The 57,671-nt window shown below is 68.0% G+C and carries 44 protein-coding genes (2 of these 44 only partly in view); 19 read left to right on the top strand and 25 right to left on the bottom strand.

Annotated elements, in window-relative coordinates; all coding sequences use genetic code 11:
* Positions 1 to 2,308 carry the 5' portion of an exodeoxyribonuclease V subunit beta gene (gene recB, locus CFB49_RS05925; RefSeq protein WP_089490882.1) on the bottom strand. 1,397 nt of this gene lie to the left of the window's left edge, so 2,308 of the gene's 3,705 nt are visible here — the first part of the coding sequence; it begins with the start codon at positions 2,306 to 2,308; its stop codon lies off the left edge, out of view.
* The gene (gene recC, locus CFB49_RS05920; protein WP_089490881.1) at positions 2,305 to 5,643 is read right to left on the bottom strand and encodes an exodeoxyribonuclease V subunit gamma; all 3,339 of its coding nucleotides are present in this window, start codon (positions 5,641 to 5,643) and stop codon (positions 2,305 to 2,307) included. Before recC ends, recB begins: the two co-directional genes overlap by 4 nt.
* Positions 5,644 to 5,824: 181 nt before the next feature.
* Between recC and CFB49_RS05915 the strand changes: the two genes are divergently transcribed.
* Together CFB49_RS05915 and CFB49_RS05910 are read left to right on the top strand one after the other, a co-directional pair.
* The gene (locus CFB49_RS05915; RefSeq protein ID WP_089434773.1) at positions 5,825 to 8,116 is read left to right on the top strand and encodes an FUSC family protein; all 2,292 of its coding nucleotides are present in this window, start codon (positions 5,825 to 5,827) and stop codon (positions 8,114 to 8,116) included.
* Between the two features lie 295 nt (positions 8,117 to 8,411).
* Entirely contained in the window at positions 8,412 to 9,779 is a 1,368-nt protein-coding gene (locus tag CFB49_RS05910; protein ID WP_089490880.1) for an amino acid permease, read from the top strand.
* A gap of 128 nt (positions 9,780 to 9,907) precedes the next feature.
* On the opposite strand, the gene CFB49_RS05905 is transcribed toward CFB49_RS05910, so the two are convergent.
* Positions 9,908 to 10,069: a hypothetical protein gene (locus CFB49_RS05905; protein ID WP_006476417.1), complete on the bottom strand. Its 162-nt coding sequence runs from the start codon at positions 10,067 to 10,069 to the stop codon at positions 9,908 to 9,910.
* A gap of 242 nt (positions 10,070 to 10,311) precedes the next feature.
* On the opposite strand from CFB49_RS05905, the gene CFB49_RS05900 reads away from it, so the two are divergent.
* From CFB49_RS05900 to CFB49_RS05890, 3 genes are read left to right on the top strand one after another with little or no spacing between them, the layout of a single operon-like run.
* Positions 10,312 to 11,355: a Fe(3+) ABC transporter substrate-binding protein gene (locus tag CFB49_RS05900; RefSeq protein ID WP_069617045.1), complete on the top strand. Its 1,044-nt coding sequence runs from the start codon at positions 10,312 to 10,314 to the stop codon at positions 11,353 to 11,355.
* A complete protein-coding gene (locus tag CFB49_RS05895) occupies positions 11,345 to 13,042 on the top strand; it encodes an ABC transporter permease (protein ID WP_089490879.1) in 1,698 nt (565 codons plus the stop codon). The genes CFB49_RS05900 and CFB49_RS05895 overlap by 11 nt, the downstream gene beginning before the upstream one ends.
* Before the next feature lie 4 nt (positions 13,043 to 13,046).
* Positions 13,047 to 13,820 carry an ABC transporter ATP-binding protein gene (locus CFB49_RS05890; RefSeq protein ID WP_069617043.1) on the top strand — a complete coding sequence of 258 codons (774 nt, stop codon included), beginning with the start codon at positions 13,047 to 13,049 and terminating at the stop codon, positions 13,818 to 13,820.
* A 32-nt stretch (positions 13,821 to 13,852) separates the two neighbouring features.
* Here CFB49_RS05890 and CFB49_RS05885 read toward each other — a convergent pair whose 3' ends face one another.
* The 4 genes from CFB49_RS05885 to CFB49_RS05870 form a co-directional block, all read right to left on the bottom strand.
* Positions 13,853 to 14,323: an Lrp/AsnC family transcriptional regulator gene (locus tag CFB49_RS05885; RefSeq protein ID WP_006484401.1), complete on the bottom strand. Its 471-nt coding sequence runs from the start codon at positions 14,321 to 14,323 to the stop codon at positions 13,853 to 13,855.
* Positions 14,324 to 14,556: 233 nt separating this feature from the next.
* Positions 14,557 to 15,198, bottom strand: a complete 642-nt coding sequence (locus CFB49_RS05880) for an NAD(P)-dependent oxidoreductase (protein WP_089490878.1) — start codon at positions 15,196 to 15,198, stop codon at positions 14,557 to 14,559.
* A 154-nt stretch (positions 15,199 to 15,352) separates the two neighbouring features.
* Positions 15,353 to 15,808 (bottom strand): Rrf2 family transcriptional regulator, encoded by a 456-nt coding sequence (locus CFB49_RS05875; RefSeq protein WP_069617040.1) that lies wholly within the window; start codon positions 15,806 to 15,808, stop codon positions 15,353 to 15,355.
* 90 nt (positions 15,809 to 15,898) lie between these two features.
* Positions 15,899 to 16,327: a hypothetical protein gene (locus tag CFB49_RS05870; RefSeq protein ID WP_089490877.1), complete on the bottom strand. Its 429-nt coding sequence runs from the start codon at positions 16,325 to 16,327 to the stop codon at positions 15,899 to 15,901.
* 195 nt (positions 16,328 to 16,522) lie between these two features.
* On the opposite strand from CFB49_RS05870, the gene CFB49_RS05865 reads away from it, so the two are divergent.
* The 8 genes from CFB49_RS05865 (at position 16,523) to CFB49_RS05830 (ending at position 30,615) form a co-directional block, all read left to right on the top strand.
* The gene (locus CFB49_RS05865; RefSeq protein ID WP_089434767.1) at positions 16,523 to 16,858 is read left to right on the top strand and encodes a hypothetical protein; all 336 of its coding nucleotides are present in this window, start codon (positions 16,523 to 16,525) and stop codon (positions 16,856 to 16,858) included.
* Between the two features lie 252 nt (positions 16,859 to 17,110).
* Entirely contained in the window at positions 17,111 to 18,304 is a 1,194-nt protein-coding gene (locus CFB49_RS05860) for an ammonium transporter (RefSeq protein WP_089490876.1), read from the top strand.
* Between the two features lie 190 nt (positions 18,305 to 18,494).
* The gene (locus CFB49_RS05855) at positions 18,495 to 20,456 is read left to right on the top strand and encodes a PhoX family protein (protein WP_069617036.1); all 1,962 of its coding nucleotides are present in this window, start codon (positions 18,495 to 18,497) and stop codon (positions 20,454 to 20,456) included.
* A 615-nt stretch (positions 20,457 to 21,071) separates the two neighbouring features.
* Positions 21,072 to 21,896, top strand: a complete 825-nt coding sequence (locus tag CFB49_RS05850) for an IclR family transcriptional regulator (RefSeq protein ID WP_069617035.1) — start codon at positions 21,072 to 21,074, stop codon at positions 21,894 to 21,896.
* A gap of 254 nt (positions 21,897 to 22,150) precedes the next feature.
* Positions 22,151 to 23,515 carry an MdtA/MuxA family multidrug efflux RND transporter periplasmic adaptor subunit gene (locus CFB49_RS05845; RefSeq protein ID WP_089490875.1) on the top strand — a complete coding sequence of 455 codons (1,365 nt, stop codon included), beginning with the start codon at positions 22,151 to 22,153 and terminating at the stop codon, positions 23,513 to 23,515.
* A 15-nt stretch (positions 23,516 to 23,530) separates the two neighbouring features.
* On the top strand, positions 23,531 to 26,644 hold the full coding sequence (locus tag CFB49_RS05840) for an MdtB/MuxB family multidrug efflux RND transporter permease subunit (protein ID WP_089490874.1): 3,114 nt from the start codon (positions 23,531 to 23,533) through the stop codon (positions 26,642 to 26,644).
* 3 nt (positions 26,645 to 26,647) lie between these two features.
* Complete coding sequence (locus CFB49_RS05835; RefSeq protein ID WP_089490873.1) at positions 26,648 to 29,956, top strand: efflux RND transporter permease subunit; 3,309 nt, start codon at positions 26,648 to 26,650, stop codon at positions 29,954 to 29,956.
* Between the two features lie 275 nt (positions 29,957 to 30,231).
* Positions 30,232 to 30,615: a VOC family protein gene (locus CFB49_RS05830; RefSeq protein WP_089490872.1), complete on the top strand. Its 384-nt coding sequence runs from the start codon at positions 30,232 to 30,234 to the stop codon at positions 30,613 to 30,615.
* Between the two features lie 100 nt (positions 30,616 to 30,715).
* Here CFB49_RS05830 and CFB49_RS05825 read toward each other — a convergent pair whose 3' ends face one another.
* The gene (locus tag CFB49_RS05825) at positions 30,716 to 32,185 is read right to left on the bottom strand and encodes an NYN domain-containing protein (protein WP_089490871.1); all 1,470 of its coding nucleotides are present in this window, start codon (positions 32,183 to 32,185) and stop codon (positions 30,716 to 30,718) included.
* Positions 32,186 to 32,450: 265 nt separating this feature from the next.
* Between CFB49_RS05825 and CFB49_RS05820 the strand changes: the two genes are divergently transcribed.
* Positions 32,451 to 33,080 carry an SDR family oxidoreductase gene (locus CFB49_RS05820; protein ID WP_069617029.1) on the top strand — a complete coding sequence of 210 codons (630 nt, stop codon included), beginning with the start codon at positions 32,451 to 32,453 and terminating at the stop codon, positions 33,078 to 33,080.
* Positions 33,081 to 33,167: 87 nt separating this feature from the next.
* Here CFB49_RS05820 and CFB49_RS05815 read toward each other — a convergent pair whose 3' ends face one another.
* Complete coding sequence (locus tag CFB49_RS05815; RefSeq protein WP_069617028.1) at positions 33,168 to 33,716, bottom strand: peroxiredoxin; 549 nt, start codon at positions 33,714 to 33,716, stop codon at positions 33,168 to 33,170.
* A 278-nt stretch (positions 33,717 to 33,994) separates the two neighbouring features.
* Here CFB49_RS05815 and cdpA point away from each other — a divergent pair, with 278 nt between their 5' ends.
* Together cdpA and CFB49_RS05805 are read left to right on the top strand one after the other, a co-directional pair.
* Entirely contained in the window at positions 33,995 to 35,737 is a 1,743-nt protein-coding gene (gene cdpA, locus CFB49_RS05810; RefSeq protein ID WP_204492426.1) for a putative bifunctional diguanylate cyclase/phosphodiesterase, read from the top strand.
* A gap of 26 nt (positions 35,738 to 35,763) precedes the next feature.
* Entirely contained in the window at positions 35,764 to 37,275 is a 1,512-nt protein-coding gene (locus CFB49_RS05805) for an HDOD domain-containing protein (RefSeq protein ID WP_089490870.1), read from the top strand.
* An 89-nt stretch (positions 37,276 to 37,364) separates the two neighbouring features.
* On the opposite strand, the gene CFB49_RS05800 is transcribed toward CFB49_RS05805, so the two are convergent.
* From CFB49_RS05800 to CFB49_RS05740, 11 genes are all read right to left on the bottom strand, one after another.
* Complete coding sequence (locus CFB49_RS05800) at positions 37,365 to 38,159, bottom strand: ABC transporter substrate-binding protein (RefSeq protein ID WP_050011412.1); 795 nt, start codon at positions 38,157 to 38,159, stop codon at positions 37,365 to 37,367.
* A 335-nt stretch (positions 38,160 to 38,494) separates the two neighbouring features.
* On the bottom strand, positions 38,495 to 39,565 hold the full coding sequence (astE, locus tag CFB49_RS05790) for a succinylglutamate desuccinylase (protein ID WP_179234895.1): 1,071 nt from the start codon (positions 39,563 to 39,565) through the stop codon (positions 38,495 to 38,497).
* Between the two features lie 7 nt (positions 39,566 to 39,572).
* Entirely contained in the window at positions 39,573 to 40,913 is a 1,341-nt protein-coding gene (gene astB / locus CFB49_RS05785) for an N-succinylarginine dihydrolase (protein WP_089490868.1), read from the bottom strand.
* Between the two features lie 14 nt (positions 40,914 to 40,927).
* Positions 40,928 to 42,391, bottom strand: coding sequence for a succinylglutamate-semialdehyde dehydrogenase (gene astD / locus CFB49_RS05780; protein ID WP_089490867.1), 1,464 nt, complete (start codon positions 42,389 to 42,391; stop codon positions 40,928 to 40,930).
* A gap of 7 nt (positions 42,392 to 42,398) precedes the next feature.
* Positions 42,399 to 43,430 carry an arginine N-succinyltransferase gene (gene astA / locus CFB49_RS05775; RefSeq protein ID WP_089490866.1) on the bottom strand — a complete coding sequence of 344 codons (1,032 nt, stop codon included), beginning with the start codon at positions 43,428 to 43,430 and terminating at the stop codon, positions 42,399 to 42,401.
* Positions 43,427 to 44,494, bottom strand: a complete 1,068-nt coding sequence (aruF, locus tag CFB49_RS05770) for an arginine/ornithine succinyltransferase subunit alpha (RefSeq protein ID WP_089490865.1) — start codon at positions 44,492 to 44,494, stop codon at positions 43,427 to 43,429. The genes astA and aruF overlap by 4 nt, the downstream gene beginning before the upstream one ends.
* A 30-nt stretch (positions 44,495 to 44,524) precedes the next feature.
* The gene (locus CFB49_RS05765) at positions 44,525 to 45,757 is read right to left on the bottom strand and encodes an aspartate aminotransferase family protein (RefSeq protein WP_089434757.1); all 1,233 of its coding nucleotides are present in this window, start codon (positions 45,755 to 45,757) and stop codon (positions 44,525 to 44,527) included.
* A 998-nt stretch (positions 45,758 to 46,755) separates the two neighbouring features.
* On the bottom strand, positions 46,756 to 47,796 hold the full coding sequence (locus tag CFB49_RS05755) for a GlxA family transcriptional regulator (RefSeq protein WP_069620512.1): 1,041 nt from the start codon (positions 47,794 to 47,796) through the stop codon (positions 46,756 to 46,758).
* Between the two features lie 21 nt (positions 47,797 to 47,817).
* Positions 47,818 to 48,618, bottom strand: coding sequence for an ABC transporter ATP-binding protein (locus tag CFB49_RS05750; protein WP_006488736.1), 801 nt, complete (start codon positions 48,616 to 48,618; stop codon positions 47,818 to 47,820).
* Between the two features lie 20 nt (positions 48,619 to 48,638).
* Positions 48,639 to 49,352 carry an ABC transporter permease gene (locus CFB49_RS05745; RefSeq protein WP_006476443.1) on the bottom strand — a complete coding sequence of 238 codons (714 nt, stop codon included), beginning with the start codon at positions 49,350 to 49,352 and terminating at the stop codon, positions 48,639 to 48,641.
* Positions 49,349 to 50,038: an ABC transporter permease gene (locus CFB49_RS05740; RefSeq protein ID WP_011544981.1), complete on the bottom strand. Its 690-nt coding sequence runs from the start codon at positions 50,036 to 50,038 to the stop codon at positions 49,349 to 49,351. The genes CFB49_RS05745 and CFB49_RS05740 overlap by 4 nt, the downstream gene beginning before the upstream one ends.
* 82 nt (positions 50,039 to 50,120) lie before the next feature.
* On the opposite strand from CFB49_RS05740, the gene CFB49_RS36685 reads away from it, so the two are divergent.
* The gene (locus CFB49_RS36685; protein WP_249190255.1) at positions 50,121 to 50,732 is read left to right on the top strand and encodes a BrnT family toxin; all 612 of its coding nucleotides are present in this window, start codon (positions 50,121 to 50,123) and stop codon (positions 50,730 to 50,732) included.
* Positions 50,716 to 51,012: a BrnA antitoxin family protein gene (locus tag CFB49_RS05730; protein ID WP_089490864.1), complete on the top strand. Its 297-nt coding sequence runs from the start codon at positions 50,716 to 50,718 to the stop codon at positions 51,010 to 51,012. Before CFB49_RS36685 ends, CFB49_RS05730 begins: the two co-directional genes overlap by 17 nt.
* 3 nt (positions 51,013 to 51,015) lie before the next feature.
* On the opposite strand, the gene CFB49_RS05725 is transcribed toward CFB49_RS05730, so the two are convergent.
* The 5 genes from CFB49_RS05725 to hpnI all read right to left on the bottom strand — a co-directional run bounded on the left by CFB49_RS05725 (position 51,016) and on the right by hpnI (position 56,345).
* Entirely contained in the window at positions 51,016 to 51,570 is a 555-nt protein-coding gene (locus CFB49_RS05725; RefSeq protein ID WP_069620516.1) for a hypothetical protein, read from the bottom strand.
* A gap of 88 nt (positions 51,571 to 51,658) precedes the next feature.
* Complete coding sequence (locus tag CFB49_RS05720) at positions 51,659 to 52,708, bottom strand: lysylphosphatidylglycerol synthase domain-containing protein (RefSeq protein ID WP_069620517.1); 1,050 nt, start codon at positions 52,706 to 52,708, stop codon at positions 51,659 to 51,661.
* The gene (gene hpnK / locus CFB49_RS05715; protein ID WP_089490863.1) at positions 52,705 to 53,589 is read right to left on the bottom strand and encodes a hopanoid biosynthesis-associated protein HpnK; all 885 of its coding nucleotides are present in this window, start codon (positions 53,587 to 53,589) and stop codon (positions 52,705 to 52,707) included. Before hpnK ends, CFB49_RS05720 begins: the two co-directional genes overlap by 4 nt.
* Positions 53,590 to 53,592: 3 nt before the next feature.
* Complete coding sequence (hpnJ, locus tag CFB49_RS05710) at positions 53,593 to 55,035, bottom strand: hopanoid biosynthesis associated radical SAM protein HpnJ (RefSeq protein ID WP_371090916.1); 1,443 nt, start codon at positions 55,033 to 55,035, stop codon at positions 53,593 to 53,595.
* A gap of 134 nt (positions 55,036 to 55,169) precedes the next feature.
* Positions 55,170 to 56,345, bottom strand: coding sequence for a bacteriohopanetetrol glucosamine biosynthesis glycosyltransferase HpnI (gene hpnI, locus CFB49_RS05705; protein WP_089490862.1), 1,176 nt, complete (start codon positions 56,343 to 56,345; stop codon positions 55,170 to 55,172).
* 638 nt (positions 56,346 to 56,983) lie between these two features.
* Here hpnI and CFB49_RS05700 point away from each other — a divergent pair.
* Positions 56,984 to 57,671, top strand: partial view of an LLM class flavin-dependent oxidoreductase gene (locus tag CFB49_RS05700; protein WP_069620521.1) — the 5' portion only. The gene runs 311 nt beyond the window's last position; only the first 688 of its 999 coding nucleotides appear in the window; its start codon is at positions 56,984 to 56,986; its stop codon lies off the right edge, out of view.

Here is a 57,671-nt window from a genome sequence, read left to right as displayed (position 1 = left end):
ACACGACCGCGTATTCGAGCCCCTTCGACTTGTGCACCGTGACGATCTGCACGAGGTTGCGATCGGATTCGAGCCGCAGTTGCGCTTCCTCGCCACCGCCATCGAGCCGTTGCGCGGCGAGCCAGCGCAGCGTGGGCGCGATGCCCGGCTGCGCGGATGCACGCGCCTGCGTCAACTCGGCCAGATGGTTGACGTCGGTCACGCGTCGCTCGCCGTCGGCACCGGCCATCAGCCGTTCGGCAATCCGCAGCTCGCGCGTGAACGTGCGCCACATCACCGCGAAGCCGCGTTCGCGCCACAGCAGCCGATACCGCGAGAAGCGTTCGACCCAGCTCATCGCGTCGGCGCTGTCGGCCGCCGACGCGCTGGATGGCGCATCGCCGTCACCCTGCTCCATGCGCCACAGCGCGCCGGCATCGAGCCCGAACCAGTCGGACGCGAGCGCCGCGCGCAGACGCCGCAGGTCGCCCGGCGCATCGATCGCCGCCAGCACGCGCTCGAGCTGCTCGGCGTCGCCGGTCGAGAACACCGACGCCTGCGCCAGCTCGACGCTGCCGATGCCCCACGTCGCGAGCACGCGCTTCACGAGGCTGCCCTGCCGGTGCGTCTGCACGAGCACCGCGATGTCGCCCGGCGACAACGGCGTGTCGCCCAGCCGCACGCGCCCGTCACGCGCGCCGCGCATCAGCCGCGCGATCTCGGCCGCGCAGGCTTGCGCAGCCTGCGCTTGCGCATCGCGCTTGAGCAGCGTGCCCTCGCCGCCCGGCAGCGCCCACACGCGGAAATCGCCGGCCGGAGCCGGATCGGTTTCGTCGACGAACGGCGCACGCACGCGTGTGCCGGCGCGCACCGCGTAATAGTCGAGCCCGTCGAGCACGAACGCGCGCGGATTCGACATGAAGAAACGGTTGCATGCGTCGACGATCGCGGGCGTCGAGCGCTGGTTGACCGCGAGCGTGTAGCACGCGCTCGCCCGTGCGCGCGCCGCGAGATAGGTGTGCAGATCGGCCGCACGGAAACTGTAGATCGCCTGTTTCGGATCGCCGACGAGGAACAGCGGGCCGCCCGGTGCGAAGATCCGGTCGAAGATCGCGAACTGCAGCGGATCGGTATCCTGGAACTCGTCGATCAACGCGGCCGGATAACGTGCGCGCAGCGTCTCGGCGAGCCACGAATGCGCGTGCAGCGCGTGATACAGGTTCGCGAGCAAATCGTCGAACGACACGACGCGCCGCGTGCGCTTGCGCTCGGCCAGTTCGCCCGGCGCCATGTCGAGCCATTCGGCGATCAGCGCGAGCCAGCGCGCGCGCTGCGCGGCCTCGGCGGCGGCCACGGCCGCCTCGAGCGCGTCGGCCACGTCGAAGAACGCGTGTGCGGGCGTCGCACCGCCTTTTTTCGTCGCCTTCGTCAGCGCGGTTTGCGTGAGCTTCAGCGCGGCTTTCGGCAGCGCGGCCGTCGCGTCGCCCTGCTCGAAATGCACGGCCCACGCGGCGAGCGCATCGGCGACCGCGTCGGGCTTGTGCGAGCGTTGATTGAGCGCGGGCTGCGCGGCGCGCAGCAACGCATCGATCGCGTCGCGCTCGGCCGCCCATATCCGCGCCGCCTCGGCGAAGCATTCGGCGGCCGCCGCTTCGGCCGATTCGTCCGGCTCGGTCACGCCGTCCCAGCGCAGCGCGGCGAGCGGCTTCTTCAGCCGGCGTGCGAGCTGCGCATCGAGCGCGGCCGGGCCGGCGCCCGATTCGACGAGCCAGGTCGCGAAGCCCGGCCAGCGCGCGGCCGCCGGCTCGACGCGCGTGCGCCAGAAATCCGCCGCGAGTTCGAAGCGCAGCGACGCATCGTCGGCCTCCATGTCGAACGCGAACGGCATCGCCGCCGCGAACGGCGCTTCCTGCAGTGCGCGCTGGCAGAACGCGTGGATCGTATGGATCGCGGCCTGGTCGAACGCGCGCAACGCACGGCGGATCCGCTTCACGGCCGTCTCGGGATCGAGCGCGCCGTCTTCGCCGAGCGTGGTCTCCAGCAGACGCGCGATGAACGGATCGCCGCCGTCGTCGCCCGTGTCGAGCGCGTGTGCAAGCTGCGCGAGCCGGCTGCGAATCCGCTCGTGCAGCTCGGCCGTCGCCGCTTTCGTGAAGGTCACGACGAGGATTTCGTCCGCGCCGAGATCCTTTTCGAGCAGCAGGCGCACGTACAGCGCGCAGATGTTCCAGGTCTTGCCGGTGCCGGCCGACGCCTCGATCTGGTTGACGCCATCGAGCGGGCACGCGAACACGTCGAGTTCGAGCGCCTGCTGCGACACGGCACTCATGCGACCTCCTTCAGATGCTCGACGAGCGGTTCGAACACGAGCCGCGCGAGCGTGCCGAACGGCTCGTCGAGCGACGGATGCGCACCGCGCCACGCGATCGCGATGGCCGGATCGTCGGCTTCGCTCACGACGCGCTCGTTGATCCACACGGTCGCGGCCTTCGCCTCGCCGTCGGACACCCTCGCCCATGCACTGCGCGGGAAAAACCGCAGCGGCATGCGTCGCCCCGCGCGAAACAGCGCGGCCAGCGGCGCGAGCCGTTCGAGCGGCGCCGCCACGGGCGTCAGCTCGAACGCGCCGCCGCTGCCGAACCACAGCGTGCGGCGCGGCCCCGCGGGCTCGATCGCGCAGTAGACGAGATGTGCGAGCCACGCGGACAGGTAGTCGCGCGCGCTAGGCCGCGCATACCGGTAGATGACCTGCCCGGCCGGCGTCAGCCGGTTCAGCGTGCCGTGCAATTCGAGCGGCGCGCTCACCGCGTCGGCCGACAGTATCGCGTCGTCGGCGCCGAACAGCGCCTGCTCGGTGTCGGGCCACTTCGGCACGACGGTGAGCGAGAACGGCCGCCGCTCGATGCCGTCGGCCAGTGCACGGCGCACGTTCGACGCAAGCTGCGTCATCGAACCGAGCGCCTGGTCGCGCCACACCGCGCCCGTCGCGCCGCCGGGCAGTTCGGGGCTCGCGTCCGCGATGCGCAGCGCGTGATCGTGCACGCTGCCGTCGCCCGCTTCGATCAGGAGCGGCAGCACGCGCTCGGCAAGCGCGTCGCTGCCGGCAAAGTCCAGCGCGAACGGCTCGGTATCGAGCAGTTCGGCCTGCGCGTCGGCCAGCACGATGCCGAGCCGGCCGCGCAGCAGCGCACGCGCCGGATGCCGCCAGAAGCGTTCGAATTCGCTGAACGCGACGGGCTCGACCGGCTCGGCCGGCAGCGGCTGCGCGAAGAACGGCTGCTCGCGCGGCCCGTCGCGCGACGCTTCGGCAGCCAGCAGCGACGCGAGCGTCGCCCGCTCGGCGTCGTACGAAACGAGGCCGCTGCCGGGCTGGAAGTACGCGGCCGCGAACGGCTGCAGCGGATGCTCGACGATGAACGCGCGGCGCGCGGCGTCGACCGCGTCCGGTGCGGCGCCGGGCCCGGCCGTGACGTCCGCCAGATGATCGAGCAGTTCGTCGACGAGCGCCGCGGGCGGCAACGGCGCATTGTCGCGGATGCTGCGGCCCGTATAGGCGATCAGCAACCGGTCGCGTGCGGCCAGCAGCAAATCGAGAAACAGATTGCGCTCGTCGTCGCGGCGCTGCCGGTCGCCCAGCTTCGGCAGCACGGCCATCAGGTCGAATTCGTCCGCGCGCGCGAGGCTCGGCAGCACGCCGTCGTCCATCCCGAGCAGGCAGACGACGCGATACGGCAGCCCGCGCAAGCTCGTCAGCGACGAGAACGTGACGCCGCCCCACGGCACGCCGCCGCGGGCCGGATCGTCGAGCGCCGCCGCGAGCCCCGCGCGGACGACGGCCGCCGGCAACGCCTCGTCGGGCGCGCCCTCCGTCATCGCGGCCAGCATCGCGTCGAGCGCGTCGCGCACGCCGGCCAGCGCGTCGGCATACGCGGCGCCCGAATCGAAGAAGCGCGCGAGCGTGTCGGCAAAGAGTTCGCTCCAGCCGCGCGGTGTGTGCGGCTCCGCGAGCCGCCGCGCGAAGCCGTCGAGATCGTCGGTGAAGCGTGCGAGCCGGCCGAGCAACTCGGCCTCGCTGCCGGTGGCCGCCTCGATCGGCAGCCACGCGCCGATCGGCGCCGCGCCTTCGGGCATCGCATAGCCGAGAAAGAGCCGCGCGAGCGCATCGGAGAACGTATGGCGCGGCGCGGGCACGGCCGCGTCGTCGCTGGCGAGCGGCGACAGCCCGCGCCGCGCGCCGGCGGCCGCGAGCCAGGTCTGCACCGTTTCGAGCGCGGCTGCGTCGATGTCGTAGCGCGCGGCCACCGCATCCACGCGCAGCCATTCGACCAGCTCCGGCGCGCCGACCTGCCGCTCCGGCAACGCGAGCCAGTCGAGCAGCACGCGCGCGACCGGGTTCGCCTGCGACGGCGGCAGGCCGGTGATCCGGTAAGGCACCCGCGCGCCGCCGGCGCCGGCCGTGCCGAACACCGCGTCGATCAGCGGCCCGGCCGCGGCAAGATCGGCCACCGCGACGAGCACGTCGGACGGCTGCAGGCTCGCATCGGCGTCGAACCACGCGAGCAGCCGGTCGTGCAGCACCTCGAGCTGGCGCGCGAGGCTGTGGCACACATGCACCTCGATTCCGCGCTCGACCGGCGTGTCGCCGATTTCGGCTTCCGGCCGCAGGTCGAGGATCGCGTTCTGCACGCGCGCGAGCCAGGTGGGCGCGGGATTCTCGACGAAACGCGACGCATCGCCCGACGCGGCGCTTTCGGTCAGCTCATGCAGCATGTGCAATTGCGCCTGCGTCTGCCTGCCCCATTCGGCGAGCAGCGGATGGCCGACTTCCTGGTAGTCGCGCCGGCCGGCCGCATCGAGCGCCTCGGCGTGCGCGGCGGTCACGATGTCGAACCAGAATTCGCGGCACGGGTTCAGCGCGTAGACGCGCACGTCGATCCAGCGCGACAGTTCGCGCAGCAGCGCGACGTGCAGCGGCGGCATCGTCGGCAGCGCGAACACGCTGACCGATTCGGGCCAGTCGGCGCGTGCGACCGCATCGGCATCGAGATGGCGCGCCTCGACGAGGAAACGGTGCGCCGGCGGCGTACCGCTGTCGCTGAGCTCGGCCAGCAGCGCACGCCACAGCGCGGCCTGCCAGCGTTCGTCGTCGCGCGCGGCGTCGCTGATCCCGCGCGGCGCGCCGTCGCCCGCGAGCACCGATTCGCCGGCCTGCCACGCGCCCAGCCATTCGGGGCGATAGGTCAGGTAGTGATCGAGCACGGCCGCGACGCGATGGGCCAGTTCGTAGCGCATCGCGTCGTCGGAGGCCGACAGGTACGCGGCCAGCCGCGGCGACGCGAGCCACGGCGCGTCGCCTGCCGGTTGCGCGAACAGCCGGTAGCAGCGCCACACGAGCCGGTCGGGCGCGAACGGCGAACGCGCGGGCACCGTCAGCACGCGGCCGATCTGCGCCCACAGCCACTGCGCGAGATAGGTGAACTCGACGTTCGCGCACACGCCATTGCGCGCGGCGATGTCGAGCTCGAGGCGGCGGCGCAGCGCCGCGCTCGGCACGATGACCTGTTGCGGCGCCCACGGGCCGTTGCGGGCCGGGAACGCGGCCAGATCCTCGAGCAGCGCGTCGGCCAGCGTTTCGTGACGGTTCGAATAGAAAAGATGGAGCATGAAGCAGGCGTCGGAACCTTGCACCGGCGGGGCCGGGCGAACAGGATCACCAAGGATAGCAAATGGGCCGCCCCCGCGAACCTCGGCCGGAAAGCCAGCTTTTGCGAGCCGCGAAATACGATAGACTCGTCGCCAGTCAATACGCCGCCCCGGGCGTCTTCGTCTGTCATTCAGCTCATCGATGCGCTACTCGGTCGAAATCAGAAAGTTTTTCTACAGCCAGTACTTTTTCGGCGGCCTGCGGATCGCGGTCGGCGTGTCGCTGCCGGCCGTGTTGTGCCTGATCGTGTTTCACAACCGGGAGCTCGGCTTCACGATCTCGACGGGCGCGCTCGGCGCGTGCGTCGTCGACATGCCGGGCCCGCTCAAGTACAAGCACAACGAAATGCTCGCGTGCAGCGTGATCGGCTTCCTCGCCGCGCTCGCGACCGGCCTCGCGACACCGAACATCTTCGCGCTGTGGCTCACGATCGTGCCGCTCACGTTCGTGCTGTCGCTGATCGTCGTCTACGGCAACCGCTGGCCGCAGATCAGCTTCGCGACGCTGTTCATGATGGTGATGACGCTCGAGGAGAAATTCACGCCGCTGGAGGCGTTCGTCAACGCCGGCTGGATTCTCGCGGGCGGCCTCTGGTACACGTACTGGGCCACGCTCGTGTCGCAATGGCAGGCGCGCCGGATCGAGCAGCAGGCGCTCGCCGAAAGCCTGTTCGCCTGTGCCGACTACCTGCTCGCGCGCGCGCAGTTCTACGATCTCGACGCCGATCTCGACGAGTGCTACCGCAATCTCGTCGCGCGGCAGATCACCGCGGTCGAAACGCAGGAAACCGCGCGCGACATCGTGCTGCGCAACCTGCCGAAGCTGCGGCGCGGCAAGCTCGATCCCGGCCGCACGACGATGTACAACCTGTTCATCAACAGCGTCGACCTGCACGAGCTGTTCGTCGGCGCGCACACCGATTACCCGCTCGTGCGCAACACGTTCGGCGGCTCGGACCTGATCATTTTCTATCGCGACCTGATCCGCAAGGCCGCCGCCGATCTCGAGGAGGTCGGCCTCGCGGTGCTCGAAAACCGCGCGCCGCATTCGCACATCAGCGTGAAGGCCGAGCTGCGCGCGATCGAGTACGAGATCGAGCTGATGCGCAAGAAGAACTTCGCGGCCACCCACGCGGAAGCCTATGCGGCCGTGCTCGCGACGTTCCGGCGCATCTGGAGCGCGACGCGCCTGATCGACCGGATGCGCCGCAACCTGTCGGGCCATGCCGATCCGCAGCAAACCGAACTGAAGATCGACAAGGCGCTCACGCGCTTCCTGCAGCGCCGCCGCATGTCGCCGCTGCTGATCTTCTCGAACCTGAACATGCGCTCGCCGAGTTTTCGCCATGCGCTGCGCGTGACGATCGCCGTCGCGGTCGGTTTCTGGATCGGCCGGCTGCTGCCGCTCACGAACGCATACTGGATCGTGATGACCACCATCATCATCCTGAAGCCCGGCTATTCGCTGACCAAGCAGCGCAATGCGGCGCGTATCGTCGGTACGCTGATCGGCTGCGCGGCGAGCGTCGCGCTGATCTACACGGTCAAGGATACGCACCTGCTGATCGCGATCATGTTCGGATCGATGGTGATGAGCTACAGCCTGCTGCTGTTCAACTATGCGGCGAGCGTCGTGTTCACGTCGTCGTACGTGCTGCTGATGTTCCACCTGCTCGCGCCGGGCAGCATGCGGATCATCGGCGAGCGCGCGATCGACACGGTGGTCGGCTGCATGATCGCGATCGCCGCGAGCCGGCTGTTCCCGTACTGGGAATACCGGCTGATGGGCAAGCTCGTCACCGACATGCTGACGTCCACCCGCAAGTATTTCGAGGCCGTGTGGCGCGCGGGGCGCGGCATGTCGCCGCCGCCGGTGCCGGCCGCCGACGGCGCGGCCGTCGTCGCGGGCGTCGCGGCCGCGATCGAGTCCCCGGCCGCCAGCCTCGACGACGACTACCGCTACCGCCTCGCCCGCAAGGACGTGCACATCGCGTTCGCGAACCTCGGGCAGGCGTTCCAGCGGATGATGATCGAGCCGAAGGCGCACCAGCGCTTCGTGCCCGAACTGAACGACCTGCTCGTGCAGACGCATGTGCTCGGCGCGCAGATCACCGCTGCCGCGCCGCTGATCCGCAGCGCATGCGCGGCCGATGGCGGTCTCGTTCACGACGACGCGCTGCAGCGCGGCCTCGCCGCCGTGCTCGACAATCTCGAAAAGGCCGAGGCCGGCGAGCCGCCGCCTGCCGACCAGCTCGAAGCGTCGAAGCAGATCACGCGCGATCTCGATGCGATGGTCGTATCCGCGGAAAAATCCGATGCGGTCGGCGCCGAGCTCACGCACGACCTGAAGGTGCTCGCGCACCAGTGCAAGCAGATGCTCGCGTCGTCGCAGCTGATCCGCAAGGACGCGAGCGTGATCCGCCTGCCCGCCTGACCGCGAACATCCGCGCCGCCAGGCCGGCCCGCGCGACGCGTCCCGGCCACCGGCGCGCTCCGGTTCAAAAACGATTCCCCGGAAGCATGCCCCACCGCGCTCCGCGCGGCCCGCGCCTGCCGCGCGCGACCGCCCCACGCCCCGTTCCGCTCGCCACGCCGGTCAGGGAATACCCGATTCCGGTCACCGGGTCCGGCTTGTTATCATTCGTTCACATTCAAGTTGTATATACAACTTGACGCAGTCGAACCGGCGCCGCTCGCCAGGTTCGTCGCATAACGATATCGGAGACTCGATGAAAAACTTGCAGCGCCATCTGAGCGCGCGGCACATCCGCTTTCTCGCGCTGGGCTCGGCGATCGGCACGGGCCTGTTCTACGGTTCGGCGTCCGCGATCCAGCTCGCGGGCCCGGCCGTGATCCTCGCGTACATCCTTGGCGGCGCGGCCGTCTACATGGTGATGCGTGCGCTCGGCGAGATGGCCGTGCGCGAACCCGTCGCCGGCTCGTTCGGCCACTATGCGACCGAGAACCTCGGGCCCTTCGCGGGCTTCGTCACCGGCTGGACCTACACGCTCGAAATGGTGATCGTCGCGATCGCCGACATCACCGCATTCGGCATCTACATGGGCTTCTGGTTTCCGGACGTGCCGCAATGGATCTGGGTGCTCGGCGTCGTCGCGATCATCTGCGGGCTGAATCTATGCCACGTGAAGGTGTTCGGCGAGCTCGAATTCTGGCTGTCGATCATCAAGGTCGGCGCGATCGTCGCGATGATCGGCGGCGGCGTCGCGATCCTGCTGACCGGCATGCACTTCGGCCATTCGGCCGACGTGCCGACGTTCGCGAACCTGTGGAACCATGGCGGCTTCTTCCCGAACGGCGTCGGCGGGCTGATCGCGTCGCTGTCGGTCGTGATCTTCGCGTACGGCGGGATCGAGGTGATCGGGATGAGCGCCGGCGAGGCGAAGGATCCGGAGCGCGTGATTCCGCGCGCGATCAACGCGGTGCCCGCGCGCATCCTGCTGTTCTACGTGCTGACGATGGTCGTGCTGATGTCGATCAGCCCGTGGACGGGCGTCGGCCGCGACGGCAGCCCGTTCGTGCAGATCTTCTCGGCGCTCGGCGTGAAGTCGGCCGCGACAATCCTGAATCTCGTCGTGATCAGCGCGGCGATCTCGGCGATCAACAGCGACATTTTCGGCGCGGGCCGGATGATGTTCGGGATGGCGCGGCAGGGCCAGGCGCCGCGCGTGCTGATGACGACGTCGCGGCACGGCGTGCCGTGGGTCACGGTGTTCGTGATGGCCGGCGCGCTGCTGGTCGGCGTGCTGCTCAACTACCTGATGCCGAAGGACGTGTTCCTGGTGGTCGCCGCGATCGCGACGTTCGCGACCGTGTGGGTCTGGCTGATGATCCTGCTGTCGCAGGTGGCGATGCGCCGGCGCCTGTCGAGCGCCGAAGTCGCCGCACTGAAGTTCAAGGTGCCGCTGTGGCCGGTCGCGCCGGCGCTGACGATCGCGTTCATGGGCTTCGTGATCGTGATGCTCGGCTGGTTCGACGATACGCGCGTCGCGCTCTACGTCGGCGCGGCGTGGCTCGCGCTGCTCGCGGCGGTGTTCTACGCACGGGTCCGCCCGACATTCGCCGCTGCGTCACGTTGACGCACGGCCGACCTGCCGGCGCGCCTTCTGCTGTCCAGGTTCCGCGCGGCGCGCGCCGCGCCGGAAACCGCGGATCGACTCCGTTCGCATGCCCCGCGCGCGACCCGACCGGGCCGCGCACCGGCGCGTCAGTGCGACGCCGCGCTCGCGGCCTCGGCCGGATGGGCCTCGTCGTACGCGTGCTTCTGCGAAATCGCGTTGTACAGGATCGTCCCGATCACGAGCAGCACGGCCACGACGATCAGGATGCTCACGTTGCGGACAGGGTTCTTCTTGCGCTGATCGTTCATGGTCGGTGCCGCTCCGTCAAATTCGTCGAAGCGGGCATTCTACGCGCTTGCGCCCGCGCTGCGCCGCCCCGTTCGCCGGTCTCCGCGCCCGGCCTCTCCCTGCTTTCCGCAAGCTTTCGTTTGTTAATCATTCCCATTTCGATTTAGAATCCAGCGTCTTTCAATTTGTAATGTTCCGGGTCGCGCGGGCGGCAGGCGCGCCGCGGAACGCTCCCTCGTCCACCTGCCGCACCGGAGTCTCCATGTCGAATCCGCGCACCCGCCTGCTGCCGCTCGCCGGCGCCCTCGCCCTGACCGCGGCCGCCTTCGCGCCGCTTGCCCAGGCGGCCGAGGAAGTGAGCCTGTACACCACCCGCGAGCCGAAGCTGATCCAGCCGCTCATCGACGCGTTCACGAAGCAGAGCGGCGTCAAGGTCAACACGGTGTTCGTGAAGGACGGCCTGCTCGAGCGCGTGAAAGCGGAAGGCGCGCAGTCGCCGGCCGACGTGCTGATGACAGTCGACGTCGGCAACCTGCTCGACCTCGTCGACGGCGGCGTCACGCAACCGGTGCGCTCGAAGGCGCTCGACGACGCGATTCCCGCGAACCTGCGCGGCACGAACGGCGACTGGTATGCGCTGTCGCTGCGCGACCGCGTGCTGTACGTCGAAAAGGACCTGAAGGTCGATGCGTTCCGCTACGAGGATCTCGCCGATCCGAAATGGAAGGGCAAGGTCTGCATCCGGTCGGGCCAGCATCCGTACAACACGGCGCTCGTCGCGGCGATGATCGCGCACGACGGCGAGGCCGCGACCGAGACATGGCTGCGCGGCGTGAAGGCGAACCTCGCGCGCAAGGCGACGGGCGGCGACCGCGACGTCGCGCGCGACATCCTCGGCGGCATCTGCGACGTCGGCCTCGCGAACGCCTACTACGTCGGCCACATGAAGAATGCCGAAGCCGGTAGCGATGCGCGCAAATGGGGCGACGCGATCAAGGTCGTGCGCCCGACGTTCGCGAATGCGAAGAGCGGCGGCACGCACGTGAACATCAGCGGCGCGACGGTGGCGAAGCACGCGCCGCACAAGGCCAATGCGGTGAAACTGCTCGAATACCTGGTGTCGCCGGAAGCACAGGCGCTGTATGCGCAGGCGAACTACGAATATCCGGTGCGCGCGAACGTAAAGCTCGACCCGGTGATCGCGAGCTTCGGCACGCTGAAGGTCGACCCGCTGCCGCTGGCGGATATCGCGAAGCATCGCAAGCAGGCGAGCCAGCTGGTCGACAAGGTCGGCTTTGACAACTGACGCATCGCCTGCGGCCCGCGCCTGCCGCGAGCCGCGCGGCCCGCGACCGCGCGTGCGGCTGCCCGCGGGCAGCCTGTGGCTGCTGGCGGCGCTGACGATCGCCGCGGCGGTCGCGGCGCCGCTCGCGGTGCTCGTGGCCGCCGCGTTCGACGCCGATCTCGCGCACTGGCGACATCTCGCCGAGTTCGTGCTGCCGCAGGCGCTCGTCAATACGCTGCTGCTGCTCGCCGGGGTCGGCACGATCGTGTCGATCGTCGGCACCGGCTACGCATGGCTCGTCACCGCGTACGATTTTCCCGGCCGGCGGATCCTGACCTGGACGCTGCTGCTGCCGCTCGCGGTTCCCACCTACATCGTCGCGTTCGCGTATCTCGACCTGCTGCATCCGATCGGCCCCGTGCAGGGCGCGATCCGCTGGCTGCTCGGCTTCGACAGCCCGCGCCAGTTCCGTCTGCCCGACCTGCGCTCGCTGCCCGGCGCGATCTTCGTCCTCGGCTTCGTGCTGTATCCGTACGTCTATCTGAGCACGCGCGCGATGTTCGTCACGCAATCCGCGAGCCTGCTCGAAGCCGCGCGCACGCTCGGCGCCGGTCGCGTCGCGACGTTCTGGCGCGTCGTCGTGCCGCTCGCCCGGCCGGCGATCGCGGTCGGCGTGAGCCTCGCGCTGCTCGAAACGCTGAACGATATCGGCGCGTCGGAGTTCCTCGGCGTGCAGACGCTGACCGTGTCCGTCTATACGACGTGGATCACGCGCTCCGATCTCGCCGGCGCCGCGCAGATCGCACTCGCGATGCTCGCGATCGTCGTCGGCATGATCGCGCTCGAACGCTACGGGCGCCGCCGCCAGCGCTACGCGCACGGCCGGCGCATGCGGCCGATCGCGCCGCGCCGCCTGACCGGCTCGGCCGCGCTGGGCGCCGCGATGCTCGGCTGGCTGCCCGTCGCGCTCGGCTTCGGCGCGCCGGCCGCGTATCTCGCGGTCGAAACGGCCAAGCGGCTGCACCTCGTCGGCGGCGTGTCCGCGCAACTGATGACGGGGCTCGCGAATACGCTGACGATCGCGACCGCCGCCACCGCCGCGACGCTCGCGTGCGGGCTCGTCGTCGCGTGGGCCGCACGCGCGCAGCGCGACAGCGCCCGTGCGGGCCCTGCCCGGCTGTGCGCGCGGATCGCGAGCCTCGGCTACGCGGTGCCGGGCACCGTGCTCGCAATCGGCCTGCTGATTCCGTTCTCGGCGGCCGACCGGCTGTTCGGCGCGGCGCTCGGCCGCGACGGTCTGCTGCTGATGGGCTCGGCCACCGCGCTCGCGATCGCCTATACCGTGCGCTTTCTCGCGATCCCGACCGGCGGCATCGAGGCCGGCCTCGCGCGCATTCCGCCGTCGCTCGAGCAGGCCGCGCGCTCGCTCGGCGAGACGGCCGGCGGCACGCTGCGCCGCGTCCACCTGCCGCTGTTGCGGCCCGCGCTCACGACGAGCGCGCTGCTCGTGTTCGTCGACGCAATGAAGGAGTTGCCGGCCACGCTGCTGCTGCGCCCGTTGAACTTCGACACGCTCGCGACCTGGCTGTATGCGGAAGCCGCGCGCGGCACCTATGAAGAAGGCGCGGTCGCCGCGCTCGCGATCGTGCTGGCCGGGCTCGTGCCCGTGATCCTGCTCGCCCGCACCCGCCACAAGATCGGAGCCTGACACCGTGAACCTGCTCGAACTCGACGACCTCTGCGTCGCCTACGACACGCCGCACGGCCGCCGCACCGTGGTCGACGGCCTGAGCCTCGCGCTGCCGCGCGGCGACATCGGCTGCCTCCTCGGCGCGTCCGGCTGCGGCAAGACCACCGTGCTGCGCGCGATCGCCGGCTTCGAACCGGTGCGCATGGGGCGTATCGTGCTGGACGGCACGCCGGTCGCGGCGCCGTCGCTCGACGTGCCGCCCGAGCGGCGGCGCATCGGCATGATGTTCCAGGATTACGCACTGTTCCCGCACCTGAGCGCGGCCGACAACGTCGCGTTCGGCCTGCGGCGCATGCCGAAGGCCGAACGGCGCCTGCGCGTCGCGGAGATGCTCGACCTCGTCGGCCTCGCCGACGCCGGCGATGCCTATCCGCACGAACTGTCGGGCGGCCAGCAGCAGCGCATCGCGCTCGCACGCGCACTCGCGCCGTCGCCGGAATTGCTGCTGCTCGACGAGCCGTTCTCGAATCTCGACGTCGATACGCGCGAGCGGCTCGCGTTCGAGCTGCGCGACATCCTGAAGCACACGGGCCACACCGCGATCCTCGTCACGCATAACCAGGCGGAAGCGTTCGCGATCGCCGACCGGATCGGCGTGATGAAGGACGGCGAACTCGCGCAATGGGATACGCCGTACGCGCTGCATCATCATCCGGCCAGCCCGTTCGTCGCGGAGTTCGTGCGCCGCGACGCGCTGGCCGACGAACGCGCGCGCGCACTGGCGCGCGGCCGCTGACATCGCGCCACCGGGGCGCGACGGCGTGAGCGTCAGGCGGGCTCGGCCAGATCGCGCACGGGCAGCGCGGTCGAATACTTGATCTGCTCCATCGCGAACGACGAACTGACGTCGAACAGCGGCACCGTGCGAATCAGTTGCTTGTAGACGCGGTCGTAGTCGTCGATGCCGGCCACGACGACGCGCAGCAGGTAATCGGTCTCGCCGCTCATCCGGTAGACCTCGACGACTTCCGGCATGTCGCGCACCGCCTGCGTGAAGCGCTGCGCCCATTCCTCGGTGTGCTGGTTCGTGCGGATCGCGACGAACACGGTCGTGCCGACCCCGAGCTTGCGCGGATCGCACAGCGCAACCTGCGCGCGAATCGCGCCGGTTTCCTTCAGCCGCTGCACGCGCTTCCAGCACGGCGTCTGCGACAGGTTCACGCGCTGTGCCAGCTCCGCGATCGGCAGCGTGGCATCCGCCTGCAGCAGCTCCAGCAGCTTGCGATCGATGGCGTCCATTTCTCGATTCCCTCGTCGATAGAAATTTATTCTATTCATCCTGCCCGACGGGGAACAATATGAAAACTGTCTCGGCGCGTCGACCGGTGTAAATACCGATCCGTCGCGCACTCGCCGCCCCAAAGAAACAGGCGACGCCACCTGCGCGGGTGGAATCGCCTGAAATGGTTGCGTGCCGCGGCTTGCGCGTCGCGCCCGGACCGGCGCTCACACGCCGCCGGCCATCATGCCGCTCAATACGCAGCGGTCGCAATCTCGCGCACGAAGCCGTCCTGCTCGAGCGCGTCGACGAACGCGACCGCGTAGTCTTCCGCCGAGATCTTGCTGTTGCCTTGCGCGTCCACGATCAGCTTGCCGACGCCCGTGCGGAACGTGCCCGTGCGCTCGCCCGGCGCGATCAGCGCGGCCGGCGCGAAGAAGGTCCAGTCGAGATCGGCGACCGTCTTCAGGTAGTCGAGCGCATCGCGGTGCGCGAGCGCGTGTGGCTTGTACGCGTCCGGGAAACCTTCGGTGTCGACGAGCTGCTTGCCCGGCGCGACTTCGAGCGAACCGGCGCCGCCCACCACGACGAGCCGCTTCAAACCGGCCTGGCGCGTGCCGGCGACCAGCGCCTTCGCCGCCGCGACGACCTGCGCCGCATCTTCCTGCTTCGGGCCGCACGCGCTCGCGACGACGTCATGGCCCGGCAGCGCGGCCGCGATGCTGGCCGCGTCGAACAGGTCGGCCGCCTTCGCGGTGATGCCGTCGACGGATGCGCGCGGATGGCGCGACAGCGCCGTGACGCGGTGGCCGCGCCGCACGGCTTCCGCCGCGATGCGCGAGCCGATCATGCCGGTGGCGCCGAACAGCGCGATATTCAACGAACGTTGCGTCATATCGATTCTCCAGAGTTGAAAATATGTAACACAAACAATTACACATAAGACCGAGAAAAACGGGGCGAAGCCCCCGTTGCGCCGATCGCCGCGCGTGCGCGCCGTCCGGCTTCCTGCCTGCCGCCGGGTGACCGCGTCCGGCACCCGCCCTCGGTCACCCGCCGATGCGCGCCGCCTGTTGCGTGCCCTGCTCCCGATCCAGCATGTCGGCCGTCACGTCGACGAGCGTGCGCGTGGCGAGCGACGCCTCCATCGCGCGCTGCGCGTCGCCGATATAGCCGGTCAGCACGCCCTGGATGTGCCGCCCGACGAGACACGCGGGATTCGGCGCCTCGCGGTGCAGCGCGAACAGTTGCGCATCGTCGACCGCGCGATACACGTCGAGCAGCGTGATCTCGCCGGGCTCGCGCGCCAGCAGCGCACCGCCGCCCGCGCCGAGCTGCGACGTGGTCAGCCCTGCGGCCGCCAGCATCGACAACAACCGGCGAATCAGCGCCGGATTCGTATTCACGCTGCCCGCGATGATGTCGGACGACAACGGCACGCCTTCCTGCATCGACAGCAAGGCGAGCACGTGAACGGCAAACGCGAACCGGCTGCTGGTATTCATTCGTGACTCACTCGGCGACGCCGGCCCGACCCGCAACCGGCGACATTTGTAACCATCATAATTACATTTTGCGGATCGTGCAAGCCCGCGTCATTCGCCGCTCGCGGGTTTCGTCCCCGCGGCGCCCTGCTGGCTCCACTGCTGGAGTTTCTTGCCGGCTTCGGCGATCTTCGCGCCCGCTTCGGAAGCCGCATGCGCGACGACCGCGGACGCCGCCGCGTCGATCTGCGCCTGCGCGGCCGACGCGAGGCCGCTCGCCGACAACGGCGGCACGGCCGACGCCGCGGACGCGATGCCGGCCTTCGCCGCGTTGATCTGTTGATTGACGGTGCTCGCCACCTGGTCGAGCGCCTTGGCCGCATTGTTCGCGGCGTCGGCGGCCGCGCTCGCGGCCGTATCGGATTGCGCGGCCGGCGTGCCGGACTTCTCGCAGCCCGCGAGCAACAGCAGCGCACCGGCGGCCACGGCCGCCAGCACGCACCCGGGCGCGCGACGCGCCCGCGATGTCTTCATGTTCATCAGCAATCTCCGGCCGCGCGTGGCACGACCTCGTGGTTGGACCGGTGTCGATGATACCGCCTGTGGAACAGGCCCAATGACGACCCGCCATTAAAAATGCCTTTCAATTTCGGATTCGTCTGATTCAATCGCACGCGCCACGCCTATAAAGTGGGCACGCTCCAATCCGCTTCGTACGTGCCCCTTTTTCTCGTCATGGCTTTCCTCGTTGATTGGCTCATCGCCCTGGCCGCGCTGCTCGCGGCCACCCTGTTCCTGTGCCTGCGCGCGCCGTCGACGCGCCGCCTCGCCGAAGCCGGGCGGCCGCGCCGCATCGCCTGTGCGCGCCTGCTCACGCAGGCCGTGATCGGTTTCTGGACGGCCGCGCTGATCATCGCGCAAGGCATCCTCGGCGCCGACGGCGACGGCCAGTCGCTCGCCAGCTTCGCCGCGCTCGCGTTCGCCGCGCTCGGGCTGGCGACTGTCGCCGCCTACTGGTCCGCGTGCGCGCTGCGGCTGCGCCGGCCGCCCACGCTGTTCGCGCGCCACTGACGCGCCAGATCGGTGCGCGTCCGCGCCGCCGCGCACCGCCTCATTCGTCGCAAGCACCAGTTCGGCACGTATCGCACCACGTACGTGCACCCGGCACCCGCCGCGATCGGCGTCGGTCACGCCCCGATTCCGTGCACGGTTCACCGGAATGCCCCATCCCGCGGTATCCGGGCACCAATTCCACGCAGTCATTCACCACGTTGGCTCGATACTTGCATTCCTCGCCCGTTTTTTGCGCAAGGAAGCCACGGCATGGATGGTCTGAAATCCGGCGTCGACACACTGTTCCTGTTGATCGGCGCCGTCATGGTGCTCGCGATGCACGCGGGCTTCGCATTTCTCGAGCTCGGCACGGTCCGCAAGAAGAACCAGGTCAACGCGCTCGTGAAGATCCTGGTCGATTTCTCGGTGTCGACGCTCGCGTATTTCCTCATCGGCTACACGATCGCGTATGGCGTCGAATTCTTCGACGACATCGGGACGCTGTCGCAGCACAACGGCTACGCGCTCGTACGCTTCTTCTTCCTGCTGACGTTCGCGGCGGCGATCCCGGCGATCGTGTCCGGCGGCATCGCCGAGCGTGCGAAGTTCAATCCGCAGCTCGTCGCGACGCTGATCATCGTCGGCTTCATCTATCCGTTTTTCGAAGGGATCGCGTGGAACGAGCGCTTCGGCGTGCAGGCCTGGCTCACGCACGCGTTCGGCGCGCCGTTCCACGACTTCGCGGGCTCCGTCGTCGTCCATGCGTTCGGCGGCTGGGTCGCGCTGCCGGCCGTGCTGCTGCTCGGCGCGCGCCACGGCCGCTATGCGAAGGACGGCCGGATCGCCGCGCACCCGCCGTCGAACATCCCGTTCCTCGCGCTCGGCGCGTGGGTGCTCGCGGTCGGCTGGTTCGGCTTCAACGTGATGAGCGCGCAGACGCTCGACAAGATCAGCGGCCTCGTCGCGGTGAACTCGCTGATGGCGATGATCGGCGGCACGCTGGCCGCGTGGATGGCCGGCCGCAACGACCCGGGCTTCACCTACAACGGGCCGCTCGCGGGCCTCGTCGCGGTATGCGCGGGCTCCGACGTGATGCACCCGATCGGCGCGCTCGTCACGGGCGCCGCGGCCGGTGCGCTGTTCGTCGCGATGTTCACCTGCGTGCAGAACCGGTGGCGCATCGACGACGTGCTCGGCGTCTGGCCGCTGCACGGGATGTGCGGCGCGCTCGGCGGCCTCGCGGCCGGCGTGTTCGGGCTGCCCGCGCTCGGCGGTCTCGGCGGCGTGTCGTTCCTGTCGCAGCTCGTCGGCACGCTCGGCGGCATCGCGATCGCGACCGCGGGCGGCACGCTCGTCTACGGCGCGCTGAAGGCGACCGTCGGCCTGCGCCTCGATCGCGAAGCCGAATTCGACGGTGCGGACCTGTCGATCCACCGCATCTCGGCCACGCCCGAGCGCGACTGAACGCAAACGCTTGCGACCGGCGTCCGTCAGCGCACCTGACGGATGCCCGATGCGTCATGACGTTTTCGATTCAAAAAACTTTCATCTAGCGTCCTTACACTTCGGTCCAGTTTTCAATCCGCCTTCACGAAGCTTGCCGCTCGCCTGCTTCGCGAAGGCCATGCTTCCAACAACCGAAACTGGACTCCACATGCCCGCGTTGCCCAATGCTTCCCGTCGTCAGGCCCTGAAGATCCTCGCCGGCGCACCGATGCTTCCCCTTTCCGGCCTCGCGCTGCCGGCCCTGCTGACGGGTTGCGGCGGCGACGATCCCGCGTCGACGCCGGCGCCGGTCGCCGCTGCCTATACGTCGGCGGCGTTCTCGGCGATGGCCGCGCCGACGCTCGACAACGCCGCCGCGATGGCCACGACGACGGTCGGCTCGACGCTGGCGGTGTCGTTCTCGGACGGCTCGTCGCGCAACTTCAAGCTCGCGTACAAGCCGTTCTTCGTGACGGGTGACATGGTGCCGGACGGCAACGGCGGCACGACGCTCGCCGGCGGCTACTACGACATCAACAACCAGCCGATCATCGATCGCTCGGTCGCCGGCAAGGAACGCCAGTTCTATTCCGACTGCCCGGACGGCAGCTCGCTGCTGACGCTGAAGAACGCGAACGTGCCCGGCGTGAAGGGCAACGCGGTGTTCGCGGTCGTGCAGTTCGAATACACGACGCGCGACCAGGCAAGCGCGTCGCAGTACGGCCAGCTGCCGTCGCCGATCGCGGTGATCACGCTCGACCAGGACCCGGCCACCGGTGCGCTGAAGGTCGTGAAGTACCACAACGTCGACACGTCGAAGGCGCACGGCCTGTGGATCACCTGCGGCGCGAGCCTGTCGCCGTGGGGCACGCACCTGTCGAGCGAGGAATACGAGCCGGACGCGACGAAGGCCGCGACCGACGCGCAGTTCAAGGCGTTCAGCAAGAACACGTTCGGCGACGAGACGAAGGCGAACCCCTACCACTACGGCCACCTGCCCGAGATCACCGTGAATCCGGACGGCACCGGCACCGTGAAGAAGCACTACTGCCTCGGCCGCATCTCGCACGAGCTGATCCAGGTGATGCCGGACCAGCGCACGGTGATGATGGGCGACGACGCCACCAACGGCGGCCTGTTCATGTTCGTCGCCGACAAGGCGGCCGACCTGTCGGCCGGCACGCTGTACGTCGCGAAGTGGACGCAGACGTCGTCCGCGGGCGCGGGCACCGCGACGCTCACGTGGATCCGGATCGGCCACGCGACCAGCAGCGAGATCGAAGCGCTCGCGAACACGCTGAAGGCGTCGGACATCATGGACCTCGCGACCGTCGACCCGAACGATGCGAGCTACACGAAGATCCATTTCGGCGGCAAGTTCAACTGGATGCGCGTGAAGCCGGGGATGGAAAAGGCGGCCGCCTTCCTCGAGACGCACCGCTACGCGGCGCTGCTCGGCGGCAGCATGGCGTTCACGAAGCTCGAAGGCACGACCGTGAACGCGAAGGACAAGATCGTCTACACGGCGATGTCGCGGATCGAAACGTCGATGGTCAAGGGCAACGCGGTGTCGCGCGACGTCGCGGTCGACAAGAAGATCGCCGCGGGCGCGGTCTATGCGCTGAACCTGAAGGCCGGCCAGCGCGACACGACGGGCGCCGCGATCGACAGCGAATGGGTGCCGGTCGACATGGGCGCGCCGGCCGCGCTGGTCGGCGAGGATCTCGCCGCGGCCGACGCGCTCGGCAACCTCGCGAACCCGGACAAGATCGCGAACCCGGACAATCTGAAGTTCTCCGAAAAGCTGCGCACGCTGTTCATCGGCGAAGACTCGGGCATGCACGTGAACAACTTCCTGTGGGCCTACAACGTCGACACGAAGTCGCTCTCGCGCGTGCTGTCGTGCCCGGCCGGCGCCGAATCGACGGGCCTGCACGCGGTCGACGAGATCAACGGCTGGACGTACATCATGAGCAACTTCCAGCACGTGGGCGACTGGGAATCGCCGCTGCACGACAAGGTCAAGCCGACGCTCGATCCGCTCGTGCGCGCGAACTACAAGGATCGCTTCGGCGCCAGCGTCGGCTACCTGACGGCCGAGCAGACCAGCATCAAGCTCGCGAAAGGCTGATCCGCCGCGCACGAGGGGGCGTGGCTCGTCAGCCGGGCACGCCCGACCGGGCCCCTTTCTTCATCATCGTTCATTCGTCGGCGCTCCACGCCGTTTCACGCGCGATGCCCACTGCGGGCGTCGCGCTTTTTTTTGCGTGCGGAGATCGTGCGGGCGGCGCAGATCGCGCGTGCGAGGAGGCGCGAAACCGCCCAGGACGGGGCGTTTGCGGCGATCGGGGGATAATACGGGCCTGACGCGTCCGGGCGGACGGTCGGAAAGACAGGCAAAAAAAAGCGCCACGGAAACCGTGGCGCTAAAAAAGTTCTAGCCATTCCGAGGGCCGTGCTAGAACCTGAGAGACTGCGCGAAACATCGTTGCCGGTTAAACTCTTGAAACGATGTTTCGAAAACGTGAGACATTCTTTCCGTTTCCGCCCGACAAGTCAAGCGGTATTTGCACCGGTTCATGCACTTTCCGGCAATGCTCCTTTGAGCGTTTTCCTAATAAACCAAGGGTGAACCCGTAAAATCTCATCCAATGACCGGTTCGCCCGCGGAACATGCATCCTTTGACAATAGTCCTACAATACCAACAAAATTGAAATCGAGTTTCGGAATTAGAGAGAATCCCTCGTGTCGACAACTGTAACCTCTCCCGCGTCGCGGGACCGTGAATCGTCGCCCGACGAGATCACCGCCCTTGCCCGCGGTCTCGCCGTGCTGCGCCGCATCGCGGCTGCCGACGCCCCCGTCAGCAACCGCGAACTGACCGAATTGACCGGCATCCCGAAGCCGACCGTCTCGCGCATCACCGCGACGCTCGTCAGCGCCGGCTTCCTGTTCCAGTTGCCCGACAGCGAGCGCTTCGTGCTGACCGCGTCGGTGCTCGAACTGAGCCACGGCTTCCTGCGCAACTTCGACATCCGCGCGCGTTCGCGGCCATTCATGATCGAGCTGGCCGAGCGCACGTCGCTGTCCGTGCACCTCGCGGTGCGCGACCGGCTCGACATGGTCGCGATCGACGTGATCCGCCCGCGCTCGGCCGTGCTCGTCACGCGCCTCGAGATCGGCTCGCGGATGGACATCGCGCGTACGGCCGTGGGCCGCGCGTATCTCGCCGCGCTCGAGGACGACGAGCGCCGCCAGTTGCTCGAGTCGCTGCGCACCACGGCCGGCGACGACTGGCCGCACGTATCCGCCCGCCTGACGCCCGCGCTCGACGAAGCGATGCGCGACGGCCACGCGATCGCGATCGGCGAATGGCGCGAAGGCCTGAATGCGGTCGCGGCCGGTTTCGTCGGCCCGTCGGGCCAGCGCTATTCGGTGAATTGCGGCGGCGCGTCGCACCAGTGTCCGCCCGAATGGCTGCAGCAACACGTGGTGCCCGCGCTGCAGGAATGCATCGCGAAAATCACGCGCGAAATCGGCGGCGCGCCGGCCCGGCGCATCGGCCTGTAACCGTTGCGTCATTGCGCCGTCGCGTTGTGTAACGACCGTAACCCGTTGAAAGATAGACCGCTGGACTGTAACGGGGACGGCACGTAGGATCATGCCCATCGTCGCGCCGCATTCGCGGTGCGCACCGCTCTTTTCCCGCGCGGATCGGCGGGGCCCCGGACCGAGCCGGGCCGCCCCGTCCCGTCACCCGCACGCCCACGCGCAGCCAGCAGTCCGATTTCCGGCCCGCCGCGCCGTCTTCCTGACAGAACACGATGGATAACGAACAAAAGCCCACGCCCCCTTCGAAAGACCCCGCGCCCGCCGTCGCCCGGCGCCCGCGCCGCACGCTGCTGATCGGCACCGTCGCGGTCGTCGTGATCGGCGGCCTGTTGTGGTGGCACCCGTGGAACCGTACGCCCGCGGCAGGCAGCACGGCGAAAGGCGCGGGCGCCAGCGCCGCCGCGGGTAGCCATCGCGGCCGCGGCGGCCCCGCCGCGATGGCGAACGTTCCGCAGCCCGTGCAGGTCGCGACCGCGACGCAGGGCGAGATGCCGATCGTGCTGTCCGCGCTCGGCACCGTCACGCCGCTCGCGAACGTGACGGTGAAGACGCAGCTGTCGGGCTACCTGCAGTCGGTGTCGTTCCAGGAAGGCCAGATCGTCAAGAAGGGCGACGTGCTCGCGCAGATCGACCCGCGCCCGTACCAGGTCGCGCTCGAGAACGCCGAAGGCACGCATGCGCGCGACGCGGCGCTGCTCGCGACCGCCCGCCTCGACCTGAAGCGCTACCAGACGCTGCTGTCGCAGGACTCGATCGCGTCGCAAACCGTCGATACGCAGGCGTCGCTCGTCAAGCAGTACGAAGGCGCGGTGAAGACCGACCAGGCCGCGATCGATTCCGCGAAACTCAATCTCACGTATGCGCGCATCACGGCGCCGGTCTCGGGCCGCGTCGGCCTGCGCCAGGTCGACCCCGGCAACTACGTGACGCCGGGCGACACCAACGGCATCGTCGTGATCACGCAGTTGCAGCCGATGAGCGTGATCTTCACGACGTCGGAAGACAACCTGCCGCAGATCCTCAAGCAAGTGAACGCGGGCCAGAAGCTGTCGGTCACGGCCTACAACCGCAACAACACGGTGCCGCTCGAGACGGGCGCGCTCGCGACGCTCGACAACCAGATCGACACGAGCACCGGCACGGTCAAGCTGCGCGCGAATTTCGACAACAAGGAGGGCATGCTGTTCCCGAATCAGTTCGTGAACACGCGGCTGCTCGTCGACGTGATACGCAACGCGACGATCGTGCCGACCTCCGCCGTGCTGACAGGCTCGATCGGCCAGTTCGTCTATGTCGTGAAACCCGACAACACGGTGACGGTGCGCAAGGTCACGATCGGGCCGGTCGACGGCGAACGCACGAGCATCGTCAGCGGCGTCGCGCTCGGCGAACGCGTGGTGACCGACGGCTCGGACCGCCTGCGCGAAGGCTCGAAGATCTCGATTCCGGCCGACAAGCCGAAAGGCGCGTCGGGCGCGCACGGCGCCGGCGCGGCGTCGGGCGCATCGGATGCGGCCGCCCGTCACGGCGGGCGCAAGCACGGCGCGTCGCAGGCCGCGGCCCCCGCGGCCCAGTAACGCGCGGGCCGCTCGATGAATCCATCCCGCCTCTTCATTCTCCGGCCGGTCGGCACCGCCCTCCTGATGGCGGCGATCATGCTGGCCGGTCTTGTCGCGCTGCGCTTCCTGCCGCTCGCCGCGCTGCCCGAGGTCGACTATCCGACCATCCAGGTTCAGACCTTCTACCCGGGCGCGAGCCCGGAGGTGATGACGTCGTCGGTCACCGCGCCGCTCGAACGCCAGTTCGGGCAGATGCCGTCGCTGAACCAGATGTCGTCGCAAAGCTCGGCCGGGGCGTCGGTGATCACGCTGCAGTTCTCGCTCGACCTGCCGCTCGACATCGCCGAGCAGGAAGTGCAGGCCGCGATCAACGCGGCCGGAAACCTGCTGCCGTCCGACCTGCCGGCCCCGCCGATCTACGCGAAGGTGAACCCGGCCGATGCGCCGGTGCTGACGCTCGCCGTCAAGTCGAAGACGCTGCCGCTCACGCAGGTGCAGGATCTGGCCGACACGCGCCTCGCGATGAAGATCTCGCAGATCGCCGGCGTCGGGCTCGTCAGCCTGTCGGGCGGCAACCGTCCGGCCGTGCGGATCCAGGCGAACCCGACCGCGCTCGCGCAGTACGGGATGAACCTCGACGATCTGCGCACGACGATCTCGAACCTGAACGTCAACACGCCGAAGGGCAACTTCGACGGCCCGACGCGCGCTTACACGATCAACGCGAACGACCAGTTGACGAGCGCCGACCAGTACAACAGCGCGGTCGTCGCGTACAAGAACGGCCGCCCGGTGATGCTGACCGACGTCGCGACGGTCGTCGCCGGCTCGGAGAACACCAAGCTCGGCGCGTGGGTGAATGCGGATCCGGCGATCATCCTGAACGTGCAGCGCCAGCCGGGCGCGAACGTGATCGCGACCGTCGACGCGATCAAGGCGCAGTTGCCGAAGCTGCAGGAGACGCTGCCGGCCGCGCTCGACGTCGAGATCGTCACCGACCGCACGACGATGATCCGCGCGGCCGTGCGCGACGTGCAGTTCGAGCTGCTGCTCGCGGTCGCGCTCGTCGTGCTGGTGATGTACCTGTTCCTCGCGAACGTCTACGCGACGATCATCCCGAGCCTGTCGGTGCCGCTGTCGCTGATCGGCACGCTCGCGGTGATGTACATGGCCGGCTTCTCGCTGAACAACCTGTCGCTGATGGCGCTCACGATCGCGACCGGCTTCGTCGTCGACGACGCGATCGTGATGATCGAGAACATCGCGCGCTACGTCGAGGAAGGCGAGACGGGGCTCGAGGCCGCGCTGAAGGGCTCGCGGCAGATCGGCTTCACGATCATCTCGCTGACGGTGTCGCTGATCGCGGTGCTGATCCCGCTGCTGTTCATGGGCGACGTGGTCGGGCGCCTCTTCCACGAATTCGCGATCACGCTCGCGGTGACGATCGTGATCTCGGCGATCGTGTCGCTCACGCTCGTGCCGATGCTGTGCGCGAAGCTGCTGCGCCATTCGCCGCCGCCGGAGAGCCACCGCTTCGAGGCGCGCGTGCACCGCGCGATCGACTGGGTGATCGCGCGCTACGCGGTCGCGCTCGAATGGGTGCTGAACCGCCAGCGCTCGACGCTCGTCGTCGCGCTGCTGACGCTCGGGCTGACCGCCCTGCTCTACGTGTACGTGCCGAAGGGCTTCTTCCCCGCGCAGGACACCGGCGTGATCCAGGCGATCACGCAGGCGCCGCAGTCGATCTCGTACGGCGCGATGGCCGAACGCCAGCAGGCGCTCGCGGCCGAGATCCTGAAGGACCCGAACATCGACAGCCTCACGTCGTTCATCGGCGTGGACGGCAGCAACATCACGCTGAACAGCGGCCGGATGCTGATCAACCTGAAGGCACGCGACGATCGCAAGGAAACCGCCGCGCAGATCATCCGCGACCTGCAGCGGCGCGTCGCGAACATCACCGGCATTTCGCTGTTCATGCAGCCGGTGCAGGATCTGACGATCGACTCGACGGTCAGCCCGACGCAGTATCAGTTCATGCTGACGAGCCCGAACTCGGAAGAATTCGCGACCTGGGTGCCGAAGCTCGTCGCGCGGCTGCAGCAGGAGCCGTCGCTCGCCGACGTCGCGACCGACCTGCAGAGCAACGGCCAGTCGGTGTACATCGAGATCGACCGCGCGAGCGCCGCGCGCTTCGGCATCACGCCGGCGACCGTCGACAACGCGCTGTACGACGCGTTCGGCCAGCGCATCGTGTCGACGATCTTCACGCAGTCGAACCAGTACCGTGTGATTCTCGAGTCGGAGCCGAAGGAGCAGCACTATGCGCAATCGCTGAACGATATCTACCTGCCGTCGGCCGGCGGCGGCCAGGTGCCGCTGTCGTCGATCGCGTCGTTCCACGAGCGGCCGTCGCCGCTGCTGGTCGCGCACCTGTCGCAGTTCCCGTCGACGACGATCTCGTTCAACCTCGCGCCGGGCGCGTCGCTCGGCGAAGCCGTCAAGGCGATCGAGGCCGCCGAGAAGGACATCGGCCTGCCCGGCTCTTTCCAGACGCGCTTCCAGGGCGCGGCGCTCGCGTTCCAGGCGTCGCTGTCGAACCAGCTGTTCCTGATCCTCGCGGCGGTCGTCACGATGTACATCGTGCTCGGCGTGCTGTACGAGAGCTACATCCACCCGATCACGATCCTGTCGACGCTGCCGTCGGCCGGCGTCGGCGCGCTGCTCGCGCTGATGATCACCGGGCACGACCTCGACATCATCGGGATCATCGGCATCGTGCTGCTGATCGGCATCGTGAAGAAGAACGCGATCATGATGATCGACTTCGCGCTCGAGGCCGAACGCGTCGAAGGCAAGCCGCCGCGCGAGGCGATCTACCAGGCGTGCCTGCTGCGCTTCCGCCCGATCCTGATGACGACGCTCGCCGCGCTGCTCGGCGCGGTGCCGCTGATCGTCGGCTCCGGCGCGGGCTCCGAGTTGCGCCAGCCGCTCGGGATCGCGATCGCCGGCGGCCTGATCGTGTCGCAGGTGCTGACGCTGTTTACGACGCCCGTGATCTACCTCGGCTTCGACTCGCTCGCGCGCCGCGTGCGCGGCTGGTTCGAACGGCACGGCCCGCAAGCCGGTACGCGCACGGATGCGTAAGCGATGAACCTGTCGCGCCCCTTCATCACCCGCCCCGTCGCGACGACGCTGCTGGCGCTTGGCGTCGCGCTCGCGGGCCTGTTCGCGTTCATCAAGCTGCCGGTGTCGCCGCTGCCGCAGGTCGACTTCCCGACGATCTCGGTGCAGGCGTCGCTGCCGGGCGCGAGCCCCGAAACGGTCGCGACCAGCGTGACGAGCCCGCTGGAGCGGCACCTCGGCTCGATCGCGGACGTCTCCGAAATGACGTCGACGAGTACGGTCGGCAATGCGCGGATCATCCTGCAGTTCGGTCTGAACCGCGACATCGACGGCGCCGCGCGCGACGTGCAGGCCGCGATCAACGCGGCGCGCGCCGACCTGCCCGCCGCGCTGAAGAGCAACCCGACCTACCGCAAGGTCAACCCGGCCGATTCGCCGATCATGGTCGTCGCGCTGACCTCGGAAACGGCGTCGCCGGCGAAGGTGTACGACGCCGCGTCGACGGTGCTGCAGCAGTCGCTGTCGCAGATCGACGGGATCGGCCAGGTCACCGTGAGCGGCTCCGCGAACCCGGCCGTGCGCGTCGAGCTCGAACCGCAGTCGCTGTTCCACTACGGGATCGGCCTCGAGGACGTGCGCGCGGCGCTGGCCTCCGCGAACGCCAACGCGCCGAAAGGCGCGATCGAGTTCGGCCCGCAGCGCTTCCAGCTCTATACGAACGACCAGGCGTCCCAGGCGTCGCAATACCGCGACCTCGTCGTCGCGTATCGCAACGGCTCGGCCGTGCGGCTGTCCGACCTGTCCGACGTCGTCGATTCGGTCGAGGACCTGCGCAACCTCGGTTTGTCGAACGGCAAGCGCGCGGTGCTCGTGATCCTCTACCGCTCGCCCGGCGCGAACATCATCGAGACGCTCGACCGCGTGCGCGCGGCGCTGCCGCAGCTCACCGCGTCGCTGCCGGCCGACATCACGGTCACGCCGGTGCTCGACCGCTCGACCACCATCCGCGCATCGCTGAAGGACACCGAGCACACGCTGCTGATCGCGATCAGCCTCGTCGTGATGGTCGTGTTCCTGTTCCTGCGCAACTGGCGCGCGACGCTGATCCCGAGCGTCGCGGTGCCGATCTCGATCGTCGGCACGTTCGGCGCGATGTACCTGCTCGGCTTCTCGATCGACAACCTGTCGCTGATGGCGCTGATCGTCGCGACCGGCTTCGTCGTCGACGACGCGATCGTCGTGCTCGAGAACATCTCGCGGCACATCGAGAACGGCAAGCCGCGGATGCAGGCGGCGTTCGACGGCGCGCGCGAAGTCGGCTTCACGGTGCTGTCGATGAGCATCTCGCTCGTCGCGGTGTTCCTGCCGATCCTGCTGATGGGCGGGATCGTCGGGCGCCTGTTCCGCGAGTTCGCGCTGACGCTGTCGCTCGCGATCGCCGTGTCGCTCGCGGTGTCGCTCACGCTCACGCCGATGATGTGCGCGCGTCTGCTGCCGGAAAAACACGATCCGCACGACGAGGGCCGCTTCGGGCGCTTCCTCGAACGCGGCTTCGCGCGCATGCAGCGCGGCTACGAGCGCTCGCTGTCGTGGGCGCTGCGCCGGCCGCTGTTGATCCTGCTGACGCTGTTCGCGACGATCGGGCTGAACGTCTACCTGTACGTCGTCGTGCCGAAGGGTTTCTTCCCGCAGCAGGACACCGGGCTGATGATCGGCGGCATCCAGGCCGACCAGTCGACGTCGTTCCAGGCGATGAAGCTGAAGTTCTCCGAGATGATGCGGATCGTGCAGGGCAACCCGAACGTGAAGAGCGTCGCGGGCTTCACCGGCGGCACGCAGACCAACTCCGGCTTCATGTTCGTCACGCTGAAGGACCGCACCGAGCGCAAGCTGTCGGCCGACCAGGTGATCCAGCAGTTGCGCCCGCGGCTGGCGGACGTGGCGGGCGCGCGCACGTTCCTGCAGGCGGCGCAGGACATCCGCGTCGGCGGCCGGCAGAGCAACGCGCAGTACCAGTTCACGCTGCTCGGCGATTCGAGCGCCGACCTTTACAAGTGGGGGCCGATCCTGACCGAGGCGCTGCAGAAGCGCCCCGAGCTGACCGACGTGAACTCCGACCAGCAGCAAGGCGGCCTCGAGGCGATGGTGACGATCGACCGCGCGACGGCCGCGCGGTTCGGCATCAAGCCCGCGCAGATCGACAACACGCTGTACGACGCGTTCGGCCAGCGCCAGGTCTCGACGATCTACAACCCGCTGAACCAGTACCACGTCGTGATGGAAGTCGCGCCGAAATACTGGCAGAGCCCGGAAATGCTGAACCAGGTGTGGATCAGCACGTCGGGCGGCAGCGCGAACGGCTCGCAGACCACCAACGCGGCCGCCGGCACCTTCGTCGCGACCTCGGCCGGCACGTCGAGCGCCGGCACGGCCGCGCAGAGCGCCGCGGCGATCGCGTCCGACTCCGCGCGCAACCAGGCGCTCAACGCGATCGCGGCGAGCGGCAAGTCGAGCGCGTCGTCGGGCGCGTCGGTGTCGACGTCGAAGTCGACGATGATCCCGCTGTCGGCGATCGCGACGTTCGGGCCGAGCACGACGCCGCTGTCGGTCAACCACCAGGGGCTGTTCGTCGCGACGACGATCTCGTTCAACCTGCCGCCGGGCGTGTCGCTGTCGCAGGCGACGCAGATCATCTATCAGACGATGGCGCAGATCGGCGTCCCCCCGACGATCGTCGGCAGCTTCCAGGGCACCGCGCAGGCGTTCCAGCAGTCGATGAACGATCAGCCGATCCTGATCCTCGCCGCGCTGCTGGCCGTCTACATCGTGCTCGGGATCCTGTACGAGAGCTACATCCACCCGATCACGATCCTGTCGACGCTGCCGTCGGCCGGCGTCGGCGCGCTGCTCGCGCTGCTGCTGTTCAAGACCGAGTTCAGCATCATCGCGCTGATCGGCGTGATCCTGCTGATCGGCATCGTGAAGAAGAACGCGATCATGATGGTCGACTTCGCGATCGACCAGACGCGCAACAACGGGAAGTCGTCGTTCGATGCGATCCACGAGGCGTGCCTGCTGCGCTTTCGCCCGATCATGATGACGACGATGGCGGCGCTGCTCGGCGCGCTGCCGCTCGCGTTCGGCAGCGGCGACGGCGCCGAGCTGCGCGCGCCGCTCGGGATCGCGATCGCCGGCGGCCTGATCGTGTCGCAGGTGCTGACGCTCTATACGACGCCCGTCGTCTACCTGTACATGGACCGGTTCCGCGTCTGGGGCGAGAAGCGCCGCAACCGCCGCGGCAATGCCGGCGGGCCGGCGGTCGCCGGCGAGTGACGAAAGCGGCTGCCCTTCGGGCAGCCGTCTTTTGCGCTTGATTGACGGGCTCGATTGACGGGCTCGATTGACGGGCTCGATTGACGGGCTCGATTGACGGACTCGATTGACGGGCTTGGTTGACGGGCTTGGTTGACGGGCTTGGTTGACGGGCTTGGTTGACGGGCTTGGTTGACGGGCTTGGTTGGCGCGCTCGGTTGCCGGGCTTGCTTGCCGGCCGCGATCGCCTATCGTGTGTCCATGTCCACCGCCGCCCCGCCGCACGGGAACCCGCCATGAACGTCCAGCTCAACCACACGATCGTCTGGTGCCGCGACAAGCATGCGTCGAGCCGCTTCCTCACCGAACTGCTGGAATTGCCGCCGCCGACGCCGTTCGGCGCGATGCTGGTCGTCGCGCTCGACAATCGCGTGTCGCTCGATTTTTACGAACAGACGGGCGAGATCCGGTCGCAGCATTACGCGTTCCTGATCGACGAAGCCGGCTTCGATCGCGTGCTCGCGCGCATTCGCGAACGCGGCTTGCCGCACTGGGCCGACCCGGCCAAGCGGCAAGCCGACGACGTCTACCGCCACAACGGCGGACGCGGCGTGTACTTCGACGATCCGGACGGTCACTTCCTCGAAGTGATGACACAGCCGTATGGGCTGAACGGGTAGCACGGCAGGCCGGCGGGGCGCCGGCCCGGCGTGCGCGGCGTGGGTGACGCCCGGTTGCGGACGAAACCCGGCCGACTGCCCGACTGCCCGCCCGCCGCGGTTACTCGGCGGCAGTCGTCGTCTTGCGCGGACGACGCGCGCGCGGCGCCGCCTTGCGGGCCGGTTTCTTCGGCTTGGCGGTGGTCGGGGTGTCGGCCGCCGCTTCCGGGAGTGCCGCGTCGTGCGACGGTTGCACGGTCTCGTCCCGAGCGCCGGAAGTGCGCGGCGCCGGCTCGGCGGGCGTCGCCGCCGCGTGCCGGTCGTCATGCGCCGCGTCGCGATGCGGTTCGTCCGCATGCCGACCGGACGCGTGCGCATCGCCACCGTGCGTCGCGTCGCCCTGCACGGCGGCGTCCGGCTTGCCGGCCGCGTGGCGACCTGCGCCCTTCGCGGCCGCGCCCTTCTTCGCGGCGGTCTTCTTTGCCGCGCTCTTGCGCGCACGCTTGCGGCCATCCTTCGCGTCGCCGTGCGCGTCGGTCATATCGGGCGCGTCAAGCGCGTCGGCCGGCGCCGCGTCGGCGACCTCGTCAAGCGCCGCGTCTTCCGCGTCGATCTGCACGCTGTCGTGAACGACCGCTTCCGTGCGCTGCCCACGACGGTGCGCGTCGCGGCCGGCCGGTGCCGGCTCCGCCGCGCGCGTGCCGTGGCCGCCGCCGTGGTGCGCCGCGCCGCCGTCACCGCCCGCCGCGACGTGCTCGGCCGCGGCCGACTGGCGGGCTCGCGACACGAACGCGCCCGACTTGTCGTCGCGCCCCACTTCGAGCAGGCCGCGCGCCTGCGCCTCGTCGAGCAGGTTGCCGAACGCGCGGAACCCGTAGTACGACTCGTTGAAGTCCGGCTTGCGACGCTTGATCGCGCTCTTGAGCACCGACGCCCAGATCTTGCCGACGTCGTCGCGCTCCGACGCGAGCGCGTCGAACGTCTCGACCGCCAGCGCGATCGCCTCGGCCTTGCGTGCATCCATGTCGTGCTTGCGCGACGGCTCGTCGGGCCGCTTCGCGCCGCCGTTGCCCGCGCGCTGCTGCTGTTCGCGCTTCGCGAGCGCACGCTGCTGCTCGCGCACCAGATCGTCGTAGAAGATGAATTCGTCGCAGTTCGCGACCAGCAGATCCGACGTCGATTTCTTCACGCCGACGCCGATTACCTTCTTCGCGTTCTCGCGCAGCTTCGACACGAGCGGCGAAAAATCCGAATCGCCGCTGATGATCACGAACGTATCGACGTGCGACTTCGTGTAGCAGAGGTCAAGCGCGTCGACGACGAGCCGGATGTCGGCCGAATTCTTGCCCGACTGGCGCACGTGCGGAATCTCGATCAGCTCGAAGCTCGCTTCGTGCATCGACGCCTTGAAGCCCTTGTAGCGATCCCAGTCGCAATAGGCCTTCTTCACGACGATGCTGCCTTTCAGCAGCAGGCGCTCCAGCACGGGCTTGATGTCGAATTTCTCGTACTTCGCATCGCGCACGCCGAGCGCGACGTTCTCGAAGTCGCAGAACACGGCCATGCTGACGTTGTCCAGGGGTAATGCCATGAGTACTCCAACCGGTGGGCCGACGCGTGATGCACGCGTAGCGGCGAAAAATGCATCGCGCACATGATAGCCGGTCGGCGCGTCATTCCCGCATCCGTGTGAACGAACGCCGGGTATCCGGCGCGAGTATGCTCGATGCCGGTACGCCCGATGCCGGTACGCCCCCTATTACGTGCCCACCGCCGGGCCGATTCGACATTACACTTGAGTTATCGGTCGTCCGTCCCTATCTGGACGGATGACGCATCGAGCAAGGAGCGGTTTCATGACGACGAAGGTACTGCTGATTGGCGCGACCGGCCGGACGGGCCAGGCCTGCGCGGATCTGCTGCTCAAGCAGCCGGAGTTCGAGGTCACGGCGCTCGTGCGCCGGCACGGCTATGCGCTGGCGGGCGCACGGGTCGTCGAGGCCGATCTGACGAACGATTTCTCGCACGCTTTCCAGGGCATCACGCACGTGATCTACGCGGCCGGCTCGGCCGAATCGGACGGCGCGACCGAAGAGGAGCAGGTCGACCGCGATGCGGTCGCCCGCGCAGCCGAGTACGCGCTCGCCTACAACGCGCAGAAGCTCGTGGTGGTCAGCTCGCTGTCCGCCTACCGGCCGGAGCACGGGCCGGACGCGCTGCACCACTATTCGCAGATGAAGCGCGAAGGCGACGATCGCGTGATCGCGTCGGGCGTCGACTACGTGATCCTGCGGCCGGGCCCGCTGACGGACGACCCGGGCGTCGGCAAGATCGCGCTGACCGACACGTGGCTCGATCCCGCGCCGCCCGTCTCGCGCCAGGATGTGGCATGGGCCGCGATCGAGGCGATCAAGCTTGGCATCTCGCGCAAGGTCGTCGGCTTCGTCGGCGGCAGCGTGCCGATCGAACAGGCGCTGCGCGCGTAACGGCCCGCTGTGCGCCGCCCGGGAGGCGGCGCAGGCTCGTGCCCGCGGCCCGCACGACGGGCCGTTTTCACGCGCGCGGGTAGCCGCCTACTGCTTCGGGTGCGCGTCGGCCCACGCCTTGACGGCGGCGAGCGTGTTCTCGACGTGCTTGTCGGGCGACAGGCTCGTGTATTCGTAGAGAATCTTCCCTTCCGGCGAAATCACGTAGGACACGCGGTTCGCCCGGTCGAGCGCCGGCAGCTTCGCGTCGTACTCGCGGATGATCTTCGCGTCCGGGTCGGCCGCCACCGGGAACTTGCTGCGGCACTCGCTCACCGAGAACTTCGTCAGCGTGTCGATGTTGTCGGCCGACACGCCGATCACCGTCGCGCCGTAAGCCTTGTAACGGTCGACCGCGTCCGCGAACGCATGCGCCTCGATCGTGCAGCCCTTCGTGAACGCCGCCGGATAGAAATACAGCACGACCGGCCCCTGCTTGCGCGCGTCCGCGAGCGCGTACGTGTAAGTCTTGCCGCCAAGCGACGCCTGCGTCGTGAAATCGGGTGCCGCGGCGCCCGGCTTCAGTTCCGCCTGCGCCACCAGCGCATGACCGGCCACCAGCGCCGCCATGGCGCCCAGCAACAGTTTTCGCTTCATCTGCGTCCTCATTTCTTATAAAGTCAGCCTCGATATAGGCCACGCGGGCGTTCGCCTGCCGAACATCCGCGTGGAAGATCCGGCCGGCGGCAGCGCCGCCTGGGGCCGGCCCGTTAAAGATTTCGCACCGTCTGCCGTTATTCCTTCCGGACAACCGGTTCCAGCCCTTCACGTCAGCGAGAAACATGGAAGCCAACAGGAAACAGACGTCACGCAAGGGCTCCTGGCGCAGCGCCTTGCATACGCTGCGCCGCTTCGCTCGGTCGGGCGGCGCGCTGATGCCCGCGCGCGCCGTCGCGCCGCGACGCGACGACTCCGTGCGCAACTGGCTGGAACAGACGGTCGGCACGGTGGATTTCCTCGCCCACGTCGACCGCGAGCTGCGCTTTCTGTACGTGTCGGACGCGAGCCTGCGCTTCATCGGCTACCACCGCGACTACCTGCATACGCTGACGCTGCGCGACCTGATCGCCGAACAGGATACCCCGGCGCTCGAAGGCCTGCTCGCTCGCGCCGCGCGTTCGGGCCAGGTCGAGAAGGCGACGATGTGCATCGTCAAGTCGCTCACCTATCCGCTGGACGTCGAGGTCCGCGCGTTCAAGAGCCGCCACCACGGCGTCGACGGCTTCGCGATCGCGGCGTTCGACGTGTCGTCGTGGCGTGCGCTCGAGGCACGCCTGACCTACGAAATGCACCACGACCCGATGACGGGGCTCGACAACCTGTCCGCGCTCGTGCCGGCGCTGATGCGCGCGCAGCAGACCGCCGACGAGAACGGCACCTGCGCGGCGCTGCTGCTGCTCGACCTCGACGACTACCAGCGGATCAACCGCGCGCTCGGCTACGACGCGGGCGACATGCTGCTGCGCGAGACCGCGCAGCGGCTGAAGGCGCTCGTCACGCCGAACGAGCAGCTCGCGCGCGTCGCGAGCGACAAGTTCGCGGTCGTGCTGGGCGCACCGGACCGCACGCAGGCAAGCCATGCCGCCGATTCGCTCGCGCGCCGGCTGCAGGCCGCGGTGCGCGAGCCTTACGTGTTCCAGGGGCAGACCGTGCACCTGTCCGCGAGCATCGGCATCGCGCTCTATCCGGACGAACGTGCCGCGCCGCATCGCGCGCAGCATCACAGCCCGCTGCTGCGCCGCGCCGACCACGCGCTCTCGCAGGCGAAGGCATCGGGCGGCAACGCGCTCGCGTTCCATGCGCCCGTCGACGATCCGGCCGACGCCGAACGGCTCAAGCTCGAAGCCGACCTGTACGACGGCGTGCGCAACGGCGAGTTTTCGCTGCATTTCCAGCCGATCACGCGCAGCCAGTCGGGCGCGGTGGTCGGCGTCGAGGCGCTGATCCGCTGGCGCCATCCGGTGCACGGCCTCGTGCCGCCGGCCACCTTCATCCCGCTCGCCGAATCGATCGGCCTGATCAACTACCTCGGCAACTGGGTGCTCAAGGCGGCGTGCATGCAGCTCGTCGCGTGGGACGGCCAGGGGCTCGCGCTGCAATACGTGGCGGTCAACGTGTCGCCGCAGCAGTTCCGCGACCCGCGCTTCACGCAGAGCGTGCGCGAGGCGATCACGCTGACCGGCATCGACCCGCGCCGCATCGTGCTCGAAATCACCGAAAGCCTGCTGATGCACGATCCCGCGCACGCGAAAATGCTGCTCGAGGAGCTGACCGGTCTCGGCATCCGCTTCGCGGTCGACGATTTCGGCACCGGCTATTCGAGCCTGGCCTATCTGCAGCGCTTCCCGCTCGCGAAGCTGAAGATCGACCGCAGTTTCGTCGAGAACCTGCTGACGTCGCGCAACGACCGCGCGATCGTGTCGGCGGTGGTCGGCCTCGCGCAAACACTGGATCTCGAGCTCGTCGCCGAAGGCGTCGAGACCGAGGCGCAGCGCGAGCTGCTGACGGAGATGGGTTGCAATCACATCCAGGGCTGGCTCGTCTGCCAGGCGCTGCCGTCCGAGGAGCTCGCGCGGCGCTTCGAGGCGCAGCAGCTGCACCTGCACGCTGCCGCCTGACGCGCGCGGCGAACCGAAAGATCCGTATGTCAACCACCGAATACCTGCCCCGCACCGCGCTGCTCGACAAGCTGTGGGCCCGGATGAACGAACGGGGCGATTTCCCGCTGCTGTCGGAATCGCTGCGCGCGACGATGGCCGCGATGAAGAACGACGACCTCGACTTCACCGCGCTCGTGCGCGTCGTGCTGTCGGACTTCGCGCTCACGCAGAAAGTGCTGCGGCTCGCGAACTCCGCGATGTACATGGCGTTCGGCGGCAACATCACCACCGTGACCCGCGCGCTGATGGTGCTCGGCATGGACGCCGTCGGCCATCTCGTGGTCGGGTTGAAGCTCGTCGACCACTTCCATCAGAGCACGCCGCGGCGCATCGACGCAAAGCTGGAGCTGAACCGTGCGCTGCTGTCCGGCTGCGTCGCGCGCAAGCTCACCGAGCACGCCGAACTGCGCGGCGGCGAGGAAGCCGTCGTCTGCACGCTGATGCGCCAGGTCGGCAAGCTGCTGGTGGTCTGCTATCTCGACAGCGAATGGGACCGCATCCGCCGCCGCGCGGCCGAGCTGAACGGGGACGAAGCGGCCGCGTGCGTCGACGTCCTCGGCGTCGGCTTCGACGAGATCGGCCTCGAAGCAGCCGCGCGCTGGCGGCTGCCCGACGTGATCCGCGCGGGGATGGCCAACGACGATCGCGCCACCCGTGCCGACGCGTTCGACGACGAAGACGGCGACGCCCGCCACGCGGACCCGACGGCCGACGACAGCCAGGCCCACCGCACCCGCTGGCTGCGCGCGGTGAGCCGCTGCTCGACCGACGTCGCCGGTGCGCTCGTCATGCCCGCGAGCCCGCAGCGCGACGCGCGCATCGCGGCGCTCGCGCAGCACTACGGCGCCGAGCTCGACATGGAATCCGACGCGCTCGTCGAGATCGCCGATCGGCTCGCGCGCGAGGAAGCGAGCGACACCGTGATGCGCGAGATCGTCGAGCTGCGCGCGAACGCCGATGCGATCGCGCGCGCGCAGGCCGCGCCCGAGGCATGCCTCGAAGCCGGCCTCGCGGACCTGCGCGCGCTGCCGTCCGAGCACGTGCTGACGCCGGTGCTCGCGCTCGCGTCGGAAAGCCTGCTGGCCGGCCTCGCGTTCACGCGCACCGTGATGTTCGTGCGGCACGACGACGGCACGTTCGCCGCACGCCTGGGTTTCGGCCCCGGCGTCGATACGGCGCTCGACCGGCTGCATTTCGACGAACGCTTCGAGCCGGACGTGTTTCATCTCGCGATCTCGAACTCGGTCGGCATCTTCATCGGGCAGGCGCAGGACCCGAAGATGACGAAGCGCCTGCCCGCGTGGTATCTCGACGCGTTCGACGACGCGCGCGCGTTCGTGCTGCTGCCCGTGCGCGTCGGCACGACGAGCGTCGCGCTGCTGTACGGCGACTGGGCCGGCGCGCAACCCGCGCGCAAGATCTCGCAGCAGGAGATGGCCGTGCTCAACGAACTCGCGCGCGAGCTGGGACGGTTCTTCGCCGCGCAGCCCGGCTGACGGCGGGCCTACCTCCCGTCGTTTTCGCTCCACAAAAGCAAACCGGCCGCAGCGGCCGGTTTTTCACGTCATGCGATCGAGCGAAGCGCTTACTTGAGCGTCACGGGCACGCTGAAGTATTTCTTCGCGAGGTTGTCGATCGTGCCGTCGGCCTTCAGGTCCTTCAGCGCCTGATCGAGCGCGGTCTTCAGCGCCGCGTCGTTCTTGCGCAGGCCGAAGCCGACGCCCGAGCCGAGGATCTCGGCGTCGCTGACCGTGCCGCCCGCGAACGCGAAGCCCTGGCCTTGCGGCTTCGTCAGGAACCCCTTCGAGCCGGCTTCCGAATCCTGGAACGTCGCGTCGAGACGGCCCGACTTCAGGTCGGCATACGCCAGATCCTGCGTCTGGTAAGGCACGACATCAACGCCGGCCGGCGCCCACTTCTTCTTCGCGTACGCTTCCTGGATCGTGCCCTGCAGCACGCCGACGCGCTTGCCCTTCAGCGATTGCGGGGTCGGCAGCAGGCCGCTGCCCTGCTTCGCGATCAGCTGGTTCGGAATCGTGTAGATCGGATCGGTGAACGCGATCGCGTGCTTGCGCTGGTCGGTAATCGTCATGTCCGAGTTGATCGCGTCGAACTTGCGCGCCTGCAGCGCCGGGATCAGGCCGTCGAAGTCGTTCTCGACCCACACGCACTTCGTCTTCAGCTTCGCGCACACCGCGTTGCCGATGTCGATGTCGAAGCCGGTCAGCTTGCCGTCGGGCGTCTTGTATTCGAACGGTGCGTACGAGGCCTCGACGCCGAACCGGATCTCCTTGAGATCCGCGGCAAACGCGCTGCCTGCCGCCACCGCCGATGCCGCCACCACCGCGTGCGCGGCCACTTTACGCCAATCCAACTTCATCAGGTGTTCTCCTCGATACTCGAATGTTCCGGAACTACGGGCGCATGCAGCATGGCAGGGTCGAATGCCACCGACAATGCCAACGCGGCGCCGTGATGCGGCGCAACAGCCGCAAGGCCGCGATTGTACCAATCCGCGCGGCCCGATACGGCAAAGCGGCCGCCGATGCGCGATGCTGCGCTGCGCGCACGGCGGCCGCCACGCGACGCGTCGAACTCGCAAGACCGTGTCGCAAATATGCAAGCGCCACGCGCGCGCCGTCCGCGCGGCGGGCAGGCGTCATCGCAAAAATGAATGGGCCGCGGGACGATGCGGCCCGCACGATTGCACATCGATCAGACGAGCGCGGCCAGCGTGTCGCGCGTCGTATCGACGACGAGCAGGCCCGCACGCAAACCCGGCTTCACGGTCGGGTTCGGAAACACGATGCGTTCCTCGTCGTGCTTCACCGTATAGCGGTAGTCGCCGTCCTGCGCGAGCACGGTGCCACGCGGGAACGCGGTGAAGTTCGCGACGTCGGCCGCGACGAACAGCTCGAGCGCGTCGCTCTGCTTCGTGATCTGGTCGATCACGGTGAACACGCGCGGCAGCGACGGATGGTCGCCCCACGGATGGCCGTCCCGCGGATGGCCGCCCCACGGATGGCCGCCCCGCCCACCCGACACGAGCTTGCGCACCGCGCGGTCGGCCGGCGCGAAGCGCGTCAGGTCGTTCTGGCCGAACGGCCGCACCTTGCCGAGTTCCAGCGTGCACGCGAGCGCGCCACAATGCTCGGCCGTGAAATGCGAATACGTGTTGCCCTTCGCCGTGTGCAGAAGCACGGCCGCGATGCGTGCATCGCCGAGCCATTCGACCATCGCGCGCGTCGGCGGCGTGCCCGTATGCGGCAGCAGCGCGAATTGCTCGAACACCGATGCGCGAATCGCCGTGTGCATGTCGATGTGCCAGCGCGCGCCGCCCGCCGGCGCGACCGCGAAGAAGGCGGCGGCCGCCGCTTCGAGCTGCGCGGCGCGCGGCGCTTCGCGGCTCGCGGCCACTTGCGCGTGACGGCCGCTGAACAGGCGGTTCAGGTCGTCGTCGAAATAGCGTTCGCCCGCGCGCATCGCCGGCACGTTGCCGAGCACGACGAGCAGCCGGCACGCGAGCGCCAGCGCGCCCGACGCGAGATCGCGCACGAGCAGCGACAGCAGCTCGATCGGCGCGGTCTCGTCGCCATGCACGCCGGCCGACACGAGCACGCTCGCGCGCGTCGCGGCGTCGGCGGCTGCCGGTTCGAACGCGAGCAGCCCGTCACCGAGCCATTGCCAGCGCACCGCGCCGCCCGCGCACGCGCCGTCCTGTTCGGCCGGCGCGCCACCCGCGAGCGTGAACGCGAGGAAATCGTCGAGCAACGCGTTCGCCGACATGCCGTGCTCAGCGCTGGAAGTCATACAGCGAACCGACGCGCAGGATCTGCGTGAGCTCGTCGAGCGCCGTGCGCGACTCGTCGAGCAGCGCCGGATCGGCGAGGTCTTCCGGGGCGAGGCGATCGCGATAGTGCTTGTCGATCCACGCGTCGAGCGACGCGAACAGCGTGTCGTTGATCCACACGTTCGACGTGACGGCCGCGCGCTCGGCTTCGGTCAGCACGACGCGCAGGCGCAGGCACGCGGGGCCGCCGCCGTTCTTCATGCTTTCGCGCAGGTCGAACACGAGCACGTCGTGAATCGGGCCGTTGCCGGCAGCGAGCTGGTCGAGATAGGCGGCGACCCGCTCGTTCTCGCGGCATTCCTGCGGCACGACGAGCACCTGCGAGCCGTCCGCGCGCGACAGCAGCTGGCTGTTGAACAGATACGACGTGACCGCGTCGTTCACGCTCACCGCTGCGTCGGGCACCTCGATCACGTTCAGGCGCGCACCGCGTGCGTCGAGCGCGGCGGTCAGCGTGTCGTAGATCGCCTGCTTGTTGACGAACGCGCGTTCGTGCGTGAACAGCGTGTCGCGGTTGCCGACCGAGATCACGTCGTTGTGAAACACCCCCGCGTCGATCACGTCCGGATCCTGCTGTGCGTAGACCGTCGCTTCTTCGGCGAGCCCGTGGCGATGCGCGACCGCGCGGCTCGCCTCGAAGGTCTGGCGCGCCGGGAAGCGCTTCGGCTCGGGGCCGCGGCGGTATTCGGCGCGGCCGTACACGAAGAATTCGATGCCCGGCTTGCCGTATTCGGCGCAGAAGCGCGTGTGGTTCGCCGCGCCTTCGTCACCGAGCGCCGGCGTGCCCGTCAGTGCTTCGTGCACCGCGAAGTGCGCGGGGTCCGCGAACAGCGTGGACAGCGTACGGCGCGTCGCTTCGTGCTCGATCGCGCGATGCAGCTTGCTGCACAGATTCGCCGGCGTGAAGTGCACGCGGCCGTCGCTCGTGTCGGCAGACGGGCTGACGGTGGCCGCGTTCGCGGTCCACATTGCCGATGCCGAGCTCGCCGCGGCGAGCAGTTCAGGCGCCTGCTTCGCGGCCTTCGCGATCACGTCCGCGTCCTTGCCGGAGAAACCGAGCTCGCGCAACAGGCGCAGCGACGGCCGCTCCTGCGGCGGCAGCACGCCTTGCGCGAAACCGAGGTCCGCGAGCTGCTTCATCTTGCGCAGCCCCTGCTTCGCGGCCGCCTTCGGGTTCGCGGCCGACTTCTCGTTGTTCAGCGACGCCACGTTACCGAACGACAGCCCGGCGTAGTTGTGGGTCGGGCCGACGAGCCCGTCGAAATTGGCTTCTTGTGCGTTCATCGTCGCTCCCTCGATCAGAAATGCAGGCCCGGCGACAGGCTCGCGGGCAAAGTCAGTTGCGTGCTTTCGACCGACGCCATCGGGTACGCGCAATAGTCGGCCGCGTAGTACGCGCTCGGCCGATGGTTGCCCGAGCGGCCCGTGCCGCCGAACGGCGCGGCTGACGACGCGCCGTTGGTCGGCCGGTTCCAGTTGACGATCCCGGCGCGGATCGTGCGGCGGAAGTGCTCCCACGCGTTCGCGTCGTCGGCCAGCAGGCCGGCGGACAGGCCGAACGCGGTATCGTTCGCGCGCTCGATCGCATCGTCGAACGTCGCGTAGCGGACGATCTGCGCGAGCGGGCCGAAATGCTCTTCGTCGGGCAGGTTCGCGACGCCCGTCACGTCGATGATCGACGCGTTCACGAAGCCCAGGCGCGGATCGCGCTGCGTCATCGCGACGATCGGCTTCGCGCCCTGCTCGACCAGGCGCGCCTGCGCATCCACCAGCTTCGCGGCCGCGCGCGCCGAGATCACCGCGCCCATGAACGGCTGCGGATCGGCGTCGAACACGTCCGCCGTGATCTTCGACGTGACGTCCGCGAAGCGCGCGAGGAAGCGGTCGCCGAACGCGCCCTGCGGTACGAAGATGCGGCGTGCGCACGTGCAGCGCTGGCCGGCCGACAGGAACGCCGACTGGATCGTGTGATGCACGGCCGCGTCGAGGTCCTCGACTTCGCCGATCACGAGCGGATTGTTGCCGCCCATCTCGAGCGCGAGCACGATTTCCGGACGGCCGCCGAACTGCTTGTGCAGCAGCGTGCCGGTATCCGAGCTGCCGGTGAAGAACAGCCCGTCGATCTGCCGGTGATTCGCGAGCGCGATGCCGGTGTCCTTCTCGCCCTGCACGAGGTTCAGCACGCCGGCCGGCAACCCGGCTTCGTGCCACACCTCGACCGTCGCGCGCGCGACGCCCGGTGCGAGCTCCGACGGCTTGAACACCACGGTGTTGCCGGCGATCAGCGCCGGCACGATATGACCGTTCGGCAAATGGCCGGGGAAGTTGTACGGGCCGAACACCGCGACGACGCCGTGCGGGCGGTGACGCAGCACCGCGACGCCGTCGGCCATGTCCTGGCGCTTCTCGCCGGTGCGTTCCTGGTACGCCTGGATCGAGATGCCGACCTTCGCGGCCATCGCCGCGACTTCGGTGCGCGCTTCCCACAGCGGCTTGCCCGTCTCGCGGCCGATCGCGGTCGCGATCGCTTCCTTGCGTTCGGTGAGCAGCGTCGCGAAGCGCTTGACGATCTCGCAGCGCGCTTCGAAGGCGAGCGCCGACCAGCCGGCGAATGCGCGCCGTGCGCTCGCGACCGCGCGGTCGACGTCCGCCGCCGATGCGCTGCCGCCCTGCCATGCGATTTCGTCGGTGCCCGGGTTGCGCGACGCGAAGACGGGGCCCGAGCCTGCGACCCAGGCGCCGTCGATGAAGAGTTCCGTCATGATTCGTTTATCCCTGTTTGACTTTGAGCGGCAGCACGCGGACCGGATCGCCGGCCTTCACGTCGAGCGCGGCGGCATCGTCGGCCGACAGCACGAACGCGCCGTTCGCGACCACGCCCGGCGCGACGCCGACGCGGAAATCCTCGAGCGACGTGTTCGACACGAGCGACCTGGGGGCGTCATCCCGTGCATCGGGCGCGCCGATCGCGACCGGCACGACGACGCTCTCGCGTACCGTGCGCAGGTCGTTGACGTGGCATTCGAGTACCGGGCCCGCGTCGAAGATGTCGACGTGATTCTGGTAGCGCAGCCCTTCCGCTTCGAGCATCTTGCGGGCCGGCAGCGTGTCGCGATGCGTGAGGCCGACCGCGTCCTGCGCGTCCTGCGGCAGCAGGTCGACGTACACCGGGTAGCGCGGCATCAGTTCCGCGAGGAACGACTTGCGGCCGTGCGAGCTCAGGTAATCGGCCGCGTTGAAATCGATCTGGTAGAAGTGCGAACCGACCGCGCGCCAGAACGGCGACGTGCCGTCCTCGTCGAAGTGGCCGCGCAGTTCCGCGCAGATGCGTTCCGGAAAGCGGTCGCGGAACTGCGCGATGAACATGAAGCGCGAGCGCGACAGCAGGCCGCCGACGCCGCCCGTGCGATAGCGCGGGCTCAGGAACAGCGAGCACACTTCCGCGTAGCCCGTCAGGTCGTGCGAGATGTTCAGCGCGTGCATGCGCGTCCACACGCCGAGCTCCTGGCTCGCATGCACGACCGTGCTCACGCGATAGTTGTAGAACGGCTGTTCGAGGCCGACCTGCGTCTCGATGCCGCACACGCCCGCGATATCGCGCGTCTTCGAATCTTCCATCACGAAGAAGTAGCCGGCTTCGCCGGGCGCCGCGAGGCCTTCGAGCGTGCGGCGCGAGCGTTCGATGCGCGCGGCGAGCGCGTCGCGGTCGGGCTTGAACGTGGTCAGGCCCGGCCCGGTTTCCTGCGCGAGCGACACGAGCGCGTCGACGTCGCCCGTTTGTACGACCCGAACGACGATCATGCTGCGTCTCCCTTCAAATCCTCATCGTCGCGGCGATGCAGCGGCACGCAGCGCACGACATCGCCTTCCTTCACGTCGAGCGCCGCGCGCACGTCGCCGGCCAGCGGCGCGTGGGTGCCGTGCGCGTTGGCCGTGTCGCCCGGCAGGTCGGCCAGCACGCAGCGGAACGATTCGCCGCAGCCCGTCGACACCATGTACGCGACGTCGCCCTGCTGGTGCGCGGCCTCGCGCACGACGCGCTCCGACGCCTGCTTCACGCACGCGGTGCGGTCGACCTGTGCGGTCAGCACCGGACCCGCGTCGAAGATGTCGACGAAGCGGTCGGGCTCGAAGCCTTCCTCGAGATGGATGTCGTACGCGAGCAGTGCCGTTTCGTTCGGCTCGCCGAGCACGCGCTGCGCGGCTTCCGGCAACAGCGGCACGTAGAGCGGATAGGCCGGCATCACTTCCGCGATGAACGTGCGGCTGCGGCCGCCCGATGCGATGTCGACGTCGGTGAAGTCGCGTCCGAAGAACTTGCGGCCCACCGCTTCCCAGAACGGCGACGCGCCGTTGCCGTCGCTCACGCCGAGCAGCAGCGTGAACACTTCCGGCGTGAAGCGGCGACGGTTCGCGGCGATGTACATCATCCGGGCGCGCGAGATCAGGTGCGCGGCCGCGTCGCCGCGCAGCGACGGATCGACGTAGAAGCCCGCGAGCCGGCTCTTGCCGGTCAGCTCGTGCGACATCGTGAGCGCGTGGATCTTGCGGTTCACGTGCAGCTCGCGCGACGCGTGGATCAGCGCGTCGTTGCGGAACGCGTAGAACGGTTCCGAGTAGCCGGCCGCGGCCACGATGCTCGCCGTGCCGAGCAGCTTGCCGGTTGTCGAATCCTCGAGCACGAAGAGGTAGAACTCCTCGCCGGCGAAGTCGACGTCCGCGCGAAACGAATCCTCGGAGAGCGCCACACGCGCTTCGAGCGCCGCGCGGTCGTGCGGCAGCGAGTGCAGGACCGGCTGCGCGGTGCGCGCCATCTGCGCGAGCGCATCGAGATCCGTGAGTTTGCCGGGGCGAACAAATAGCATCGTCGTTCCTGTCTGCGATGGGGGCGCCGATCAGCGCGCGGTGGCTTCCTGTGCGGCGAGCACTTGTTCGACCGCCTTCTCGAAGCGCTTCACGCCTTCGTCGAGCAGGTCGAACGGGATCACCAGCGACGGAACGAAGCGCAGCACGTTCGGACCGGCGATCAGCATGATCAGGCCGTTCTCGGCGGCGGCCGTGACGAAGTCCTTCGCGCGGCCGTCGAATGCGGCGGTGAGTTCGGCGCCGACCAGCAGGCCCTTGCCGCGCACGTCCTTGAAGATGCCGAAGCGTGCGTTGATGCGTTCGAGCGCGCCCTTCAGGCGCACGCTGCGTTCGCGCACGCCTTCGAGCAGCGCCGGGTCGCCGATCAGTTCGACGACCTTGTCCGCGATCGCCGATGCGAGCGGGTTGCCGCCGTACGTCGTGCCGTGCACGCCGACCTTGAAGTGCGCGGCCAGTTCGTTCGTCGTCAGCATCGCGCCGATCGGGAAGCCGTTGCCGAGCGCTTTAGCGGTCGTGAGGATGTCCGGCGTGACGCCCGTGTCCATGTATGCGTAGAACTGGCCGGTGCGACCCACGCCCGTTTGCACTTCGTCGAAAATCAGCAGTGCGTCGTTGGCGTCGCACGCTTCGCGCAGTGCCTTCAGGAACGCCGGATCGGCCGGGATCACGCCGCCCTCGCCTTGCACCGGCTCGACGATCACGGCGCAGGTTTTCGGGCCGATTGCGGCCTTCGCGGCTTCGATGTCGTTGAACGGCAGGTGCTTGATGCCTTCCGGCACCGGGCCGAAGCCTTCCGAGTATTTCGGCTGGCCGCCGACGCTGACCGTGAAGAACGTGCGGCCGTGAAACGACTGCACGAACGACACGATTTCGACTTTATCGGCGCCGTGGCGGTCGAACGCGACGCGGCGCGCGAGCTTCAGGGCGGCTTCGTTCGCTTCCGCGCCCGAGTTCGCGAAGAATGCGCGGTCGGCGAAGGTCAGCGATTCGAGGCGCTTCGCGAGGCGCAGCACCGGCTCGTTCGTGTAGCCGTTGCCGATGTGCCAGAGCTTGCGGCCTTGTTCGTCGAGCACCTTCAGCAGTTCCGGGTGCCCGTGGCCCAGCGACGTGACCGCGATGCCGCACGCGAAATCGATGTACTCGCGGCCGGCCGTGTCCCATACGCGGGAGCCCTCTGCACGGTCCGGCACGAACGGCGCGGGAGAGAATACCGGCACCATCACTTCGTCGAATGTCTGGCGGGTCACGGTCGAGGTCGTCATGGTCGTTCCTTTCGGTTTCGTAAGAGGGTTCAACAGGATCAAGTTTAGGGAAGGGTGACGCAAGCGTCTTGCGGAATTGCGACGGGTTCTATCGGAAGGTTTGGGTTTTGCCCCTTTCGGGCGGCCGGGGTGGCTACGCCGTGTCGGTATTTTGGGGCTTTTTCTCGCTTGTCTGGGGTCCGCCCGCGTTTGGCGTGAAGCACCTAAGATCGTGTCGGTCTATTAGCGTCGCCCCTGCGCGGGGCAGCGGTCACTTTTCTTTGTCTTGCCAAAGAAAAGTAACCAAAAGAAAGGCGCTCGGATATCGCATGACTTACCGGTGCCATCGCCAGCGGAGTGGTCCGCACAAAAGTGTCCGCGCCGGCCAGGAATCCGGAGTGGTTCGAGCAATGGTTCTGACACCACTCGCTACCCCACGGAGCGGTATACCACCCGCTAGCTCCGTCCTCGCTTCGCTCGGCCGACAGGTCCATCCCAACCAATCGCGCCATCGCCGCCCCTCCCGTGGAACTTGATGTGCCTTCAATAAACGGAATTCGCTGCTTTGCCCGCGAGAAAAATGCGGGGCGCAAACACATCGTCGTCGCGAAAGGCGAATCGGTCACACAAATGGGGGGAGCAAAAAGTGCCTGGCAGGCCACATCTCATGCAGAAAGCCAGAACGCGAGCCCTTGAAGTACCTTGCAGCCGAGCGTAGCGAGGATGGAGCTAGCGGACGGTATACCGCTCCGTGGGGTAGTGAGTGGTGTCAGAACCATTGCTCGAACCACTCCGGATTCCTGGCTGGCGCGGACACTTTTGTGCGGGCCACTCTGTTGGCGATGGCACCGGTAAGTCATGCGATATCCGAGCGCCTTTCTTTTGGTTACTTTTCTTTGGCAAGACAAAGAAAAGTGACCGCTGCCCCGCGCAGGGGCGACGCTAATAGACCGACACGATCGCAGGTGCTTCACACCAAACGCGGGCGGACCGCCAAACAAACCAAGTCCAACCCACCCTCAATCTTTCCCGCGCTCGACGAGCGCCCCCCCTCGAGGTTCACTGCCGCCGCCTGTCTGCTTTTCGAGCCACGCTCGCCGATCCTCCCGAGGCGTGACCCCAAACCTTTCGCGGTAGGCGTTAGAGAAGTGCGCGGCAGAAGAGAACCCACAGGCGAGAGAAACCTGAACGACGGACTTACTGGTCCGCTGCAACTGCGTCCTTGCCTTGAGCAATCGAAGATTGAGGTAATACTTGGAGGGCATCGCCCCGAGATACTGCCGAAAGAGCCTTTCGAGCTGCCTCCGGGAAACGCCGACGAGCCCGGCGATCTCATCGGTAGTGAGCGGATCCTCGACATTGGCCTCCATCAAAAGCAACGCATCATTGAGCCGAGGATGCCGCTCCCCCGGCGCAGTCACGAACGGAATCCTCTGCCGCTCCTCGCCACTGCGCAGCACCCCGACTCCGAGCGCATCGCCAATCCGCTCCGCGAGATCCACCCCATGTTCCCGGCCAATCATGGCCAGCATGAAATCGACGGTCGCCTGCCCACCGGCACAGGTCGCCCGATCGCGATCGATCTCGAAGATCTGCTGCGTGACGATCGACCGCTCGAACTGCTCGGCGAACTGCTGATACGTCTCCCAGTTCACGCTCACGCGATACCCGGAAAGCTGCCCGGCCATCGCGAGCCACCACACGCCGTGATGAATCCCGGTCACCACCGGCGTGCGCTGCCCGACCCGCGCGAGACTCGCGAGAAACAACCGGTAATCGGCAAACTGCTGAAACCGCTCCGACACGACGATCAGCCAGTCGCACGCGATCGCATCGTTGAACGCCGCATCGGCATGCCACTGCGCGCCGCCGGCGAGCGGCACCGGCCGCCCGTCCCATGAACATACCCGCCAGCGGTACAACAGCCGCCCGTCGATTTCGTTCGCGAGATTCAGCGCATCGACGATCGGACCCACGCCCGACATCGACACGGGCGGCAATGCAACGATCGCCACCTGCGTCGTGCGGGTGGCGCCTGCGGGACGAGACACCGGTACCACGTTGAAACCCGGCCTGTCGCGTTACTTGAGGCTGCCCGACAGGAACTGCTTGAGCCGCTCGCTCTGCGGGCGCACCAGCACCTCCTTCGGATCGCCCTCTTCCTCGGTCCGCCCCTGATGCAGGAACATCACATGATTCGACACGTTGCGCGCGAAACCCATCTCGTGCGTGACGACGATCATCGTGCGGCCTTCCTCGGCCAGCTTCTGCATCACCTTCAGCACTTCGCCCACCAGTTCCGGATCGAGCGCGGAGGTCGGCTCGTCGAACAGCATCACGTCCGGATGCATCGCAAGCGCCCGCGCGATCGCCACCCGCTGCTGCTGCCCGCCCGACAGATGCGACGGATACTGCTTCTCGACGCGCGGCGGCAGACCGACCTTCTCCAGGTACTCGCGCGCACGCTCCTCGGCTTCCTTCTTCGAAATGCCGAGCACGTGCACGGGTGCTTCCATCACGTTCTCGAGCACGTTCATGTGCGCCCACAGGTTGAAGTGCTGGAACACCATCGCGAGCTTCGTGCGGATGCGCTGCAGCTGCTTGTGATCGGCGACTTCGAGCGCGCCGGCACGGTCGGTCTTCGTGCGCACGGCCTCGCCGTCGACGACGATCTGCCCCGCATTCGGCCGCTCGAGGAAATTGATGCAGCGCAAGAACGTGCTCTTGCCCGAACCGCTCGCGCCGATGATGCTGATGACGTCGCCGGCCTTCGCGTTCAACGACACGCCCTTGAGCACCTCGTTGTCGCCATAGCGCTTGTGGATGTCGACCGCGGCAAGCTTGACGGAAGCGGACGCGCTCGTTTGAGTGATCTCGGCCAACTGGCTCTCCTCGAAGTAATTCAATGACGGGCGGCCGCGAGATACGCGAGCCAGTGGCGCTCCGCGCGGCGAAACGCCGCGACGAGTGCGAACGATACCGCAAGATAGATCAGCGCGGCGATCCCGAACGACTGGAACGCCATGTAGGTCGCGGAATTGGCGTCGCGCGCGACCTTCAGGATGTCCGGCACGGTCGCCGTGAACGCGACGGTCGTCGCGTGCAGCATCAGGATCACCTCGTTGCTGTACAGCGGCAGCGCCCGGCGCAGCGCCGACGGCAGGATCACGCGGCGGTACATCGTGAACGGCGACATCCCGTACGCCCGCGCCGCCTCGACCTCGCCGTGCGGGATCGCGCGAATCGCGCCGGCGAAGATCTCGGTGGTGTACGCGCAGGTGTTCAGCGCGAACGCGAGGATCGCGCAGTTGAAACCGCTGCGGAAGAACGCGTCGAGCAGCGAGTGCGAGCGCACGAACTCGAGGCTGTACATGCCCGTGTACATCAGCAGCAGCTGCACGTAGAGCGGCGTGCCGCGGAACACGTACGTGTAGAACCGCACGGGCATCGACACCCACTTGTTCCTCGACACGCGCGCGACCGCAAGCGGCACCGCGCATACGAAGCCGAGCGAAATCGACGCGACGAGCAGCCACAGCGTCACCGCGAGGCCGGACAGGCGCTGGCCGTCCCAGAAAAGGAACGCCTTGCCGAATTCCTGGAGGATCTCGATCATAGTTCTGCGTGCCGCACGCCCATGGAATAACGCTTCTCGAGCTGGATCAGCACGAGGTTGGAGACGGTCGTGATCGCGAGATAGATCAGCGCCGCGACGAGGATGAAGAAGAACATGTTGAACGTGCTCTTGCCGGCGTCCTGCGCGGCCTTCACGACGTCCGCGAGACCGATGATCGACACCAGCGCGGTCGCCTTCACGAGCACCTGCCAGTTGTTGCCGATGCCCGGCAGCGCAAAGCGCATCATCTGCGGAAACATGATCCGCACGAACACGCGCGCGCCGCTCATCCCGTAAGCCGAACCGGCTTCGAGCTGGCCGCGCGGCACCGACAGGAACGCGCCGCGAAACGTCTCGGTGAAGTACGCGCCGTAGATGAAGCCGAGCGTCAGCACGCCGGCCACGAACGGATCGATGTCGATCTGGTTCCAGCCGACGAGGTCGGTGAACTGGTTCAGCCAGATCTGGATGCTGTAGAACAGCAGCAGCATCAGCACAAGATCGGGCACCGAGCGGATCAGCGTCGTATAACCGGTCGCGATCGCTCGCAGCACCCGGTTGTGCGACAGCTTCGCCACCGCGCCGATCAGCCCCAGCGCCACCGCAGTGGCGAGCGACAGCACCGACAGCTCGATGGTCTGCACGGTGCCGGCCCAGAGGACGGGACCAAAGCCGTAAAGGAACACGCGCGTCTCCAGAGTTGAATGAATGCCGACGCGTAGGCCTGTCCCGCGCCGGGCTGACGCGGATAGTCGCAAGCGAAATTATTTGCCTCAAATCACCGTGCGCGCGATTGCTGCGGCGCAACAATTCGTCCCACCATTTCCGCGCACGGCCTACGCTGCTGTTTCAAAAGGAAAAAACCCGCTTCCTGACAGTCCGATGACACGCCGGGAAGCGGGCTTTTTGCAATTTTCCGGTCGCTTTTTCGATATAGCGCCGGACTGGCCGTCAGGCCGAATAGGCAGGTCCGGACCCACGCCACACAATCGCTCGCTCATGCCCGCGACGCGATGCGCGCCGGCCCGATGCCAGCCGCGGCGCCTTCCAATTTTTGCATCTACAAAAACCCCTTGCCATCTCATGTTTTCGCATCCACAATTAGTCGAAATTCCGTTCGTTTTCGACGATGCCAAGGATCTGTCAAACCGACTGAAACACGGCATTTCGCTGCGAATGGCCGAATTCGCCGAATGGGAAGCAGCGCGCGCGTGGCCGGATGTCCGTCGGAATTACGGTGAGACGCGCTGGATCTGTCTGGTGCCGATCGGCGCGCGCCTTCACACGGCGATCGTCGTTCCGCGCGGCCGCGCGCTGCGTGTCGTCAGCCTGCGAAAAGCCAACAACCGAGAGATGAGTCGATATGAAGAAGGTGGTTAAATTCATACGCAACACGCCCGAGGAAGAAGCGGCGATCGCCCGCGGCATCGCCGCCGATCCGGACGCCCATGAACTCCGCGACGAAGAAATCGACGCGATGGAGCCCTTCGTCGAGGTCGTCGCGAAGAAATTCGGGCGTCCGAAGCTCGAGCACCCGAAGGAACAGGTCAGCATCCGCTACGACGCGGACATCCTCGCCGCGTTTCGGGCAGACGGCCCCGGCTGGCAGACGCGCATGAACGACGCGCTGCGCGACTGGCTGAAGAAGCGCCGCGCGTGAACGTCACCGCCCTTTCAGGATGTCGGAGCGCGAAGTCGTATAGACGAGCCCGTCCGGGCCGAAATGGACGTTGAAGAACGCGTCGGTGTTGACGCCGTCCTCGAGCCAGCGCCAGCTCCAGACCGTCTCGGGCTTCAGCGGATACTGCGCGATGTCGCCGGGCTTGCCGAGCAGGCGCCGCACCTCGTCCTCGTCCATCCCCGGGCGCACTTTCGCGAAATTCTCGGCGGTCAGCACCTGCGTCGCGCCCGTGTAGCGCCCGTTCGCATCGAGATCGACGAACCAGGTCTGGTTGCCCATCGGGCCGCGCGGATATTCGAGACGTTTCGAGCCATCGGTGAACGTGCGCTCGGTCTCGGGTTTGCCCATCGTGCCGCGCACGTCGGCCTCGGTCGATTCGCCGACCTTCAGCCCCTTCAGCAGCAGCGGCGCGGGCTTGATCGCGTTGAAGAAGTCCCTGATACGTTGCACGTCGAGATGGCCTTGGTCGTCGCAACCGGTCAGCGCCAGCGCGGCGGTCAGCATCGTCACGGAAAGCAGCCGGAAACGGAAAATCATCGGAAGAATGGCGCGTGGAGAAAACACGCGGCAAGGATACCCGCGCGACGCCAAAAGCGCGAGACGGGCCGCTCGGCCCGTCGGATGTTCAATGCGTCGTTTCGGTTTCGGCGCGGGTTTCGGGCGCCCGGTTCGCCGGCGGCGCCGGGCGCGGCCCACCCGGCGGCGCACCCAGACGGCCACGCGTGCGCACCAGCTCGGCAAGCTGCCACGAGCCGAGCGCGAGGCAGCCGAACAGCACCTCGCGGCCGCGCTTGACCACCGCGAGCGACAGCGCCGTCTCGCGGTCGACGCCGAACATCTGCGCGAGCAGCACGACGGTCGCCTCCTGCACGCCCAGCCCGCCCGGCACCATGAACGCCGCATGCCGGACGGCCTGCGTCATCGCCTCGATCGCGATCGCGCCGCCGATCGACACCGGGTGGCCGAGCAGTGCGAGCGCCCAGTAGATCTCGAGCGCGCCGAGCACGTAGCCGGCCAGTTGCCAGACGAACGCGCTGAACAGCAGGCCCGTGCGCGACATCAGCGAATCGATGTCGGCGTCGAGCCGGCGGCCGTCGACGCCCTGCAGCAGCCGGTGCGAATCGCCGAGCAGGCGGCCCGCGAAACGCTCGATCGCGTGGAAGATGCCGCCGCGCCGCATCAGCACCACACCCAGCACCGGCAACGGCAGCGTCAGCAGCAGCGCGAGCCCGATCGTGCCGCCGCCCATGTTGTCGGTCGTCGCGAGCAGCAGCACGAGGCCGAGCGCCGCGAACGCATACTGGACGACGATCGTCACGAGCACCTCGACGATCACCGATGCGGTCACACGGCTCGCGTCGGGCACCTGCCAGCGCGCGAGCCGGATGCCGACGATCTCGCCGCCGATCCCGACCACGGGCAGCAACCGGTTCACGGCCTCGCGCACGGTCGCGATCCACCACAGGAACGGCAGCGACGCGCGCCGGTCGAGCAACTGGTGCCACGCGTATGCATCGAGCAGCAGCGGCAGCGCGTGGAACGGCACGAGCCACAGCAGCGCGTAGCCGGCGCGCGCGAGCATCTGCGACACGTCGCCGACGCCTTCATGCAGCCCCAGCGCGAGCAGGATGCCGATGCCGATCGGCCAGCCGAGCCACTTGATCCACTTGCTCATGACGGCTGCGCTCCCGGTGCGCGCGATGCGTGCGCGCCGCGCCGTGCCGCGGGCCCGCCGAACACGTCGGCAAAGCCGCCGGTCGCGACGCCCGCTGCCTTCACCGCGGCCGCGACGCGCGGCGACAACAGCGCATCCAGTTCGTCGGCCGGACGGTAATCGGCCATCGTCGGCGTGATCGGACCGTCGCCGGCTTCGGCCGGATGGCAGTAGATCTCGCCGACGCCCGGCGGCAGCTTCGCGAGCGCGTCGAGCAGCACGGCCTCGTCCATCGCGCCCGTATGCTCGATGCCGACCACGTAGTCGTTGTGCGCGAGCCCCGCGCGGTCGAGCCGCGCGCGCACGAGCGCGGTCCACGGCTTGAGCAGCGCCGGCGCGCGCGTTTCGTACGGCAGCCGCACCGCGCGCAGCCCGTAGTCGCGGCCGATCTCGACGATCATCGACAGCACGGTCGGATGCAGATGGAAATGCTTGTGCGCGTTCACGTGATCGAGCGGCAGGCCGCTCGCCGCGAACGCATCGAACTGCGCACGGATCTCGCGGCGCAGTTGCGCGCGCACGTGCGGCAGGAAGAAGAAGCGACAGCCGTCCCTCGCCATCGCGTCGCCGAATCGCCCGTCGGGGCCGACGAGCGCGGGAATCTCATGCGCGGGCAGCGTGGCCGGCCCGTCCGCGAGCACCAGATGCAGGCCGACCGCGAGCGACGGCAGCCGCCGCGCGCGCTCGATCGCATCCTGCGCGGCGGCCGCGCCGACCATCAAGCTGGCGGCGTTCAGCACGCCGTCACGATGCGCGCGCTCGACCGCCGCGTTGACGCGCGGGTGGAGCCCGAAGTCGTCCGCGGTGAAGATCAGCGCCCGCGCCGCCCGCTGCGTCGCCACGAATCAGGCCTCGTGCGCGCGCAGGAAGCGGAAGAACTCGACGCCTTCGCGCAGGCGACGCTTCATCATGTCCCAGCTCGTCAGCATCTCGCGCACGATCTCCCAGATCTTCGACGGACGGAAGTAGAACTGGCGATAGAACTGCTCGAGATGGTGATAGATCTCGTCGCGCGACAGGTGCGGATAGCCGATCGCCGCGAGCTGCACGCCTTCCTTGCTGACGAGATTGATGGTCTTGTTCTCTTCCATCCAGCCGTTTTCGACGGCCTGCTTGTAGAGCGTCGTGCCCGGATACGGCGCGGCGAGCGAGACCTGGATCGTGTGCGGGTTGATTTCCTTCGCGTACTCGATCGTCTTCTTGATGGTCTCCTGCGTCTCGCCCGGCAGGCCGAGGATGAAGGTGCCGTGGATCTTGATGCCGAGCTTCTTGCAGTCGGCGCTGAAGCGGCGCGCGAAATCGGTGCGCACGCCCTTCTTGATGTTCACGAGGATCTGGTCGTCGCCTGATTCGAAGCCGACCAGCAGCAGGCGCAGGCCGTTTTCCTTCATGATCTTCAGCGACTTGTACGGCACGTTGGCCTTCGCGTTGCACGACCACGTCATGCCGAGCTTGCCCAGGCCGATGGCGATGGCTTCGGCGCGCGGCAGATCGTCGGTGAAGGTGTCGTCGTCGAACATCAGTTCCTTCACTTCCGGCATGTTGTCGCGGATCCACTTTGCTTCCGCGAGCACGTTCTCGACCGAGCGCGTGCGGTAGCGATGGCCGCTGACCGTCTGCGGCCACAGGCAGAACGTGCAGCGCGACTTGCAGCCGCGGCCCGTATAGATCGACACGTACGGGTAGTTCAGGTAGCCGATGAAGTAGTTGTCGATCTTCAGGTCGCGCTTGTAGACCGGCGCGACGAACGGCAGCTCGTCCATGTTCTCGAGGATCGGACGCGCTTCGTTGTGCTCGATCGAGCCGTCCTTCGCGCGCCAGCTCAAGCCCTTGATCTCGGGGAACGGCTTGCCTTCGGCGAGTTCCTTGCAGGTGTAGTCGAATTCCTCGCGACACACGAAGTCGATCGCGTCGCTCGCCGTGAGCGAGTTGTGCGGATCGACCATCACCTTCGCGCCGACCATGCCGACCAGCATCGACGGCTTCATCTTCTTCAGATCCTGCGCGAACATCGCGTCGGTCGGGAACGACGGCGTGCTCGTGTGGATGATCACGAGGTCGTAGTCGTTGGCGATCTTCAGCGTTTCCTCGACCGACAGCCCGTCGGCCGGCGCATCGACGACGCGGCTGCCCGGCACGAGCGCGGCCGGCTGCGCGAGCCAGGTCGGATACCAGAAGGAACGGATTTCGCGCTTGGCCTGATAGCGCGAGCCGGCTCCGCCGTCGAAGCCGTCATACGAAGGGGCCTGCAAGAACAGCGTTTTCATGAATGCTCCGGTAGCCTGCATAGTTCGTTTCGTTACAACGATTCAGTCAAAAAACCGCGGGCCGCCCTGCCGGCGCCCGCCTCTCTGTCATGTCGCGCCGCGCGGCTTCGCCGTGCGACGCGTCTCGGCCCGCGGGCCGGGTTCGATCGACGGCGCTAGCGGCCGTCCACTGCTTCCACGGCCGCCGTCGCGCGTTCGCCGCCGACGACCGTCATCCTGGCGCCGCGCCACACGACGTGCGTGCCGAACGCGGCCGCGAGCCACTCGAGCGCGAGCAGCGTGTCGCGCACCGCGACGAGCGGCAGGTCGCGCCAGAATGCGCGCCAGCCGTCCTCGCCGCGCGCATGCAGCACGAGCCGCCCGAATGCGCCGAGCGCGGCCGCCCCGCCCGCCAGCGTGCCGGCGAAGGTGCCGTCCAGACGCAATGCCAGCACCGCGCCGATCGCGAGCCACGGCACGGTAAACGTAATGAACAGGAACGCGAAGCCGGCCGGGTTCAGCGAACGGATCGTGCGCAGCCAGCGCGTCTCGCGGTGCCACAGCGGCCCGAACGACGGTTCGGTCACGTCGGTCGCGACCTCGACCTCCGACAGCACGGTGCGCCGCCCGAGGCGGCGCGGCAGCTCGGCCAGCCAGAAATCGTCGGCCAGCTCGTCCTTCAGCGCGAGGAGACCGCCGATCCGGTCGAGCGTGTCGCGCGTGAGCGCGAGCGTCGCGCCAAAGCCGAAGCGGCTCGAGCGGCCGAGGTGGGTGATCCGCACCGATGGCGCGAACCATGCGTCGACGAATTGCGCGCCGATCCGCGTCCAGAAGCCGCCGACGCTGCGCGCATGATACAGGCACGTGACGACCCCGACCGACGGGTCCGCGAGCGGCGCCGTCACGCGCTCCAGATAGTCGGGCTGCACCGCGATGTCGCTGTCCGCGATCACGATGCGACCGAATTTCGCGCGCTCGGCGAGATTGATCAGGTTGCTGACCTTCAGGTTCTTGCCATGCACGCGCGCGTCGATCACGAGCGTGATGTCGCAATCCGGGTGATCGGCGCGCAGCCGCTCGACGACGGCCGCGGCCGGATCGGCCGACGATGCGACGCCGAACAGCACCTCGTAGCGCGGATGGCGCTGCGCGCAGAAGGTCGCGAGGTTTTCATACAGATGCGGCTCCGCGCCGCACAGCGGCTTCAACACGCTGACCGGCTCGAAGCCGTCGCGCACCGCCGTGCGCGGCGTGCGCGGCCGCGGCGCGAAGGCCGCGACGAGCGCATAGCCGGCCGCGGCCAGCGTGAACACGATCAGGACCCAGTCGAGCAGCGTGGCGGTGGGCGTCATGCGCGATGCCTCCCGGCGACCTGGGCGCCATGGCACACGCCTGAGCGTGATTGAGCGTGATGCGGTGTTCCGACAACGACGAACGCGGGCACGACCCGACTCCTTGTTCCTGCAGCGTCTGTAATGGGGGAGGCGCGACCCGTGGTTCGGGTTCGGCCATGCCCGGCTTCGCGTGGCGTATCCCCGCGCAGCGCCCGGACGGCATGCGGGAAGACTCGAATGGCTCCATCGGCACAAGATGGGCAGGCGGCGGATTTTAGCAGTCTGCGCCCCCCCGCGCTCGGTGCTACGCGAAACGGACTAGTGCAATTCCGGCAAAGCTGAGCGGTCGACGAGCCTGATCGGCCCGGCCACGTTCACATTAGCGTAAGCACTTTGCAGGCGTATTGCAGTCTTTAAAATCAAACGTTTCGTGCAAATTTGTATGTCGATGCGGTTTCATTTCCAATCGCCGTAAAGTTTGGTAATTAATCGGCGATTAGGTTGATTTTCGCAACGATCGTCGCAAGCAACCCTGCACCCCTGTAAGGCGCATGGGTATCCGCGCGCCGCCAGCACGTTCCGGAACCCTTTGGCAAAATCCTTGGCGTCTGTTGCGTCAGCGCATCACCACGCCACCCCGTTTCGAAGGTCTTCCGATGACACCGTTTTCCGTACTCGATCTCGCGCCCATTCCGGCCGGCGCCGACGCCTCGCAGGCGTTCCGCAACACCGTCGATCTCGCGCAGCACGCGGAGCGCTGGGGCTACCGGCGTTACTGGCTGGCCGAGCATCACAACATGCCGGGGATCGCGAGTGCGGCCACCGCCGTCGTGATCGGCCACGTCGCGGGCGCCACGCGGACGATCCGGGTCGGCTCGGGCGGCATCATGCTGCCGAACCATGCGCCGCTCGTGATCGCCGAGCAGTTCGGCACGCTCGCGTCGCTGTATCCGGGGCGCATCGACCTTGGCCTCGGCCGCGCGCCCGGCACCGACCAGACCACGTCGCGCGCGCTGCGCCGCGACCTGATCGGCAGCGCGGACTCGTTCCCGGACGACGTCGCCGAGCTGCAGCGCTACTTCGCGGAGCCGGTGCCCGGCCAGCGCGTGCGCGCGGTGCCCGGCGCGGGGCTCGACGTGCCGGTGTGGCTGCTCGGTTCGAGCCTGTTCAGCGCGCAGCTCGCGGCGATGCTCGGGCTGCCGTTCGCGTTCGCGTCGCACTTCGCGCCCGACTATTTGATGCGCGCGCTCGAGATCTATCGCGCGCAGTACCGGCCGTCGGCCGCCTGGCCGAAGCCGCATGCGATGGTCGGCGTCAACGTGTTCGCAGCCGAGACCGACGACG

This window comes from Burkholderia sp. AU17457 (genome assembly GCF_002223255.1).
Classification (GTDB): Bacteria; Pseudomonadota; Gammaproteobacteria; order Burkholderiales; family Burkholderiaceae; genus Burkholderia; species Burkholderia sola.
The sequence above is the reverse complement of the archived record's forward strand: the minus strand, read 5'-3'. Positions and strand labels throughout refer to the sequence as shown.

Excerpts from the sequence above, each read along its gene's own strand:
- recC (WP_089490881.1), bottom strand. The coding sequence starts at position 5,643 with ATGCTCCATCTTTTCTATTCGAACCGTCACGAAACGCTGGCCGACGCG.
- CFB49_RS05915 (WP_089434773.1), top strand. The coding sequence starts at position 5,825 with ATGCGCTACTCGGTCGAAATCAGAAAGTTTTTCTACAGCCAGTACTTT.
- CFB49_RS05910 (WP_089490880.1), top strand. The coding sequence starts at position 8,412 with ATGAAAAACTTGCAGCGCCATCTGAGCGCGCGGCACATCCGCTTTCTC.
- CFB49_RS05905 (WP_006476417.1), bottom strand. The coding sequence starts at position 10,069 with ATGAACGATCAGCGCAAGAAGAACCCTGTCCGCAACGTGAGCATCCTG.
- CFB49_RS05900 (WP_069617045.1), top strand. The coding sequence starts at position 10,312 with ATGTCGAATCCGCGCACCCGCCTGCTGCCGCTCGCCGGCGCCCTCGCC.
- CFB49_RS05885 (WP_006484401.1), bottom strand. The coding sequence starts at position 14,323 with ATGGACGCCATCGATCGCAAGCTGCTGGAGCTGCTGCAGGCGGATGCC.
- CFB49_RS05880 (WP_089490878.1), bottom strand. The coding sequence starts at position 15,198 with ATGACGCAACGTTCGTTGAATATCGCGCTGTTCGGCGCCACCGGCATG.
- CFB49_RS05875 (WP_069617040.1), bottom strand. The coding sequence starts at position 15,808 with ATGAATACCAGCAGCCGGTTCGCGTTTGCCGTTCACGTGCTCGCCTTG.
- CFB49_RS05870 (WP_089490877.1), bottom strand. The coding sequence starts at position 16,327 with ATGAACATGAAGACATCGCGGGCGCGTCGCGCGCCCGGGTGCGTGCTG.
- CFB49_RS05865 (WP_089434767.1), top strand. The coding sequence starts at position 16,523 with ATGGCTTTCCTCGTTGATTGGCTCATCGCCCTGGCCGCGCTGCTCGCG.
- CFB49_RS05860 (WP_089490876.1), top strand. The coding sequence starts at position 17,111 with ATGGATGGTCTGAAATCCGGCGTCGACACACTGTTCCTGTTGATCGGC.
- CFB49_RS05855 (WP_069617036.1), top strand. The coding sequence starts at position 18,495 with ATGCCCGCGTTGCCCAATGCTTCCCGTCGTCAGGCCCTGAAGATCCTC.
- CFB49_RS05845 (WP_089490875.1), top strand. The coding sequence starts at position 22,151 with ATGGATAACGAACAAAAGCCCACGCCCCCTTCGAAAGACCCCGCGCCC.
- CFB49_RS05840 (WP_089490874.1), top strand. The coding sequence starts at position 23,531 with ATGAATCCATCCCGCCTCTTCATTCTCCGGCCGGTCGGCACCGCCCTC.
- CFB49_RS05835 (WP_089490873.1), top strand. The coding sequence starts at position 26,648 with ATGAACCTGTCGCGCCCCTTCATCACCCGCCCCGTCGCGACGACGCTG.
- CFB49_RS05830 (WP_089490872.1), top strand. The coding sequence starts at position 30,232 with ATGAACGTCCAGCTCAACCACACGATCGTCTGGTGCCGCGACAAGCAT.
- CFB49_RS05825 (WP_089490871.1), bottom strand. The coding sequence starts at position 32,185 with ATGGCATTACCCCTGGACAACGTCAGCATGGCCGTGTTCTGCGACTTC.
- CFB49_RS05820 (WP_069617029.1), top strand. The coding sequence starts at position 32,451 with ATGACGACGAAGGTACTGCTGATTGGCGCGACCGGCCGGACGGGCCAG.
- CFB49_RS05815 (WP_069617028.1), bottom strand. The coding sequence starts at position 33,716 with ATGAAGCGAAAACTGTTGCTGGGCGCCATGGCGGCGCTGGTGGCCGGT.
- cdpA (WP_204492426.1), top strand. The coding sequence starts at position 33,995 with ATGCCCGCGCGCGCCGTCGCGCCGCGACGCGACGACTCCGTGCGCAAC.
- CFB49_RS05805 (WP_089490870.1), top strand. The coding sequence starts at position 35,764 with ATGTCAACCACCGAATACCTGCCCCGCACCGCGCTGCTCGACAAGCTG.
- CFB49_RS05800 (WP_050011412.1), bottom strand. The coding sequence starts at position 38,159 with ATGAAGTTGGATTGGCGTAAAGTGGCCGCGCACGCGGTGGTGGCGGCA.
- astE (WP_179234895.1), bottom strand. The coding sequence starts at position 39,565 with ATGTCGGCGAACGCGTTGCTCGACGATTTCCTCGCGTTCACGCTCGCG.
- astB (WP_089490868.1), bottom strand. The coding sequence starts at position 40,913 with ATGAACGCACAAGAAGCCAATTTCGACGGGCTCGTCGGCCCGACCCAC.
- astD (WP_089490867.1), bottom strand. The coding sequence starts at position 42,391 with ATGACGGAACTCTTCATCGACGGCGCCTGGGTCGCAGGCTCGGGCCCC.
- astA (WP_089490866.1), bottom strand. The coding sequence starts at position 43,430 with ATGATCGTCGTTCGGGTCGTACAAACGGGCGACGTCGACGCGCTCGTG.
- aruF (WP_089490865.1), bottom strand. The coding sequence starts at position 44,494 with ATGCTATTTGTTCGCCCCGGCAAACTCACGGATCTCGATGCGCTCGCG.
- CFB49_RS05765 (WP_089434757.1), bottom strand. The coding sequence starts at position 45,757 with ATGACGACCTCGACCGTGACCCGCCAGACATTCGACGAAGTGATGGTG.
- CFB49_RS05745 (WP_006476443.1), bottom strand. The coding sequence starts at position 49,352 with ATGATCGAGATCCTCCAGGAATTCGGCAAGGCGTTCCTTTTCTGGGAC.
- CFB49_RS05730 (WP_089490864.1), top strand. The coding sequence starts at position 50,716 with ATGAAGAAGGTGGTTAAATTCATACGCAACACGCCCGAGGAAGAAGCG.
- CFB49_RS05725 (WP_069620516.1), bottom strand. The coding sequence starts at position 51,570 with ATGATTTTCCGTTTCCGGCTGCTTTCCGTGACGATGCTGACCGCCGCG.
- CFB49_RS05720 (WP_069620517.1), bottom strand. The coding sequence starts at position 52,708 with ATGAGCAAGTGGATCAAGTGGCTCGGCTGGCCGATCGGCATCGGCATC.
- hpnJ (WP_371090916.1), bottom strand. The coding sequence starts at position 55,035 with ATGCAGGCTACCGGAGCATTCATGAAAACGCTGTTCTTGCAGGCCCCT.
- hpnI (WP_089490862.1), bottom strand. The coding sequence starts at position 56,345 with ATGACGCCCACCGCCACGCTGCTCGACTGGGTCCTGATCGTGTTCACG.